The organism is Pseudomonas sp. KB_12 (genome assembly GCF_052114545.1).
Lineage (GTDB): Bacteria > Pseudomonadota > Gammaproteobacteria > Pseudomonadales > Pseudomonadaceae > Aquipseudomonas > Aquipseudomonas brassicacearum.
The window spans coordinates 1-55,647 of record NZ_JBFREY010000016.1 but is presented as its reverse complement, the minus strand read 5'-3'; the positions used below and the strand labels follow the sequence as shown (position 1 = coordinate 55,647).

Annotated in this window: 52 protein-coding genes and 2 pseudogenes; 33 read left to right on the top strand and 21 right to left on the bottom strand. The window is 62.0% G+C overall.

The genetic code is table 11. The annotated features are described in order from the left end of the window. Positions 1–144: 144 nt before the first annotated feature. On the bottom strand, positions 145–1,710 hold the full coding sequence (locus tag AB4Z20_RS15170) for a phospholipase D family protein (RefSeq protein WP_258689877.1): 1,566 nt from the start codon (positions 1,708–1,710) through the stop codon (positions 145–147). A gap of 61 nt (positions 1,711–1,771) precedes the next feature. Beyond that, positions 1,772–3,205, bottom strand: a complete 1,434-nt coding sequence (locus tag AB4Z20_RS15165) for an aminotransferase-like domain-containing protein (protein WP_214510110.1) — start codon at positions 3,203–3,205, stop codon at positions 1,772–1,774. 179 nt (positions 3,206–3,384) lie between these two features. On the opposite strand from AB4Z20_RS15165, the gene AB4Z20_RS15160 reads away from it, so the two are divergent. Next, positions 3,385–3,630 carry a DUF1127 domain-containing protein gene (locus AB4Z20_RS15160; RefSeq protein WP_018602562.1) on the top strand — a complete coding sequence of 82 codons (246 nt, stop codon included), beginning with the start codon at positions 3,385–3,387 and terminating at the stop codon, positions 3,628–3,630. A gap of 133 nt (positions 3,631–3,763) precedes the next feature. Here AB4Z20_RS15160 and AB4Z20_RS15155 read toward each other — a convergent pair whose 3' ends face one another. Beyond that, complete coding sequence (locus AB4Z20_RS15155; protein WP_258689874.1) at positions 3,764–5,077, bottom strand: NAD(P)/FAD-dependent oxidoreductase; 1,314 nt, start codon at positions 5,075–5,077, stop codon at positions 3,764–3,766. Positions 5,078–5,222: 145 nt separating this feature from the next. On the opposite strand from AB4Z20_RS15155, the gene AB4Z20_RS15150 reads away from it, so the two are divergent. Beyond that, on the top strand, positions 5,223–5,576 hold the full coding sequence (locus AB4Z20_RS15150; protein ID WP_092442997.1) for a YkgJ family cysteine cluster protein: 354 nt from the start codon (positions 5,223–5,225) through the stop codon (positions 5,574–5,576). Between the two features lie 138 nt (positions 5,577–5,714). Here AB4Z20_RS15150 and AB4Z20_RS15145 read toward each other — a convergent pair whose 3' ends face one another. Then, positions 5,715–6,203 carry an Lrp/AsnC ligand binding domain-containing protein gene (locus AB4Z20_RS15145; RefSeq protein ID WP_003206849.1) on the bottom strand — a complete coding sequence of 163 codons (489 nt, stop codon included), beginning with the start codon at positions 6,201–6,203 and terminating at the stop codon, positions 5,715–5,717. A 155-nt stretch (positions 6,204–6,358) separates the two neighbouring features. Between AB4Z20_RS15145 and dadA the strand changes: the two genes are divergently transcribed. The 6 genes from dadA to AB4Z20_RS15115 all read left to right on the top strand — a co-directional run bounded on the left by dadA (position 6,359) and on the right by AB4Z20_RS15115 (position 12,503). Then, positions 6,359–7,663 carry a D-amino acid dehydrogenase gene (gene dadA, locus AB4Z20_RS15140; RefSeq protein WP_024618128.1) on the top strand — a complete coding sequence of 435 codons (1,305 nt, stop codon included), beginning with the start codon at positions 6,359–6,361 and terminating at the stop codon, positions 7,661–7,663. Continuing rightward, a complete protein-coding gene (locus AB4Z20_RS15135; protein ID WP_003206844.1) occupies positions 7,635–7,988 on the top strand; it encodes a RidA family protein in 354 nt (117 codons plus the stop codon). The genes dadA and AB4Z20_RS15135 overlap by 29 nt, the downstream gene beginning before the upstream one ends. A 97-nt stretch (positions 7,989–8,085) precedes the next feature. Continuing rightward, positions 8,086–9,159: an alanine racemase gene (gene alr, locus AB4Z20_RS15130; protein WP_320389620.1), complete on the top strand. Its 1,074-nt coding sequence runs from the start codon at positions 8,086–8,088 to the stop codon at positions 9,157–9,159. A 128-nt stretch (positions 9,160–9,287) separates the two neighbouring features. Continuing rightward, entirely contained in the window at positions 9,288–9,836 is a 549-nt protein-coding gene (locus AB4Z20_RS15125) for a cupin domain-containing protein (RefSeq protein ID WP_003206841.1), read from the top strand. A gap of 182 nt (positions 9,837–10,018) precedes the next feature. Beyond that, a complete protein-coding gene (locus tag AB4Z20_RS15120) occupies positions 10,019–10,432 on the top strand; it encodes a c-type cytochrome (RefSeq protein WP_003206840.1) in 414 nt (137 codons plus the stop codon). Positions 10,433–10,568: 136 nt separating this feature from the next. Next, entirely contained in the window at positions 10,569–12,503 is a 1,935-nt protein-coding gene (locus AB4Z20_RS15115) for an acetyl-CoA hydrolase/transferase C-terminal domain-containing protein (RefSeq protein WP_442090169.1), read from the top strand. Positions 12,504–12,549: 46 nt separating this feature from the next. Here AB4Z20_RS15115 and AB4Z20_RS15110 read toward each other — a convergent pair whose 3' ends face one another. Further along, positions 12,550–13,122, bottom strand: coding sequence for a xanthine phosphoribosyltransferase (locus AB4Z20_RS15110; protein WP_253470372.1), 573 nt, complete (start codon positions 13,120–13,122; stop codon positions 12,550–12,552). Between the two features lie 67 nt (positions 13,123–13,189). Continuing rightward, complete coding sequence (rep, locus tag AB4Z20_RS15105; protein ID WP_014340843.1) at positions 13,190–15,199, bottom strand: DNA helicase Rep; 2,010 nt, start codon at positions 15,197–15,199, stop codon at positions 13,190–13,192. A 274-nt stretch (positions 15,200–15,473) separates the two neighbouring features. On the opposite strand from rep, the gene AB4Z20_RS15100 reads away from it, so the two are divergent. Next, on the top strand, positions 15,474–17,144 hold the full coding sequence (locus AB4Z20_RS15100) for a putative bifunctional diguanylate cyclase/phosphodiesterase (RefSeq protein ID WP_253470370.1): 1,671 nt from the start codon (positions 15,474–15,476) through the stop codon (positions 17,142–17,144). A 111-nt stretch (positions 17,145–17,255) separates the two neighbouring features. Here the strand turns inward: AB4Z20_RS15100 and AB4Z20_RS15095 are convergent, their stop codons facing one another. After that, positions 17,256–18,650 (bottom strand): NorM family multidrug efflux MATE transporter, encoded by a 1,395-nt coding sequence (locus AB4Z20_RS15095; RefSeq protein ID WP_057449584.1) that lies wholly within the window; start codon positions 18,648–18,650, stop codon positions 17,256–17,258. 158 nt (positions 18,651–18,808) lie between these two features. Here AB4Z20_RS15095 and AB4Z20_RS15090 point away from each other — a divergent pair, with 158 nt between their 5' ends. The 3 genes from AB4Z20_RS15090 (at position 18,809) to AB4Z20_RS15080 (ending at position 23,476) form a co-directional block, all read left to right on the top strand. After that, positions 18,809–19,729 (top strand): LysR substrate-binding domain-containing protein, encoded by a 921-nt coding sequence (locus tag AB4Z20_RS15090; RefSeq protein ID WP_214510101.1) that lies wholly within the window; start codon positions 18,809–18,811, stop codon positions 19,727–19,729. Between the two features lie 187 nt (positions 19,730–19,916). Beyond that, positions 19,917–21,893, top strand: a complete 1,977-nt coding sequence (locus tag AB4Z20_RS15085) for a methyl-accepting chemotaxis protein (protein WP_253470368.1) — start codon at positions 19,917–19,919, stop codon at positions 21,891–21,893. A gap of 368 nt (positions 21,894–22,261) precedes the next feature. Further along, the gene (locus AB4Z20_RS15080; RefSeq protein ID WP_003206824.1) at positions 22,262–23,476 is read left to right on the top strand and encodes an aldose 1-epimerase family protein; all 1,215 of its coding nucleotides are present in this window, start codon (positions 22,262–22,264) and stop codon (positions 23,474–23,476) included. A gap of 6 nt (positions 23,477–23,482) precedes the next feature. Here AB4Z20_RS15080 and AB4Z20_RS15075 read toward each other — a convergent pair whose 3' ends face one another. Further along, entirely contained in the window at positions 23,483–24,976 is a 1,494-nt protein-coding gene (locus AB4Z20_RS15075) for a YifB family Mg chelatase-like AAA ATPase (protein WP_442090168.1), read from the bottom strand. Between the two features lie 265 nt (positions 24,977–25,241). Here AB4Z20_RS15075 and AB4Z20_RS15070 point away from each other — a divergent pair, with 265 nt between their 5' ends. Continuing rightward, the gene (locus tag AB4Z20_RS15070; protein WP_442090167.1) at positions 25,242–26,519 is read left to right on the top strand and encodes a sensor histidine kinase; all 1,278 of its coding nucleotides are present in this window, start codon (positions 25,242–25,244) and stop codon (positions 26,517–26,519) included. A gap of 18 nt (positions 26,520–26,537) precedes the next feature. Here the strand turns inward: AB4Z20_RS15070 and AB4Z20_RS15065 are convergent, their stop codons facing one another. Continuing rightward, positions 26,538–26,798 (bottom strand): accessory factor UbiK family protein, encoded by a 261-nt coding sequence (locus tag AB4Z20_RS15065; RefSeq protein WP_442090166.1) that lies wholly within the window; start codon positions 26,796–26,798, stop codon positions 26,538–26,540. Positions 26,799–27,211: 413 nt separating this feature from the next. On the opposite strand from AB4Z20_RS15065, the gene glnK reads away from it, so the two are divergent. From glnK to sutA, 4 genes are all read left to right on the top strand, one after another. Next, entirely contained in the window at positions 27,212–27,550 is a 339-nt protein-coding gene (glnK, locus tag AB4Z20_RS15060; protein ID WP_002555808.1) for a P-II family nitrogen regulator, read from the top strand. Positions 27,551–27,583: 33 nt separating this feature from the next. Then, positions 27,584–28,918: an ammonium transporter gene (locus AB4Z20_RS15055; protein ID WP_063323830.1), complete on the top strand. Its 1,335-nt coding sequence runs from the start codon at positions 27,584–27,586 to the stop codon at positions 28,916–28,918. 212 nt (positions 28,919–29,130) lie between these two features. Then, positions 29,131–29,556, top strand: a complete 426-nt coding sequence (locus AB4Z20_RS15050; RefSeq protein WP_214510093.1) for a secondary thiamine-phosphate synthase enzyme YjbQ — start codon at positions 29,131–29,133, stop codon at positions 29,554–29,556. A 102-nt stretch (positions 29,557–29,658) separates the two neighbouring features. Continuing rightward, positions 29,659–29,982 carry a transcriptional regulator SutA gene (gene sutA / locus AB4Z20_RS15045; RefSeq protein WP_007941277.1) on the top strand — a complete coding sequence of 108 codons (324 nt, stop codon included), beginning with the start codon at positions 29,659–29,661 and terminating at the stop codon, positions 29,980–29,982. A 488-nt stretch (positions 29,983–30,470) separates the two neighbouring features. Here sutA and AB4Z20_RS15040 read toward each other — a convergent pair whose 3' ends face one another. From AB4Z20_RS15040 to lptM, 6 genes are read right to left on the bottom strand one after another with little or no spacing between them, the layout of a single operon-like run. Next, positions 30,471–31,175: an HAD family hydrolase gene (locus tag AB4Z20_RS15040; protein ID WP_214510092.1), complete on the bottom strand. Its 705-nt coding sequence runs from the start codon at positions 31,173–31,175 to the stop codon at positions 30,471–30,473. After that, entirely contained in the window at positions 31,172–32,071 is a 900-nt protein-coding gene (gene xerC, locus AB4Z20_RS15035; RefSeq protein WP_003206809.1) for a tyrosine recombinase XerC, read from the bottom strand. Before xerC ends, AB4Z20_RS15040 begins: the two co-directional genes overlap by 4 nt. 2 nt (positions 32,072–32,073) lie before the next feature. Continuing rightward, positions 32,074–32,796: a DUF484 family protein gene (locus AB4Z20_RS15030; protein ID WP_003206807.1), complete on the bottom strand. Its 723-nt coding sequence runs from the start codon at positions 32,794–32,796 to the stop codon at positions 32,074–32,076. A gap of 13 nt (positions 32,797–32,809) precedes the next feature. Next, positions 32,810–33,640: a diaminopimelate epimerase gene (gene dapF, locus AB4Z20_RS15025; RefSeq protein ID WP_003206804.1), complete on the bottom strand. Its 831-nt coding sequence runs from the start codon at positions 33,638–33,640 to the stop codon at positions 32,810–32,812. 4 nt (positions 33,641–33,644) lie between these two features. Then, on the bottom strand, positions 33,645–34,892 hold the full coding sequence (gene lysA, locus AB4Z20_RS15020; RefSeq protein ID WP_442090165.1) for a diaminopimelate decarboxylase: 1,248 nt from the start codon (positions 34,890–34,892) through the stop codon (positions 33,645–33,647). A 9-nt stretch (positions 34,893–34,901) separates the two neighbouring features. Next, positions 34,902–35,075 carry an LPS translocon maturation chaperone LptM gene (gene lptM, locus AB4Z20_RS15015; RefSeq protein WP_013694543.1) on the bottom strand — a complete coding sequence of 58 codons (174 nt, stop codon included), beginning with the start codon at positions 35,073–35,075 and terminating at the stop codon, positions 34,902–34,904. 185 nt (positions 35,076–35,260) lie between these two features. On the opposite strand from lptM, the gene cyaY reads away from it, so the two are divergent. The 3 genes from cyaY (at position 35,261) to rnk (ending at position 36,436) form a co-directional block, all read left to right on the top strand. Beyond that, entirely contained in the window at positions 35,261–35,593 is a 333-nt protein-coding gene (gene cyaY / locus AB4Z20_RS15010; protein WP_072343055.1) for an iron donor protein CyaY, read from the top strand. A gap of 4 nt (positions 35,594–35,597) precedes the next feature. Continuing rightward, entirely contained in the window at positions 35,598–35,813 is a 216-nt protein-coding gene (locus tag AB4Z20_RS15005; protein WP_253470343.1) for a DUF1289 domain-containing protein, read from the top strand. Positions 35,814–36,025: 212 nt separating this feature from the next. Next, positions 36,026–36,436, top strand: a complete 411-nt coding sequence (gene rnk, locus AB4Z20_RS15000; protein WP_014340819.1) for a nucleoside diphosphate kinase regulator — start codon at positions 36,026–36,028, stop codon at positions 36,434–36,436. A gap of 7 nt (positions 36,437–36,443) precedes the next feature. Here the strand turns inward: rnk and AB4Z20_RS14995 are convergent, their stop codons facing one another. The 3 genes from AB4Z20_RS14995 to AB4Z20_RS14985 all read right to left on the bottom strand — a co-directional run bounded on the left by AB4Z20_RS14995 (position 36,444) and on the right by AB4Z20_RS14985 (position 40,263). Beyond that, entirely contained in the window at positions 36,444–39,287 is a 2,844-nt protein-coding gene (locus tag AB4Z20_RS14995; protein ID WP_320389615.1) for a class I adenylate cyclase, read from the bottom strand. A 170-nt stretch (positions 39,288–39,457) separates the two neighbouring features. Further along, the gene (locus tag AB4Z20_RS14990) at positions 39,458–39,703 is read right to left on the bottom strand and encodes a TIGR02647 family protein (protein WP_003206789.1); all 246 of its coding nucleotides are present in this window, start codon (positions 39,701–39,703) and stop codon (positions 39,458–39,460) included. Between the two features lie 275 nt (positions 39,704–39,978). After that, positions 39,979–40,263 (bottom strand): hypothetical protein, encoded by a 285-nt coding sequence (locus tag AB4Z20_RS14985; protein ID WP_060740097.1) that lies wholly within the window; start codon positions 40,261–40,263, stop codon positions 39,979–39,981. Positions 40,264–40,387: 124 nt separating this feature from the next. Between AB4Z20_RS14985 and AB4Z20_RS14980 the strand changes: the two genes are divergently transcribed. After that, positions 40,388–41,047, top strand: a complete 660-nt coding sequence (locus tag AB4Z20_RS14980; RefSeq protein WP_253470338.1) for a glutathione S-transferase family protein — start codon at positions 40,388–40,390, stop codon at positions 41,045–41,047. Between the two features lie 128 nt (positions 41,048–41,175). Here AB4Z20_RS14980 and argH read toward each other — a convergent pair whose 3' ends face one another. Then, on the bottom strand, positions 41,176–42,570 hold the full coding sequence (gene argH, locus AB4Z20_RS14975) for an argininosuccinate lyase (RefSeq protein ID WP_214510085.1): 1,395 nt from the start codon (positions 42,568–42,570) through the stop codon (positions 41,176–41,178). A gap of 275 nt (positions 42,571–42,845) precedes the next feature. On the opposite strand from argH, the pseudogene AB4Z20_RS14970 reads away from it, so the two are divergent. The 8 genes and pseudogenes from AB4Z20_RS14970 to AB4Z20_RS14935 form a co-directional block, all read left to right on the top strand. Next, positions 42,846–43,046: pseudogene (locus tag AB4Z20_RS14970) on the top strand (sensor histidine kinase); the annotation flags it as partial. Beyond that, the gene (locus AB4Z20_RS14965; RefSeq protein ID WP_214510084.1) at positions 43,043–43,789 is read left to right on the top strand and encodes a LytR/AlgR family response regulator transcription factor; all 747 of its coding nucleotides are present in this window, start codon (positions 43,043–43,045) and stop codon (positions 43,787–43,789) included. The pseudogene AB4Z20_RS14970 and the gene AB4Z20_RS14965, both read left to right, overlap by 4 nt. A 137-nt stretch (positions 43,790–43,926) precedes the next feature. Continuing rightward, on the top strand, positions 43,927–44,868 hold the full coding sequence (gene hemC, locus AB4Z20_RS14960) for a hydroxymethylbilane synthase (RefSeq protein WP_442090164.1): 942 nt from the start codon (positions 43,927–43,929) through the stop codon (positions 44,866–44,868). After that, a pseudogene (locus AB4Z20_RS14955) lies at positions 44,865–45,611 on the top strand (uroporphyrinogen-III synthase); the annotation flags it as partial. The gene hemC and the pseudogene AB4Z20_RS14955, both read left to right, overlap by 4 nt. A 36-nt stretch (positions 45,612–45,647) precedes the next feature. Beyond that, positions 45,648–46,781, top strand: a complete 1,134-nt coding sequence (locus AB4Z20_RS14950; protein ID WP_253478339.1) for a uroporphyrinogen-III C-methyltransferase — start codon at positions 45,648–45,650, stop codon at positions 46,779–46,781. After that, entirely contained in the window at positions 46,778–48,025 is a 1,248-nt protein-coding gene (locus tag AB4Z20_RS14945; protein WP_214510082.1) for a heme biosynthesis protein HemY, read from the top strand. The genes AB4Z20_RS14950 and AB4Z20_RS14945 overlap by 4 nt, the downstream gene beginning before the upstream one ends. A gap of 392 nt (positions 48,026–48,417) precedes the next feature. Beyond that, positions 48,418–48,960, top strand: a complete 543-nt coding sequence (locus AB4Z20_RS14940) for a disulfide bond formation protein B (protein ID WP_253470330.1) — start codon at positions 48,418–48,420, stop codon at positions 48,958–48,960. A 174-nt stretch (positions 48,961–49,134) separates the two neighbouring features. Then, positions 49,135–49,593, top strand: a complete 459-nt coding sequence (locus AB4Z20_RS14935) for an Rsd/AlgQ family anti-sigma factor (RefSeq protein WP_003206770.1) — start codon at positions 49,135–49,137, stop codon at positions 49,591–49,593. 59 nt (positions 49,594–49,652) lie between these two features. On the opposite strand, the gene AB4Z20_RS14930 is transcribed toward AB4Z20_RS14935, so the two are convergent. Further along, positions 49,653–50,318: an FKBP-type peptidyl-prolyl cis-trans isomerase gene (locus AB4Z20_RS14930; protein WP_253470329.1), complete on the bottom strand. Its 666-nt coding sequence runs from the start codon at positions 50,316–50,318 to the stop codon at positions 49,653–49,655. Between the two features lie 191 nt (positions 50,319–50,509). Between AB4Z20_RS14930 and AB4Z20_RS14925 the strand changes: the two genes are divergently transcribed. Continuing rightward, the gene (locus tag AB4Z20_RS14925; RefSeq protein ID WP_442090163.1) at positions 50,510–51,682 is read left to right on the top strand and encodes an AlgP family protein; all 1,173 of its coding nucleotides are present in this window, start codon (positions 50,510–50,512) and stop codon (positions 51,680–51,682) included. Here AB4Z20_RS14925 and AB4Z20_RS14920 read toward each other — a convergent pair. After that, on the bottom strand, positions 51,679–52,143 hold the full coding sequence (locus AB4Z20_RS14920) for a TIGR02444 family protein (protein WP_253470327.1): 465 nt from the start codon (positions 52,141–52,143) through the stop codon (positions 51,679–51,681). The two genes, AB4Z20_RS14925 and AB4Z20_RS14920, sit on opposite strands and share 4 nt — an antisense overlap. A gap of 50 nt (positions 52,144–52,193) precedes the next feature. Here AB4Z20_RS14920 and AB4Z20_RS14915 point away from each other — a divergent pair, with 50 nt between their 5' ends. From AB4Z20_RS14915 to rhtB, 3 genes are all read left to right on the top strand, one after another. After that, complete coding sequence (locus AB4Z20_RS14915; RefSeq protein ID WP_442090162.1) at positions 52,194–54,104, top strand: ATP-binding cassette domain-containing protein; 1,911 nt, start codon at positions 52,194–52,196, stop codon at positions 54,102–54,104. Then, positions 54,104–54,685, top strand: a complete 582-nt coding sequence (locus tag AB4Z20_RS14910) for a mechanosensitive ion channel family protein (protein WP_212798107.1) — start codon at positions 54,104–54,106, stop codon at positions 54,683–54,685. The genes AB4Z20_RS14915 and AB4Z20_RS14910 overlap by 1 nt, the downstream gene beginning before the upstream one ends. 146 nt (positions 54,686–54,831) lie before the next feature. Beyond that, the gene (rhtB, locus tag AB4Z20_RS14905; RefSeq protein ID WP_214510076.1) at positions 54,832–55,464 is read left to right on the top strand and encodes a homoserine/homoserine lactone efflux protein; all 633 of its coding nucleotides are present in this window, start codon (positions 54,832–54,834) and stop codon (positions 55,462–55,464) included. Positions 55,465–55,647: the final 183 nt, after the last annotated feature.

The window sequence follows — 55,647 nt, the reverse complement described above, 5'->3', positions numbered from 1 at the left end:
CCCCTGTGGCGAGGGAGCTTGCTCCCGCTCGGTTGCGCAGCAACCGCAAAAGCCGGGACCGCTTCGCAGTCCAGCGGGAGCAAGCTCCCTCGCCACAAAAGCGGGCTGCCTCCAAAAGCGGGTTGCCATGAAAGCGGTCGCCCCCTAAAGCATCCGCTCCAGTCCGACGGTCGTGGCGAACCAGGCATTGAATCGGCGCCACCAGCTGCCCGGTTCGCGGTCCAGGTCGTGCGTCTGGCCGTTGTCTTCGGTGGTCCATACTAGCGTTCCATCCTCCAGCCTGGCCTGATAGCTCAGGGCTGGCGCCATGCCCTGCAAGGCCAGGTCGCGCACTTGGCCGGCGAGTTCAGGGCTGTCCACCAGCACGCCGACTTCGGTGTTCCACAGCACCGAGCGCGGGTCGAAATTGAACGAGCCGATGAACGATTTCTGCTGGTCGAAGATGATCGCCTTGCTGTGCAGGCTGGAGTCCGATTGGCCGTAGGACTTGCTGTAGAACAGGTGAGGGCTGCTGCCTTTGTCGCCCGGTTGTCGGCGAAGTTCGAACAGCCGTACGCCGTGTTGCAGCAGGGCTTTGCGGTACGGCGCATAGCCGCCGTGCACGGCGGGCACGTCGGTGGCTTCCAGGGAGTTGGTCAGCAGGCTCACCGACACGCCGGCATCGGCGCGACTGGTCAGATAGACCAAGCCTGGCTGACCGGGGACGAAGTAGGCGGAAATCATGATCAGTTCCTTGCTGACCCCGGTCAGTTCCGGCGCCAGTTGCGTGGTCAGCAATAGCTGCGGGTCCGGCTCGTCCTTGGCCAGCACCTTGCTGGGCGCGTCCCACAGCGCCTTGTTCCAGGCCCAGATCAACTGGTCGCGCCAGGTGTCCAGGCGCGGTTGGGTCTTGTAGGCGGTCAACTGCTGGTAGAGCGCGTGATTTTCCTTTTGGGTCTGCTCCATGGATTCTTGCAGGCGCAGGCGGCTGTTGGCCAGGTCCTTGGGCGTGGGACGATGGGACAGGAACTGTTCGATGGGTTTGCTCAGGGCGCTGTTCCAGTACTGGTCGAAGCTGTGCCCCAATTGTTCGGCCACCGGGCCGACACTGAGCAGGTCGATGTCGGTGAAGTTCAGGTTGGGTTCGGCGTCGAAATACTCATCGCCCAGGTTGCGACCGCCGACGATGGCCATGCTGTTATCCGCCAGCCACAGCTTGTTGTGCATCCGGCGGTGTTGCTGCGACAGGTTGAGCAGGCGTCCGAGGCTGCGGGTCACGCCGGTGGCACGGCCCAGGTGCAGCGGGTTGAACAGGCGGATCTGTATCTGCGGATGAGCGGCGAGGGTCGCGATGATCTGATCCTGGCCATCGCTGGTGGTGTCGTCCAGCAGGATCCGTACGCGCACGCCCCGGTCGGCGGCCTTGAGCAATTCATCCACCAGCATCCGCGTGCTGATGCCGTCATGGACGATGTAGTACTGCAAATCCAGGCTGCCTTGGGCGTGGCGAATCAACTCGGCCCGGGCGATGAACGCGTCGGTGCTGTCCGACAGCAGCCGAAAGCCCGAGCGCCCTTCATGGGCGGCAGCCTGGGCCTGGACCGAGCGGCCGAACGAAGATTCGGCGGCCGGCAAGGCCTGGGAGGGCTCGCGGGTGACATCAAGACTGGCGCAGCCGCTCAGCAGTGAGGCGACTAACAGCAGCGCAGGCAGGATCGGTCTGGATCTCACGTAGGATCGTTCCGCTTGTTCACGTTGATCGGCTGTTGGGTGCTGCTTCTCTGGGTAAAGTTCAGACGATGTCGCGCTGGGTTTCGTTCAACAACGCCATAGCGGCGGTTCCGACCTTGCGTACGGCCTCTTCGATCTGGGCCGTTGGCTTGGCAGCGTAGTTCATCCGCAGGCAGTTGCGGTACTTGCCCGATGCCGAAAAGATGCTGCCGACAGCGACCTGCACGCCTTGGTCCAGCAGGACCCGATTGAGCTTCAGCGTGTCGAAGCCTTCCGGCAATTCGACCCACAGCATGAAGCTGCCTCGCGGGCGACTGGCCCGGGTGCCTGGTGGGAAATAGCGGCTGATCCAATCGATCATCACGTCGCGATTGCGCTGGTATTGCGTACGCATCCGGCGCAAATGGGGTTCGAAATGGCCACCCTTGAGAAATTCGGCAATGGCGATCTGCGGTTGTGGCGCGGTGGAGCCGGTGCTGATGTATTTCATGTGCAGCGCCCGCTCCAGATACCGGCCCGGCGCGACCCAGCCAATGCGCAGCCCTGGCGCCAGGGTCTTGGAAAAAGAACTGCAGAGCAGGACGCGGCCGTCTTCATCAAAGGACTTGATGGTGCGCGGGCGAGGGTAGGTGTAGGCCAACTCGCCATACACATCATCTTCGATGATCGCCACGTCGAAGCGCTGTGCCAGGGTCAGCAGGGCGCGTTTATTAGCGTCGGGCATGATGTAGCCCAGGGGGTTATTGCAGCTGGGGGTCAACTGTATGGCCTTGATCGGCCATTGCTCCAGCGCCAGTTCCAGGGCATCCAGGCTGATGCCGGTGAGCGGGTCGGTGGGGATCTCCAAAGCCTTCATGCCCAGGCCCTTGAGGGTTTGCATGGCCCCGTGAAAACTGGGTGAGTCCACCGCGACGATATCGCCTTGTTCGCAGGTGGCGCGGATGCTGACCGACAGGGCCTCATGGCAACCGGTGGTGACGATCAAATCGTTGGGCCCCAGCTGGCAGCCGGAGTCCAGCGACAGCCGGGCGATCTGTTCACGTAGCGCGAGGTTGCCGTAGATGTTGTCGTAATACAGGCCGGGCATGTCTTGTCGGCGGCTGATCTGCGCCAGGCTGCGCAGCAACGGTTTCATGGTCGGCGAATTGATATCCGGCATGCCGCGTCCCAGTTGCACCACGTCCGGGCGCGGTACGGCGCGGATCAGCTCCAGCACCTGGTCCCACTGGGAAATATCCACTGGGCGCTGGGCCGGACGGCCTACCACCGGCAGGTCCGGCAGTTCGCGGCCCACGGGGACGAAATAGCCGGACTTGGGTCTCGGCATCGCCAGCCCACTGTCTTCCAGCACGCGATAGGCCTGCTGCACCGTACTCAAGCTGACCCCATGTTCCGTGCTCAATGCCCGCACTGACGGCAGCCGGTCGCCGGGACGGTAGAAACCCTGTTCGATGCGGGTACCGAGCAATTCGGCGAGGTTCACGTAGAGGGTCATGGTGTGCTCCCGATGAGATGGACCACGGCAACCGATACAGTTGGGGTGGAAAATGACAATTCAGTGCTGGAAATACCGAATCTGTATGCTTATAAAAAAAATGAGTTGAATCTGTATTGCTTTTGGCCGTCCGCGCATCATGAAACCTCTGGCTACCCAAGTAAACAGGAGCGATCAAAATGAACGGCTTGAGCGATGTGCGGCTGACGTTACACAGTCAGGAACTGGCGGCAGGGCAGGAGAGGGGGCTGCGTAGTGCGATGTTGCGCAAGCCGCCATCCGGCCTGAGCCGTTGGGCCCTGTTCTGGCATCGTCTGCATACACGCCAAGCCTTGCTGGAACTTACACCCGAACAGTTGCGTGACATCGGGCTGAGTCGGGAGCAGGCGCGAGAGGAGGGCTTGAAGCCGTTCTGGCGGCTTTGAAGCGGTGTGGGTTCTGAGATTGCTATCGCGGGCAAGCCTTGCTCCCACAGATTTGTTTGCTCCCACAGATTTGAAATTGACCTGTGGGAGCAAGGCTTGCCCGCGATAGCGTCATCCGTAGTGCTGAAGTTCTTTAGACCAGCTCTTTCAACCGATGCCACAACATCCCCAGCGCCAACAGCGGCGAGCGCAGGTGCTTGCCGCCAGGGAACGTCATGTGCGGGACCTGGGCGAACAGATCGAAACCGCTGCTGTGCTGCCCGCTGATGGCTTCGGCCAACAATTTGCCAGCCAGGTGCGTGGCATTCACCCCATGGCCGGAATAGGCCTGGGCGTAATACACATTGGGCTGGTCCTTGAGCCGACCGATCTGTGGCAAGCGGTTGGCGCCGATACCAATCATCCCACCCCATTGATAATCGATTTTCACCTCCGCCAATTGCGGGAAGACCTTGAGCATCTTCGGCCGCATGTACGCGCCGATGTCCTGTGGGTCGCGGCCGGAATAGTGACAGGCCCCGCCAAACAGCAAGCGTCGATCCGCCGAAAGCCGGTAGTAATCCAGGGCCACGCGTTGATCGCAGACCGCCATGTTCTGTGGCAACAACGCCTGTGCCTCGGCCTGGCTCAAAGGTTCGGTGGCGATGATGTAGCTGCCGGCCGGCAGCACTTTGCCGCCCAGTTGCGGATTGAGTCCATTGAGGTAAGCGTTGCAGCCCAGCACCAGCGTCTTGGCGCGGACCGAGCCCTGCTGGGTGTGTACCTTCACTTCAGGACCGTAGTCGATCCGTGTGACCGCCGATTGCTCGAACAGCCTGACCCCCAGTTGCTGCGCGGCGGCGGCTTCACCCAGGGCCAGGTTCAGCGGATGCAGATGCCCCGAGCCCATGTCGATCAACCCACCGACGTAGCGATCCGAACCCACGACGCTGTGCATTTCGTTGGCTTGCAGCAGTCGGGTCGGATGGCGATAACCCAGGCTGCGCAGTTCTTCGGCGTCTTCGGCGAAGCCCTCCAGGTCGCTGGGCTTGTTGGCGAGGTCGCAGTAACCCCAGGTGAGGTCGCACGGGATCTGGAAACGCTCGACGCGCTGTCGGACGATTTCCACGGCCTCAAGGCCCATGAGCTTCATCTGGCGCACGCCGTCGGCGCCGATGATCGGCGCAAACTGATCGAGGCCATGGCCGACGCCACGAATCAATTGGCCGCCGTTGCGCCCGCTGGCCCCCCAGCCGATCCGGTGCGCTTCCAGCAGCACCACGCTCATGCCGCGCTCGGCCAGTTCGATCGCCGTGTTCAACCCGGAGAACCCGCCGCCGACCACGCAGACATCCGCCAGCAATTCACCCTGCAGCAGCGGATGGTCCGGTTGCGGCAGGCTGCTGGCGGCGTAATAAGAGGCGGCGTGCGCGTGGCTCGGGACAGGTTGCTGAACACGGGCGTTCATGTGCGTAATCCTGATTTTTGTGTTTGAGAAATTTTACGGAGCATAAGCTGGCGATTCCTTACTGGGCAACACCGGTCGGCTGGCGCTGTCTGGTGCGCGGCTTTTAAGGCAGAATCCTGGACCGTCTCCTTCGGTAACCGCCTCGATGAGCTGCAACAGTCAAAAAATTCGCACGCTACGCCAGCAGATTCCCTCGTTCGAGTGCGTACCGGGCTGCCATGACTGCTGTGGTCCGGTGACCACCTCGCCGGAGGAAATGGCCCGCTTGCCCCGCAAGACCCGGGCCGAACAGGACGCGGCCATGGACGCACTCGACTGCGTGCACCTGGGGCCCGACGGTTGCACCGTCTACGACGAGCGCCCGCTGATCTGCCGGTTGTTCGGCACCACCGCGACCTTGCCGTGTCCCAATGGCCGGCGACCGGTGGAACTGATCCATCCGCGGGTCGAGAAGCAGATTCATGAGTACATGGCCAGCACTCGCCAGGTCTTAGTCTAATGAGATCGTTCCCACGCTCCGCGTGGGAATGCCTCTACGGACGCTCCGCGTTCGGCTCTTGGTGGACGCAGAGCGTCCCAGGCTGCATTCCCACGCGGAGCGTGGGAACGATCAACAGTTCTTACCTGGAGGCAGTCTTCAATCCGGAATTGGCAGGTTCAAGCTCTCCTTCACCTCTTCCATCACGATGTAGCTCTTGGATTCGCGCACATGGGGCAGCTTGAGCAGGATGTCGCCCAGCAGCTTGCGGTACGAAGCCATCTCGGAAATCCGTGCTTTCACCAGATAGTCGAAGTCCCCTGACACCAGGTGACATTCCAGCACGTGAGGCAGTTTCAGCACGGCGCGTCGGAACTCTTCGAACGTGTCGCCGGATTTGTAGTCGAGACTGATCTCGACAAACACCAGCAGGCTACCCTTCAAGTGCTGCGGATTGAGCCGGGCGTTGTAGCCCATGATGATGCCTTCGCGCTCCAGGCGCCGTACCCGCTCGGTGCAGGGCGTGGTGGAGAGGCCGACCTTTTCCCCCAGCTCGGTGAAGGAGATGCGTCCGTCCGCCTGGAGAATGCGCAGGATATTGCGGTCGATCTTGTCCAGCTCACGTTTGGTCTGGGTGTTGGTACGCACAGGTGATGCGCCTCCGTGAAAAGGGTTTTTGCCGAGAATTCTCGCCAAATATAGGCGTTTATATAGTGAAAAGCACTGGCTGATCTTTTTTACACTGCGACCATCAAAGCTATGTACAACAAACGTCAGCGGTTATCCGCGATGAGGGCATCAACATGCGCGTTCTGGTCTTGGGTAGCGGCGTCATCGGCACCGTCAGTGCTTATTATCTGGCCCGTGCCGGGTTTGAAGTGGTGGTGGTCGACCGTCAGCCAGCGCCTGCCATGGAAACCAGTTTCGCCAACGCCGGCCAGGTGTCGCCGGGTTATGCCTCGCCGTGGGCCGCACCGGGTGTACCGCTCAAGGCCATCAAGTGGCTGCTGCAGCGCCACGCGCCGCTGGCGATCAAGGCCACTGCCGACATTGACCAATACCTGTGGATGGCACAGATGCTGCGCAACTGCACCGCCAGCCGCTATGCGATCAACAAGGAACGCATGGTGCGCCTGTCCGAGTACAGCCGTGACTGCCTCGACGAGCTGCGCGCCGAAACCGGCATTGCCTACGAAGGCCGTAGCCTGGGGACCACCCAGCTGTTCCGCACCCAGGCCCAGCTCGATGGCGCGGCAAAAGACATCGCCGTGCTGAAAGAGTCGGGTGTGCCGTTCGAAGTACTCGACCGCGAGGGCATTGCCCGGGTTGAGCCGGCCCTGGCAAATGTCACCGACATCCTGGCCGGCGCCCTGCGCCTGCCCAACGACCAGACCGGCGACTGTCAGATGTTTACCACGCGCCTGGCGGAAATGGCCGAGAAGCTTGGTGTGCAATTCCGCTTCGGCCAGGATATCCAGCGCCTGGACTTCGCCGGTGACCGCATCAACGGTGTCTGGATCGACGGCAAGCTGGAAACCGCCGACCGCTACGTCCTGGCCCTGGGCAGCTACTCGCCGCAACTGCTCAAGCCTCTCGGGATCCGTGCACCGGTGTATCCGCTCAAGGGCTACTCCCTGACCGTGCCGATCACCAACCCGGCGATGGCGCCGACTTCGACCATTCTCGACGAAACCTACAAGGTCGCGATCACCCGCTTCGACAACCGTATTCGGGTGGGCGGCATGGCGGAAATCGCCGGTTTTGACCTGTCCCTCAACCCACGTCGGCGTGAAACCCTGGAGATGATCGTCAACGACCTTTATCCTCAGGGCGGTGACCTGGCCCAGGCCAGTTTCTGGACCGGCTTGCGCCCGACCACCCCGGACGGAACGCCAATCGTGGGCGCCACGCCCTTCAAGAATCTGTTCCTGAACACCGGCCATGGCACCCTCGGATGGACCATGGCCTGCGGTTCCGGTCGCCTGTTGGCCGACCTGATGGCGAAGAAAAAGCCGCAGATCAGCGCCGAAGGCCTCGATATTTCCCGTTATGGCAGCAAACACCAGGAGTCTGCAAAACATGTCAATCCAGCGCCAGCTCACCAATGACCGCATGAGCCAGGTTGTCGTACACAACGGCACCGTTTACCTGGCCGGACAGGTCGGCGACGACATGAACGCCGGTATTGAACAGCAGACCCGCGAAAGCCTGGCCAATATCGAACGCTTGCTGGACCTGGCCGGAACCGACAAGAATCGTTTGCTATCGGTGACGATCTACTTGAAGGACATCGAGGCCCACTTCGAAGGCATGAACGCCGTCTGGGACAAATGGTTGCCCAAGGGCGTCGCCCCGGCCCGCGCCACGGTGGAAGCCAAGCTGTGCGAACCGGAGATCCTGGTGGAGCTGTCTGTCGTGGCCGCGTTGCCTTAAATACCGGCCCAAACGATCCCTCTCCCGGTGCTGTTGGTGGTTCATGCTGTCAGCCAGCACCGGTTTTTTATTCATGACCGCCTAGAAGCCTGCCGCCATGCGTCCTGCCCGTGCCCTGATCGATCTCCAAGCCCTGCGTCACAACTACCAATTGGCCCGCGAAGTCACGGGGGCCAAGGCCCTTGCGGTGATCAAGGCCGACGCCTACGGGCACGGCGCGGTGCGTTGCGCCGAGGCGCTGCAGGACACGGCGGACGGGTTCGCCGTCGCCTGTATCGAAGAAGCCCTGGAGCTGCGGGCCGCGGGGATCCGTGGGCCGATCCTGCTGCTGGAGGGTTTTTTCGAGGCCAGTGAGCTGCCGTTGATCGTCGAGCACGATTTCTGGTGCGTAGTGCATTCGTTGTGGCAGCTCGAAGCGATTGAAAAAGCCGCGCTGAGCCAGCCGATCACGGTCTGGCTCAAGCTCGATTCCGGCATGCACCGGGTCGGCCTGCATCCGGCGGATTACCAGGCGGCCTACCGTCGCCTGCTCGCCAGCGGCAAGGTGGCGAAGATTGTCTTGATGAGCCACTTCGCCCGTGCCGATGAACTGCACGATCCCAGCAGCACCGAGCAACTGGCGATATTCGACAAGGCCCGCCAGGGCCTGGTAGCGCAGATCAGCCTGCGCAACTCGCCGGCCGTATTGGGCTGGCCGCAGATACCCAGTGACTGGGTGCGCCCGGGCATCATGCTCTACGGGGCTACGCCCTTTGACGAGCCCAACGCCGTCGCCTCGCGCCTGCAACCGGTGATGACCCTGGAGTCGAAGATCATCAGCGTACGCGAATTGCCCGCTGGAGAACCGGTGGGCTACGGTGCCCGTTTTGTGACCTCGCAACCGACCCGGGTCGGTGTGGTCGCCATGGGGTATGCCGACGGCTACCCACGCCAGGCGCCCACCGGTACGCCGGTGCTGGTGGATGGGCAGCGCAGCCAACTGGTCGGACGGGTGTCGATGGACATGCTGTGTGTCGACTTGACCGATGTCCCCCAGGCCGGGCTCGGCTCGACCGTGGAGTTGTGGGGCAAGAACATCCTGGCCAGCGACGTTGCCAAGGCCGCCGACACGATCCCCTATCAGATTTTCTGCAACCTGCGGCGGGTGCCACGCCTCTATTCCGGGCATTGACGTACGGCGTCGGCTACCGAAAGTCGCTTCACCGCACAGGATTCGGGTCAAAGTGTTGTAAATACTGAACGCTGTCGCCATGATAACGCTCACTTTCCTCACAACCTGATTCCCTGGAGGCTCCTGCATTGGACGTCGGTGAACGACTGCAATCCATTCGTAAACTCAAAGGCCTTTCCCAGCGTGAGCTCGCCAAGCGTGCGGGCGTCACCAACAGCACTATTTCAATGATCGAGAAGAACAGCGTCAGCCCCTCGATCAGCTCGCTGCGTAAGGTCCTTGGCGGGATTCCCATGTCCATGGTCGAGTTTTTCTCCGAAGAAATCCTTCAGGAGAAACCGACTCAGATCGTCTATAAAGCCAACGAACTGATCGACATCTCCGACGGCGCCGTGACCATGAAGCTGGTGGGCAGGGCACACCCGAGCCGGGCGATTGCCTTTCTCAACGAAATCTATCCGCCTGGCGCCGACACCGGTGAAGAGATGCTCACCCATGAGGGCGAGGAAACCGGGATCCTGGTGGAAGGGCGGCTGGAACTGGTGGTCGGTGTCGAAACCTTCGTGCTCGAAGCGGGCGACAGCTACTATTTCGAAAGCACCAAGCCCCACCGTTTCCGTAATCCGTTCGACGTGCCGGCGCGACTGATCAGCGCAGCCACACCGGCCAATTTCTAGAAAAAGCGGCGCCGGCCCGTACGGCAAAGGCGCCCAGGGAAGGAACCGTCATTGCAAACAAGACCCTTGCGACTTTGGGGTTGTTTCAGAGTGACGGGCTTACCGCTATACTTGCGCCCGCCTGCAAACCGTGGCCGCAGGCGTGACTAGCCACCATTGAGGGTGTACGCGTGAACCTAATTATGAAAATGCTGGCTGCACCAGCAACCGTATTGGCCCTATGGGCAGTCAGTGCCCAAGCGGCGACCACCGACGAAATCGCCAAGCGCCTCGAACCCGTTGGCCAGGTCTGCGTCCAGGGGAAAGAATGCAAAGGCATGGAAGTTGCCACTGCCGCTGGCGGCGCGGGTGGTGCCAAGAAGCCGGCTGACGTGATTGCAAAGCATTGCAACGCTTGCCACGGTACAGGCCTGCTGGGTGCGCCGAAAATCGGTGACAAGGCAGCCTGGAAAGAGCGCGCCGATCACCAGGGCGGCCTCGACGGCATCCTGGCCAAGGCCATTACCGGCATCAACTCCATGCCGCCTAAAGGCACCTGCGCCGATTGCTCGGATGACGACCTCAAGGGCGCCATCAAAGAGATGTCCGGCCTGTAATACGCCGATATCTTGCGTAAAAAAGCCGCTTACGAGCGGCTTTTTTGTGCCTGGGGTTTCTCCAGGGCTGTTCATCGCAACCAAGACGCGGCAAGCTCGGTCCAACCCACATTCATGGAGTGTCCAGGAGGGTCCGATGGTGCAGTTGTGTTCAATCGAACAGGCGGTGGATGACGTGCTCGAGCGCCTGCCCGCGCATATTCATCTCGGCATGCCACTGGGGCTAGGCAAACCCAACCTGTTCGCCAACGCGCTGTACCGGCGCATTGCACAACTGCCCGAGCGACAGTTGACCATCTACACGGCCCTGAGCCTGGGCCGACCGAAACTGGGTGATGGTCTGCAGAAGCGCTTCCTCGAGCCCTTTGTCGAACAGGTCTTCGGTGACTATCCCGAACTGGATTACCTGGCCGACCTGCATCAGGACAGCCTGCCACCCAACATACGGGTCGAGCAGTTCTTCATGCAGCCCGGCAGCCTGCTGCACAGCGCCTCGGCCCAGCAGAACTATGTCAGCAGCAACTACAGCCATGCTGCCCGGGACATCAATGCTGCCGGCTTGAACCTGGTGGCGCAGTTGGTGGCGAGCGATCCTGAGCATCCGGATCGCCTGAGCCTGAGCTGCAATCCGGACATCACCCTCGACCTGCTGCCGATGATCGCCAAGCGGCGGGCGGCCGGGGAGACCATCCTCCTGGTCGGCCAGGTGCACAGCGATTTGCCCTACATGCCCGGCGACGCGGAAGTCGGTATCGACGCTTTCGACCTGTTGATCGACGAGAAGGACAGCCACACGTTGTTTTCCACGCCGAACATGCCGGTGGGCTTCCAGGACCATCTGATCGGCCTGCACGCCAGTACCCTGGTGCGCGACGGCGGGACGCTGCAGATCGGCATCGGCGCCATGGGCGATGCGCTGGCGGCGGCGCTGCTCGCACGCCAGGCCGATAATGCCGGTTACCAGGCGCTGCTGGCGGACCTGAACCTTAGCCAGTGGGCGCAACTGATCGAGCGTGAAGGCGGGGTCGAACCGTTTGCCAAAGGGCTGTACGGTTGCAGTGAAATGTTCGTCAACGGTTTGCTGGTGCTGGCCGAGGCCGGAATCGTCCGGCGCAAGGTCTACCCCGACGTTCCGACCCAGGAACGGGCCAACGCCGGCACCCTCGACGAGGCGGCGCAACCCGACGGCATCTGCATACACGGCGGATTCTTCCTCGGGCCGCGCAGTTTTTATGAACGCCTGCGCGAGTTGCCGCAAAGCCGTCTTCTCGAATTCAACATGACGCGCATCAGCTACATCAACGAGCTGTACGGCCAGGAACAGCTCAAGCGCCTGCAACGCCTCGACGCCCGTTTCATCAATACGGTCTTCACCATGACCCTGATGGGGGCCGGGGTGGCCGATCAGCTGGAAGACGGGCGGGTGCTCAGCGGCGTGGGCGGGCAGTACAACTTCGTTGCCCAGGGCCATGCGCTGGAAGGCGGGCGTTCGATCCTGCTGCTGCGCAGTTGGCGTGAAGCCGGGGGCGAGATCAGCTCGAACATTGTCTGGGAATACGGCCATTGCACGATTCCCCGGCACTTGCGCGACATCGTGGTGACCGAGTACGGCATCGCCGACCTGCGAGGCAAGACCGACGCGGCGGTGATCGAGGCGTTGCTGAACATCAGCGATTCACGCTTCCAGCCCGGGTTGATCGAGCAGGCGCAAACCGCCGGCAAGTTGCCGAAGGATTTCCGCCTCGACCCGCGCTTCGCCGACAACACATCGGAACGCTTGCAGGCGATCCAGGCACGCCATCCGAACCTGTTTCCCGAGTACCCGCTGGGGTGTGATTTCGATGAGGTCGAGCGCGACCTGTTGCGGGCGCTGAACTGGCTCAAGAGCAAGTTCAAGCTCACCGAGATCCTGGAGTTGGGCAAAGCCGCGCTCGATGCGCCGCAGCCCTGGGAGTTTGCCGGGCATCTGGAGCGGATGCAGCTGGCCAGCCCTGAAGGGCTGAAGGAGGAGTTGTTTCAGCGGTTGCTGCTGGCGGGGCTCAAGGCCACCGCGCCTTGGCGACCCACCTGAAACCCTTGTGGGAGCGAGCAAGCTCGCTCCCACAGGAGGCACAGGGTTATTCGATGAAGGTCACGACCCCGCCAGCCAGGGATTGCACCCGCGCCAACGACTCGACGCGGTAACCCTGGGCATCCAGTTCCGCGCGGCCGCCCTGGAATGACTTCTCGATCACGATCCCCAGCCCGGCGACAGTCGCGCCGGCCTGCTTGATGATGGAGATCAGCGCCTGGGAGGCTTTGCCGTTGGCCAGGAAGTCATCGATGATCAGCACCCGGTCGCTGCTGGTCAGGTGACGCGGGCTGATGGCGACGGTGCTTTCGGTTTTCTTGGTGAACGAATACACGGTGGCCGACAGCAGGTTTTCCGTCAGGGTCAGGGACTGTTGCTTGCGGGCGAAGATCACCGGTACGCCCAGGTTCAGCCCGGTCATGATCGCCGGGGCAATCCCTGAGGCTTCGATGGTGACGATCTTGGTGATGCCCGAGTCCTTGAACAACGCGGCAAATTCGTCGCCGATCAGCTTCATCAACTGCGGGTCGATCTGATGGTTCAGGAACGCGTCGACTTTCAGGACCTGATCGGAAAGCACGATGCCTTGCTCGCGAATTTTCTGGTGCAGGGCTTCCATGAAGCCTCCTCTGGTGACGCCTTCAGCGTCTGGATTTAAAAAGCCTGGTGGAAAAAAGTAGTCGATTCTAACGCTTCAACATCGCGCGTATATCCGCCAGGGCACTGTTGCCGCGAACGACTTTGACTTCCGTCGGCGTGTCGTCGTTGCCTTCCCAGGCCAAGTCATCCGGCGGCAGTTCATCGAGAAAGCGGCTGGGGGCGCAGTCGATCACTTCGCCGTATTGCTTGCGCTTGGCGGCGAAGGTGAAGGCCAGCGTCTGGCGGGCGCGGGTAATCCCGACATAGGCCAGGCGCCGTTCTTCCTCGATGGTGTCGGCCTCGATGCTGGAGCGGTGCGGCAGGATTTCTTCTTCCATGCCCATGATGAACACGTAGGGGAATTCCAGGCCCTTGGAGGCGTGCAGCGTCATCATCTGCACACCTTCGGCGCCGTCTTCCTCTTCCTGCTGGCGCTCGAGCATGTCGCGCAGCACGAGTTTGCCGATGGCGTCCTCGACCGTCATGTCGCCGTCTTCGTCTTTTTCCAGGGTGTTCTTCAGCGCCTCGATCAGGAACCAGACGTTGCTCATGCGGTAGTCGGCAGCCTTGTCGCTGGAGCTGTTGGTGCGCAGCCAGTTCTCGTAGTCGATGTCCATCACCATGCTGCGCAGTGCTGAAATCGGATCTTCCCCGGCGCACTGTTCGCGAACCTTGTCCATGAAGCGCTTGAAGCGCGCCAGGCGGTCGGTGAAGCGGCTGTCCAGATGTTCGCCCAGACCGATTTCATCGGTGGCGGCGTACATCGAGATCTTGCGCTCGGTGGCGTAGTTGCCGAGTTTTTCCAGGGTGGTCGAACCGATTTCCCGGCGCGGCACGTTGATCACCCGCAGGAAGGCGTTGTCGTCGTCCGGGTTCACGATCAGGCGGAAGTAGGCCATCAGGTCCTTCACTTCCTGGCGTCCGAAAAAGCTGTTGCCCCCCGACAGGCGATAAGGGATCTGGTGATGCTGCAGTTTCAGCTCGATCAGCTTGGCCTGGTAGTTGCCGCGGTACAGGATCGCAAAATCGCTGTACGGCCGGTCGGTGCGCAGGTGCAGGCTGAGGATTTCCATGGCCACGCGCTCGGCTTCGGCGTCTTCGTTGCGGCAACGGATCACGCGGATCTCGTCGCCGTGGCCCATCTCGCTCCACAGTTGTTTTTCGAACTCGTGGGGGTTGTTGGAAATCAGCACGTTGGCACAGCGCAGGATGCGGCTGGTGGAGCGGTAGTTCTGCTCCAGCATCACCACTTTGAGCGACGGATAGTCTTCCTTGAGCAACATCAGGTTTTCCGGCCGCGCGCCGCGCCAGGCATAGATCGACTGGTCGTCGTCGCCTACCACGGTGAACTGGTTGCGCGTACCGATCAGCAGCTTCACCAGCAAGTACTGGCTGGCGTTGGTGTCCTGGTATTCGTCCACGAGCAGGTAGCGGACCTTGTTCTGCCATTTTTCGAGAATGTCGGCGTGGTCCTGGAACAGCTTGACCGGCAAGAGGATCAGGTCGTCGAAGTCCACCGCGTTGAACGCCTTGAGCGTGCGCTGGTAGTGGGTGTAGACGATGGCGGCGGTCTGCTCCTTGGGGTTGCGGGCGTTTTCCAGGGCCTCGGGCGGCAGGATCAGGTCGTTTTTCCAGGCGCCGATCATGTTCTTGATCTCATCCACGCCGTCGTCGCCCGAGTATTCCTTTTGCATGATGTCGGTCATCAGGGCCTTGACGTCGGTCTCGTCGAAAATCGAGAAGCCCGGTTTGTAGCCCAGCCGCGCGTGTTCCTTGCGGATGATGTTCAGGCCCAGGTTGTGGAAGGTGCAGACCGTCAGGCCGCGGCCTTCGCCGGCGCGCAGCAGGCCGCCGACCCGTTCCTTCATTTCCCGGGCGGCCTTGTTGGTGAAGGTCATGGCGACGATGTACTGGGCGCGGATGCCACAATTCTGGACCAGGTGCGCAATCTTGCGGGTGATTACGCTGGTCTTGCCGGAGCCTGCACCGGCGAGCACCAAAAGAGGGCCGCCGACATAGTTCACGGCTTCTTGCTGCCGGGGATTGAGTCGGGACATGACAGAGTCAGGGAGTCGTTTGCGAAATGGGCCGGCATTTTAACAGGCTCAGAGAATTGTGCTGCTCTGTCCGACTTGTGACGCACAGCGCATTGTCATTTGCCGCTTCCGCTACTTTCACGCAGGATGTGGGGCCAATTGCGTTCAGCGCAGGATTTGGGAGTGGAAAAAAACCACCAAAACCGCGTGTTTGAGAACCATTGGCATTGGTCATTGCCCATCGGCGCGTCATAATGCCCGGCGCCTACCACCTTGCAGAGTCTAGGGAGTCAGCTTGTCAACGCCTGTCGAACCCTTGCGTTTGCTGTTATTGGCCCAAGAGCCTGCGTGGTCAGCAATATTGCGCGAGTGCCTGGCGCCCTTGGGGCCCTCGGTCGTGTTGATCAGTGCCCCGAGCTGGGAGTCAGTCAGCAGCCTGTTCGAAGATAATCGCAACGCGGTGTTGCTGACCGTTGCGGCGTTGCAGCCGGCGCCGGGCCGTTGCAGCCTGCCGACGATCCTGTTGCTTGAGCACGAGCCGGCGGTTGCCCCCGACGGTGTCAGCGACTGGTTGGTGCGTGATGTACTCGACAGCGCGACCCTGCGTCGTTGCCTGCGCCATGTGCGCGAACGCGGCGTGCTGGAAAACACCTTGCAGCGCCTCGCCGAACAGGACCCATTGACGGGCATCGCCAATCGCCAGGGTTTCCAGACGCTGCTGGCGGCGCGCCTGGCGGAAAACGACGGCCGTGGCCTGGCGCTCGGTCACCTGGACCTGGACAACTTTCGTCACGCCAACGACGCCCTCGGCCACCAGGCTGGTGACCGCTTGATCCTGCAAGTGGTGTCGCGGCTCAAGAGCTCGCTCGAGGCCGGCGATCAATTGGCACGGTTGGGCAGTGATGAATTCGCCCTGCTGATCGACACTCGCCGCGCACCACAGCGGGCCGAGTGGATGGCCGAGCGTATTACCGAAGCCTTGGCCGAACCCTATTGGGTGGACGGTGAAAGCCTGCTGATCGGCTGCAGCCTGGGTGTTGCCCACGCTCGCGCCCAGGCTGGCGCCGATCCCCTGATGTGGCACGCCCACATCGCCATGCAGCAGGCCAAGAGCACCCAGGGCTGCACCTTTCATATTTTCAACGAGCGCATCAATCGCAACGCCCGCAGCCTCGCCGACCTGGAAAGCGAACTGCGCCGGGCACTGCGCCGTGACGAGCTGGAACTGCATTACCAGCCACGGCTGAACCTCGATGGCGGCCACATTGTCGGCCTCGAAGCGTTGGTACGCTGGCGTCACGGCGAACGTGGCTTGCTGCCACCGAGTGAGTTCGTGCCGCTGGCCGAACAGAGCGGCCTGATCGTGCCGCTGGGCTACTGGGTGATTTCCCGGGCGCTGCGGGACATGCAGGCCCTGCGCGAGCGTGGGCTGGCACCGTTGCACATGGCGGTCAACCTGTCGTTCCGACAGTTCCAGGACAGCCAGTTGCTGCCGACCTTGAGCCGGCTGATTGCCGAGCGGGGTGTCGAGGCGCAATGGCTGGAGTTCGAGCTCACCGAAACCGCCGTCATGCGCCGCAGCGAGCTGGTCAAGCAGACCATGGATGCCCTGGGCCGCCTGGGGGTACGCTTCTCCCTGGACGACTTCGGCACCGGCTTCTCCTCGTTCGTGCACCTCAACAGCCTGCCGATCGCCTTGCTCAAGATCGACAAGAGCTTCGTCGGTGGCATGGAGCAGCGCGAAGAGAACCGCAAACTGGTGCACGCGATGATCAACCTGGCGCACAACCTCAACCTGGAGGTGGTGGCCGAAGGTGTGGAAACCCAGGAACAACTGGACCTGCTACGCGGCTTCGGTTGCGATCAGGTGCAGGGTTTCCTGATCAGCAAACCGTTGCCGTTGCCGGAGTTGGTTGAGTACTTGACGTTCGAGGGTGATCAGCAATCGATGCTGGAAATCAGCTGACACAAACCCCTGTGGGAGCGAGCTTGCTCGCGATGGCGATAGGTCTGTCCCATTTAGTTTGACTGACACACCGCTATCGCGAGCAAGCTCGCTCCCCCAGGGGGATACGTCTCAATCGGCCTGGATGGCCTCGAAACGCTGCCGTCCGGGTTCACTGCGAATCATCCGCTTCATCTTCCATTCAAACGCCGCTGTCAGGCTCACGGCTGCGCAGGCCAGCCCCAGGGCCAGGCCCCACCAGACGCCGGTCGGGCCCCAGTTCAGGTGGAACGCCATCCACCACGCCGCCGGCGCGCCGATCAGCCAATAGCAACCCAGGCCCACCAGGAAGGTGGTCTTGGCGTCCTTGAGCCCGCGAATGCAGCCCATGGCGATGGTTTGCGTGCCATCGAACAGCTCGAACCACGCCGCCACCGCCAGCAGGCTCACAGCCAGGTTGATCACCTCGCGAAACGCCGGGTCGTCGTGGTCCAGGAACAAGCCGATCAATTGATGGGGCAGCAGCCAGAACACCATGGCGAACGCCAGCATGGCGGCCGCGCCAAAGCCGATCCCGACCCGACCGGCCAGGCGTGCCATCAGCAGTTGCCCGGCACCGTAGTGTTGGCCGATGCGCATGGTGATGGCGTAGGACATTCCGGCCGGCACCATGAACGCCACCGAGACGATTTGCAGTGCGATCTGGTGGGCTGCCAACGGCGTGCTGCCCATGGTGCCCATGCACAGCGCGGCGAACGCAAATAGCCCGACCTCCACCGCGTAGGTGCCGCCAATCGGCAGGCCCAGGCGCCACAGTTCCTTGAGGTACTGGCGATTGGGCCGCGACAGGCCGTCGAGCAATGGATAGGCGCGGTAGGCCGGGTGCCGATGGATATGCCAGGCCAGCGCCAGGGCCATGCAGTTGGCAACGATGGCCGTGACCAGGCCGATCCCCATCAAGCCGAGTTTCGGCAGGCCGAACATACCGGTGATGAGCGCGTAGTTGAGCAGGAAGTTGGCCACCGTCCCGCCGAGGCTGATCACCATGACCGGTGTGGCCCGGCCGATGGCGCTGGTGAAGCCGCGCAGGGCCATGAAGCTCAAGTAGCCGGGCAGGGCGAACGGCAGCGCCAGCAGGAACTGTCCGGCGGACAGCACGTTGGTTTCGGTCTGGCCGAACATCAGCAGCACCGGCTTGAGGTTCCACAATAGCAACCCGGCCATCAGCGCCATCAGCCAGGCCAGCCACAGTCCGGCCTGGGTCAACCGGGTGGCGCCTTCGACATCGCCTGCGCCCTGGCGGATCGCGACCAGGGTACCCACCGCGGCGATCACGCCGATGCAGAAGATCGATACGAACGAATAGGTGGCCGCCCCAAGCCCGCCGCCGGCCAAGGCTTCAGGACTCAGGCGCGCCATCATCACGGTGTCGGTGAGCACCATCAGCATGTGCGCCAACTGCGAGGCAATCAACGGCCCCGCCAGCCGCAGGATGGCCCAGAGTTCGGTACGCACAGGATGCCGCATGATCATCACGCTCCATGTTCAAACAAGGCAGTAAAGCAACGATTCTCGGCGCTCTCGGCGGATTGCACAAAGGGATAAAAAAGATCGCTGGCATGATTAAAACTCATGCTGAATACGTTTCTGGTAGGGTTTGCAAACAACGCCATGGAGCTTTTGCGATGTCTCGTCGTCTTCCTCCTCTTTATGCGCTGCGGGCATTCGAAGCCGCGGCGCGCTACAGCTCGTTCACCCGCGCCGCTGAAGAGCTGTCGATCACGCAGAGCGCCGTCAGCCGGCACATTCGCACGCTGGAAGATCACTTTGCCTGTCGGCTGTTCCTGCGCAGCGGCCGCAACCTGCAATTGACCGAGGCGGCGCGGTTGCTGTTGCCGGGCGTACGTGAGGGCTTCATGGCGCTGGAGCGGGCCTGCCACACCTTGCATGGCGAGGATGGCATCCTGCGCATGAAGGCGCCTTCCACGCTGACCATGCGCTGGTTGTTGGCGCGCTTGAGTCGCTTCCGGCATTTGCAGCCTGGCAACGAGGTACAACTGACCAGTGCCTGGATGGACATCGACGCGGTGGACTTCAACGTCGAGCCCTTCGATTGCGCCGTATTGCTGGGCAACGGGCACTTTCCGGCGGACTGGGAGGCCAGTTTGCTGTTTTCCGAAGAATTGATCCCGGTGGGCGCGCCGAACCTGCTGAACGACCAGCCCTGGGATGTGGCGCGGTTGGCCAGCGCTGAACTGCTGCACCCCACGCCGGATCGCCGGGACTGGCGCAATTGGCTACAACGCATGGGCCTGTCCGACAAGGTCTCGCTCAAGGGGGGGCAGGTATTCGATACCCTGGAGCTGGGCATGATCGCGGCGGCACGTGGCTATGGAGTCTCCATGGGCGATCTGCTGATGGTGGCCGAGGATGTCGCCCAGGGACGCCTGAGCCTGCCATGGCCGACGGCTGTCGCCAGCGGTGAACACTATTACCTGGTCTGGCCGAAAACCCGGCCGGGAGGTGAACGTTTGCGCCGGCTCAGCGACTTCCTCCAAGGTGAGGTGAAGGCCATGCAACTGCCCGACGTGCAGCGTCTGGGCTGAAACGTTGCAATTGGCGTGCTAGCCACTTGACATTAATCCGTCCAAGCCGCTCAAGTATTTGGCTTTGCCGCCGAATCCGTGAAGATGGAACCTTCGTTCAGAAAGGCCAACTTACACCTCACCCCGAATAAAATGCCGAGCGTGCGAGCGTGATCAGGATGATCCGGTCTCTCGGCCAGGAGCCGTCATGTCTCAACCCCGTGCCCGGATCGCCTCACAGCTAGGCCTTGCCCTCGCTGTGATATTGGCGGTCGTGATCTCCGGCAGTACCGTCTTCGCCCTGCGTTCGCTGGACGCTGCCAACCTCGCCACCCGTGAAGAACATTTGGCCAGCGAAGCGCGCCTGATGGCCGATCAGCTCAATACGTTCCACAGCACCTTGCGCGAGAGCACTCAGCGGTTGGCCGGTCTGTTCGAGAAGCGCTTCGGCGCGGGCCTGAGCGTGCATCCGGACCAGCCGGTGACGGTGGCGGGCGTACAAACCCCAGGCTTGAGCCTGGGCAGCGAAGTGTTGAACAACAACTTCAAGGAAGTGGATGAGTTCAAGCAAATGACCGCCGGGGTGGCGACGGTCTTCGTGCGCAACGGCGATGACTTCATCCGCGTCAGCACGTCATTGACCAAGCAGGACGGTACGCGGGCCATTGGTACCGTGCTCGACCGCGCCGGCCCTGCCTACGGTCCGGTGATCAGCGGGCAGAGCTACATTGGTCGAGCCTTGCTGTTCGGACGTTACTACATGTCGCAGTACACGCCTGTACGTGACAGCAGCGGCAAGATCATTGCCGTGCTGTACGTAGGCTTCGACTACACCGATGCGCAGAACGCGCAGTTCGAAAACCTCAAGCGCTTCCGCATTGGCCAAACCGGTTCGTTGGCCCTGCTGGACGAACAAAACAAGTGGCTGGTGCCGCCGGCCGGCGTGCAGGCGCTGGACCAGGCGAGCGCGACCATCGTTGGCCTGGTCAAGAAGCCGGGCAAGGGCGCGTTCTGGACCGATACCGCCGAAGATTTCTACAGCGTTGCCGTACCGTTCGAAGGTGGGCCGTGGGCGGTGGTGGCGAGCATGCCCAAAACCGAGATTCGCGCCGTGACCTGGAGCGTCGGTACGCAACTGGCCATTGGTAGCCTGTTGGCGATGTTGTTGGCGGTCGGCTCGGCGATGTGGTTGCTGCGCAGCAAACTGGCACCGCTGGGGGACCTGGTGCGCCAGGCCGAAGCCTTGGGCGCCGGTGACCTGAGCGTGCGCCTGAATGTGTCGAGCCATGATGAGATCGGTCAGTTGGCCCGTGCCTTCAACCAGATGAGCCAGGCCTTGTCGACTATGGTCGAGCACATCCGCAAGGCCTCCCAGGAGGTCAACAGCCGTGCCCAGGCCCTGTCGGGGTTGTCCAGCGGGGCGTATGAAGGCATGGAACAGCAATCCGGCGAAATCACCAGCATGGCCGGCGCAGTGGAAGAGTTCAGCGCAACGTCGTTGGACATTGCCGACAACATGGGTAACACCGAGCGCCTGGCCCAGGAGAACGCCCAGCAGACCCGCATTGGCCGGACCTCGATGGACGAAGCGTCGTCGTCCCTGGAGCAAATTGCCGGCGCGCTGAACAGCACCGCCACGGTTATCAATACCTTGGGTCAGCGTTCCCAGGAAATCGGTGGCATCGTGGGTGTGATCACCTCGATCGCCGAGCAGACCAACCTGCTGGCCTTGAACGCCGCCATCGAAGCCGCCCGTGCAGGCGAGCAGGGCCGTGGTTTCGCCGTGGTGGCCGATGAGGTCCGCAGCCTGGCTTCCCGCACTCGCCAGGCCACTGACGAAATTTCCAGCATGATCAACAGCATCCAGCAGGAAACCGGCAACGCCATCAGCACGATGGAGCAGGGCAACCTGTTGATGCAGGAAGGCCTGTCGCGCAACGCCAACGTGGCCACGGCCCTGGCGCGCATCGACGAGCAAAGCCGCTCGGCCGGCCAGCAATTTGCGGCGATCACCACCGCCACCCAGGAACAAAGCAGCACCGCGACCCTGCTCAGCAGCAACCTGCAAAGCATTGCCATGGCCAACAGCGAACAGCGCCAGGTGGTCTCGAACCTGGCGCTCACCGCCAAGGAACTGGAAAAACTGGCCCAGGACCTGCGCCAAGAGGTTGATCGGTTCCGCTGAGGCATCCCGTCATGAGCAAGTTCACCCATACTCCAGTGGGAGCTTGCTCGCGATGACGGCCGCCCAGCCAACATCATCTCAATCTGACCCACCGCTATCGCGAGCAAGCTCGCTCCCACAAGGGAATTTGCGGTGATCCCACTCCTGGCGTCCGCCGGGAATCAGGGTGGGAGCGAGCTTGCTCGCGATGACGGCCGCCCGGCCAACGTCATCTCAATCTGACCCACCGCTATCGCGAGCAAGCTCGCTCCCACAAAAGCTGCCACCCTAGTGTCGTTTCTTTTTTAAGAATATTGCTGTTTTTAAGCTTGCTGAAACGTTTCTTCAAGTCTATAAAAACCGCACAACTCCAATAAAAGGTCGTGACCATGACTCCGCTCAAACTTCTCATCACCCTTGGCGCCTTGGGCGCTGCCTCCCATGCGATGGCTTGGGACTACGTCTTGCTGGATACGGATAAAGCCGCTCAACCCTGGCAAATCACCAGCCAGCAACTCGGCGTGAAGACCGGCAAACCCTTTTCCGTGACGATGCGCACCCTGCACGGCGGCCGCCAGGAAGGCGTCAGCATCGTCGACATCGACAATGGCACCCTGAAGCTTTCAGTCGTCCCGACCCGTGGCATGAACGTGCTGCAGGCTTCGGTCGGGAATGTGCGCATGGGTTGGGATTCGCCCGTCAAGGAAGTGGTCAATCCGGCGTTCATCGAACTCAATGGCCGAGGCGGCCTGGGCTGGCTCGAAGGGTTCAACGAGCTGGTCACCCGTTGCGGCTACGAGTGGGTCGGCCATCCCGGCATGGACAACGGTGAGCTGCTGACCCTGCATGGTCGCGCTGCCAACATTCCAGCCAACAAAGTCACCTTGCATATCGATGAAAAGCCGCCCTACGCCATCACCCTGCGGGGCGAGTTGAAGGAGCAGGCGTTCAAGAAGGTCGACTTCTCGGTGCAGACCGAACTGGTCACCGAACCCGGCAGCGTGACGTTCGCGCTCAGCGACACGCTGACCAACAACGGCGATTATCCGAAGGAATACCAAGCGCTCTACCACAGCAACTTCAGTACGCCGTTCCTGGAGCAGGGCGCCCGTTTCGTGGCACCGGTCAAGCAGGTCTCGCCGTTCAACGACAAAGCCAAGGGCGATTTGTCCGATTGGCAAACCTACCGGGGCCCGACCAAGGATTACGACGAAACCGTCTACAACGTCGTGCCATACGCTGACGCCAAGGGCGACACACTCACCGTGCTGCACAACAAGGCCGGTAGCCTCGGTGTGTCTGTGGGCTTCAACACCAGCACGCTTCCGGTGTTCTCCCTGTGGAAAAACACCGACACCCAGGGCCAGGGCTACGTGACCGGGCTGGAGCCCGGCACCAGTTTTTCCTATAACCGCCGCTATCAGCGCCCCCTGGGTCTGGTTCCTACCATCGCGCCGAAAGAGCACAAGCAGTTCCAGATCCACTACAGCCTGTTGGCGGACAAGGGCGCTGTGGATAAGGCTCTCAAGCGCATCGATACCATCCAGAACGGTCAAAAAACCGAGGTTCGGGAAACACCGTTGGTGGACCTGAGCAAACCATAAGGCGGTTCAGGGGGTAGTTGGCCGATACTGCAATGCTTCGGCCAGATGCTCGCGGCGGATACATCCCGCTTGCTCCAGGTCCGCCAGCGTCCGGGCGACCTTGAGCAAGCGGTGGGCGGCGCGCAACGACAGGGTCAGCCGTTCGCAGGCGGTTTCCAGCCAGGTTTCATCGGTTGTGGATAACTTGCAATGCTGACGCAACCCCGGCAGATCGAGGAAGGCGTTGGCGCAGCCTTGGCGCTTGTGCTGACGTTCCCGGGCTTCGGCCACCTGCTCGGCGACCGTGGCGGTATCGTCTCCGGATTCGCGCTTGGGGTTCAACGCCGTGGCTTCCCGGGCAACGGTCAGGTGCAGGTCGATGCGGTCCAGCAGCGGCCCGGAGAGTTTGTTGCGGTAACGCTGCACCATGTCCGGTGTACAGCAGCAACGGCCGCTGGGTTCGCCAAGATATCCACAGGGGCAGGGGTTCATCGCCGCTACCAACTGGAAACGCGCCGGGAAGCGTACTCGGTCGCGGGCGCGAGAAACCACGATGTGCCCAGATTCCAGCGGCTCTCTCAGGACCTCCAGCACCCGGCGGTCGAACTCCGGCAATTCATCCAGAAACAGCACGCCATGATGGGCGAGGGTGATTTCCCCTGGCTGCGGTTTTGACCCGCCACCCACCAGCGCCGGGCCGGAAGCCGAGTGGTGTGGCTGGCGAAACGGGCGCTGCGGCCAATGGCTCAACGGCACGCAACTGGCCACCGACTGGATGGCCGCGACTTCCAGCGCCTCACTCTCGGCCAAGGGGGGCAACAACCCCGGCAGACGGCTCGCGAGCAATGTCTTGCCGGTGCCCGGTGGCCCGCTGAACAACAGGTTATGAGCCCCCGCTGCAGCAATCAGCAAGGCCCGCTTGGCCCCGGCCTGGCCTTGAACTTCGTTCAGGTCGGGGTAGGGCTTGCTGGCCGAGAGCAGCCCATTGGAAACGAAAGGCTCGACCGGTGTGTGCCCATTGAAGTGGGCCACCGCTTCGAGCAGATGGTCCACGGCGATCACCTTCAGCCCCGAGGCCAGGCAGGCCTCCTCGGCATTGGCCCGCGGCACCACCAGCATGCGCCCGGCCTTGCGCGCCGCCAGCGCCGCGGGCAATACCCCGCGCACCGGTCGTACCGCGCCGGACAAGGCCAGTTCACCGAGGCATTCCACGTCGTCCAGCGTCAGGGTTGGCACCTGCACGCTGGCCGACAGGATCCCCAAGGCAATGGCCAGGTCGAAGCGTCCGCCGTCCTTTGGCAGGTCTGCCGGCGCCAGGTTCAAGGTGATGCGTCGTGCCGGGAAGTTCAGCCCCGAATTGATGATCGCGCTGCGTACCCGATCCTTGCTTTCCTTCACCGCCGCCTCCGGCAGGCCAACCATCGTCAGCGACGGCAAGCCATTGGCCAGGTGGACTTCAACGGTAACGGCAGGAGCCTCGACCCCTACTTGGGCGCGGCTGTGGACGATGGCAAGCGACATGAATCATTCCTTGAGTGAATAGGGCGCCGCGTCCTGCGGCTCTGCAAGGTTAGTCGTGGGGATGAACTTGGGCGCGGCAATTGAAGGGAGAAAATTTGGCAGGATGTTTCGAGGGCAAGTGACAGCCGAGGGGCGGCAAGCGTGATGCGGTAGCGGATATCACCGCCTCGCCTGGCCACGCAAAATGCCGGGAAGGTCCCTCTGCTAGACTCCGATTTGCCCAGTCGGCACTTGGCGGTATCAACGGCACAACGAGGAAGTGGCCATGAACGATCTGCTGGCGCTGTTAACCGACAAGCGCTTCATGCCCCACGGGCATTGCTACATGTGGCGTCCGGACCTGCTGTGGACCAATGTGATCGCCGATGGCTTGATCGCCCTGTCCTACGTCACCATCCCCTTCACGCTCCTGTACTTTATCCACAAGCGCAAGGACGTGCCGTTTGACTGGATGCTCGCGGCATTTGGCGTGTTTATCCTGGCCTGCGGGACCAGCCATGTGATGGAGATCCTGACTATCTGGCAGCCTTATTACTGGCTGACGGCGCTGGTCAAGGTGATCACCGCGATTGCCTCGGTGATTACCGCCATCCTGCTGGTCCGGCTGGTGCCGGCGGCCCTGAAGATCCCCAGTCCGAAGCAATTGGCCAAGGTCAACGACGAGTTGCGCGAGGCCCAGGCCGAACTGGTCACCACCGCGCGCCGGGCCGGCATGGCGGAGATCGCCACCAATGTGCTGCACAACGTGGGCAATGTGCTCAATAGCGTCAATGTGTCAGCCCAGGTCCTCTACGAGAAGGTGCACACCTCCAAGGGGCCAGGGGTGGCCAAGGTCGCCCAGTTGATGAAGGAGCATCCCGATGACCTTGGTGACTTCATCAACAGCGATCCGAAAGGGCGCGCGCTACCGGACTATCTCGACAAGCTGGCCGATGCGCTGGCCGTCGAGCAGCAGGGCATGATCGCCGAGTTGGCGCAATTGACTCGCCGAATCGACCACATCAAGGAAATCGTCGCCACCCAGCAATCCTATGCCGGCAACGCCAGCGTGCTGGAGCCGGGCTCGTTGCGAGAGCTGGTCGAGGATGTCGTGCGCATTTGTGATGTGTCCCTGGCCCGCCACCACATCACGCTGATCAAGGAGTTCAGTGATATCCCGCAAATGCCGCTGGACAAGCACCGAGTGCTGCAGATCCTGGTCAATCTGATCAACAACGCCAAGCAGGCGCTGGACGCGGGTACGAACCGGCCGCCGCAGATCATCCTGCGCCTGAAGACCATTGACGATGAGCGCATGCGGGTCGAGATCGAGGACAATGGCGAGGGGATTTCGCAGGACAATCTTGCGCGGGTGTTCGAGCACGGCTTCACCACGCGTGTCGACGGTCACGGCTTTGGCCTGCACAGCTGCATTCTGGCTGCGCACGAGATGGGCGGCGATCTGACCGTGCAGAGCGCCGGGCCGGGCAGGGGCGCGGTGTTTATCCTGGAGTTGCCGCTGGCACAGGCCCCGGTCCTATCTCAACACGCTGCGAGTGGTTGAGTGGCCCGCAGGGGCTGCTTATTCCTGTGCCGGAGCCAGTCGCGCTTCCAGCTCCGCGACCTTGGCCTCCAGGCTTTCGAGCCGCGCCCGGGTCCGGGCCAGCACGACCATCTGACTGTCGAATTCTTCCCGGCTCACCAGGTCCAGTTTGCTGAAGCCGCTTTGCAGCAGGGCCTTGAGCTGGCTTTCGATTTCGCTTTTGGGCAGCGGCGTGTCGCCACTCAAGATGCGGGAAGCGTGGCCGCTCAGGGCGTCGAGGAGGTCTTTGGGCGCAAGCATGGCAGGTGTCCTGAAAACAATGGCGGGCAGTGTATCACGCAGTGTCTATAGTCAATTCGCAAGCCAGGGATGCACGCTTTTCGCGCATGGGCCCGGGCATCGCTGCACTGTTTTTGTGCGTATCGCTGCGGTTCATGGCGCAACGCACGTCGAGCAGATGGCCAAGAGACTGAAATCAGAGGGTTTGGTGCAGATGGCAAGGTTTCTGCTTAGAGGCTGATGACCCATGCACTGATGCAGTCGCTGTGACGAATGCAGTGCAGCAGGCGGAACGGGGAGTTTCGTCAGGATCAGTTAACTGGCACCTGTCGGGCAACTTGGGCCGACGACGCGTTACAAAGCCAGGCACTGCGCTTAGACTTGAGTCGGGTTTGTTTTCCTGGGGCAAGTCCACCAATTCGGGAGAAAGTTTCATGAAGCTAGTCACTGCCATCATCAAACCGTTCAAGTTGGACGACGTGCGCGAGTCGTTGTCCGAGATCGGCGTGCAGGGCATTACCGTTACTGAAGTCAAAGGCTTCGGTCGGCAGAAAGGTCACACCGAGCTGTATCGCGGCGCGGAGTACGTGGTCGATTTCCTGCCCAAGGTGAAGATCGATGTCGCCATTGACGACAAGGATCTTGATCGGGTGATCGAGGCAATCACCAAGGCCGCCAACACCGGCAAGATCGGTGACGGGAAGATCTTTGTGGTCAATCTGGAACAGGCTATCCGCATCCGTACCGGCGAAACCGATACCGACGCCATCTAAGCCGCCAAACCCAACGCCCCAGGAGAAAACAATATGACTCTGCGTAAATTCGCAGGGCTAGGAGCCCTGTTGTCCTTCGCAATGCCTGGCTTGGCCATGGCAGAAGAAGCGGCAGCCCCAGTCCTGAACTCCGGCGATACCGCCTGGATGCTCACGGCCACGATTCTTGTACTGTTCATGACCATTCCTGGCCTGGCGCTGTTCTACGGCGGCATGGTTCGGTCGAAAAACCTTCTTTCCGTGATGATGCAGTGCTTTGCCATTACCGGTCTGATCAGCATCCTGTGGGTCATCTATGGCTACAGCATTGCGTTCGACACCACCGGCATGGAGCAGGGCGTCGTCAATTTCAATTCCTTCATCGGCGGTTTCGGCAAAGCCTTCTTGGCGGGCGTCACGCCAGCCAGCCTGACCGGCCCGGCGGCGCTGTTCCCCGAAGCGGTGTTCATCACCTTCCAGATGACTTTCGCCATCATCACCCCGGCCCTGATCGTCGGCGCATTTGCCGAGCGGATGAAGTTCTCCGCCATGCTGATCTTCATGGGCGTGTGGTTCACCCTGGTGTATGCACCGATTGCCCACATGGTCTGGTCCGGTAACGGCGGCCTGCTGTGGGACTGGGGCGTGCTGGACTTCGCTGGCGGCACCGTGGTGCATATCAACGCCGGTATCGCAGGCTTGGTGGCGTGCCTGGTATTGGGCAAGCGCAAAGGCTTCCCGACCACGCCAATGGCGCCGCACAACCTGGGTTACACCCTGATGGGCGCGGCCATGCTGTGGGTCGGCTGGTTCGGCTTCAACGCCGGTTCCGCTGTCGCCGCCAACGGCACTGCCGGCATGGCGATGCTGGTGACCCAGATCGCGACCGCTGCGGCGGCGCTAGGCTGGATGTTTGCCGAGTGGATCACCCACGGCAAGCCAAGCGCACTGGGCATCGCCTCGGGCGTCGTGGCGGGCCTGGTTGCCATCACCCCGGCTGCCGGCACCGTGGGCCCGATGGGCGCCCTGGTCATCGGCCTGGCAGCGGGCGTGGTGTGCTTCTTCTGCGCCACTACCCTCAAGCGCAAACTCGGCTATGACGACTCCCTGGACGCCTTCGGCGTGCATGGCATCGGCGGTATCCTCGGCGCGATCCTGACCGGTGTGTTCGCAGCACCGGCCCTGGGTGGCTTCGGCACCGTGACCGATATCGGCGCGCAAGTGTGGATTCAATTCAAGGGCGTGGGTTTCACGGTGGTCTACACCGCGATCGTCACCTTCATCATCCTCAAGGTCCTGGACGCCGTCATGGGTCTGCGTGTCACCGAGGAAGAAGAAGCGGTGGGCCTGGACCTGGCCCAGCACAACGAGCGTGGCTACAACCTGTAAGTACACGCAATAAAAAATGCCCGGTTCGCCGGGCATTTTTTTGTCTGGAATTTGTCATTGCTCACAAGGTGCGGCGGTTTTTCCGACGCCTTTTGTTGTGGATGCGACATGGGGTTTTATACCGCCAAAGGCTTACACCGAAGCAAGAATATTAGGCCCTTTGTTTTTTCCCTGAGCGCGCTAGAATGCGCGCCGAACGTGCGGAGATCTGTATGTGGCAACAGACGCTGATAACCCTGCGGGCCAGGCCTCGGGGCTTTCATCTGGTGACGGACGAGTTGCTTGCCGGCCTGCCTGAACTCCAGGCGTGTCGTGTCGGTCTGTTGCATCTGTGGCTGCAGCATACCTCGGCTTCGTTGACCATCAACGAGAACGCCGATCCGGCGGTACGTCGAGACTTCGAACGATTTTTCAATCGGCTGATCCCACAAGGAACCGCCGACTATGAGCACAACGACGAAGGCCTGGACGACCTGCCGGCACACTTCAAGGCCAGTGTGCTCGGTTGTCAGATCAGCCTGCCGGTCACGGCAGGACGGCTGGCATTGGGTACCTGGCAAGGTGTTTATCTGGGCGAGCACCGTGATCACGGCGGTGCTCGTAAAGTCCTCGCCACCTTGTACGGTGAAGGGGCATAACCGCTGATTGCCGGCGGATGTTGAATTTTTTCTGGCAGCCTTCGAACAGATGGCGAAGCTGGGCTATAACTAATCTGCTTTTCGCAAGTCATGAGGTAGAACATGAGCGACGATGATCTGGAAAACGACGACCTCGAAGTAGGCGACGAAGACGAGGCCGAAGAGGGCCTTGAAGCGGCGGCGGAAGACGTTGCCGACGACGATGGGGCCGATGTTCCGGTTCCTACCGCCAAAGGCAAGGCCAAGGCGGCCGTTTCGGTCGACGAGTTGCCAAGCGTAGAGGCCAAGAACAAGGAGCGTGATGCGCTCGCCAAGGCCATGGAGGAATTCCTGGCCAGGGGCGGTAAGGTGCAGGAAGTGGAGGCCAACGTGGTCGCTGATCCGCCCAAGAAGCCTGACAACAAGTACGGCAGCCGTCCTATCTGAGTTCCGGCTTCATTGCTTGCTGAAAAAGCCCGCCGTCGCTGCGGGCTTTTTCATGGGTGCGATTCCATCCCCAGGCCAGGCGCAGCCCCTGTGGGAGCGAGCTTGCTCGCGATAGCGGTTTATCTGTCACATCAATGTTGGATGTGCCGCCCCTTCGCGAGCAAGCTCGCTCCCACAGGGTTTTGTGTTGGGCGCAGAGCTTCGGTGCGCGGCAGAGCCGGGGTGGGAGCGAGCTTGCTCGCGATGACTTTCGCCCAGGCAACTCAGGAACCCGTGGCGAGGGAGCTTGCTCCCGTTGGCCTGCGAAGCGGGCCCCTGGCATCTCTCCAGGCGGACCGCGTTGACCGGTTTAGCGACTGCTGCGCAGCCGAGCGGGAGCAAGCTCCCTCGCCACGGATCGGGTTGAGGCTCAGGTAGCGGGCGGGTGGTGATCGCCTTCGCGAGCAGGCTCGCTCCCACCAAGGGCTTCGGCGGCTGCGAAGCAGGGTTCAGCGCTGGCGATGCCACCCTGCCAATAACCCTGGCAGTTCGGTCAGGCTGCGGATTTCTGCATCCGGCGCGTGGTCGGCATTCCAGGGTTTGCCTGCCGGGTTGAACCATACGGCGCGCAGGCCGGCCTGTTGGGCGCCAGCGATGTCGTCGCCGGGGTGATCACCAATGTGCACGGCGGTTTGCGCCGTGGCGCCGCCGCGTTGCAGGGCTTCGTGGAACAGTCGGGCGTCAGGCTTGGCGATGCCGATGTCTTCAGCGCACAGGGCGAATTTGAAATAGTCCGCCAGCCCCAGGCGCCGTACATCGGCGTTGCCATTGGTGACCACACCGAGGGCGAAATGATTGGCCAGGATCTCCAGGGTGGGCTGCACCTCGGGGAAAATCTCCAGCTGATGACGGGCGTGCAAGAACGTCTCGAAGGCCTGGTCCGCCAGTTCAGAGGCTTGCCACTGGTCGTAGCCGGCTTCCTGCAGGGCGCGAAACAGCACCCGTCGGCGCAGGGCACTGATGCGGTGCTTCAGCCCAGGCTCCTCGCGCAGCACTTGCTCGCGAATCGAAAAAAGATGCTCCACCGGCACGCCGCCCAGGTTCGGCGCGTTGTCGGTCAGCCATTGGCGGAGTATGGCTTCGGCGCTGGCGATCACCGGGGCGGTGTCCCACAGGGTGTCGTCCAGGTCGAAAGTGATCAGCTCGATGGTCATGATTCGTCGCCCTTGATGCGTTTGGCCCTGGGATGGGCACTGTCATAGACCGTCGCCAGGTGCTGGAAATCCAGGTGGGTGTAGATCTGGGTGGTCTTGATGTCCGAATGCCCCAGCAGCTCTTGAACGGCGCGCAGGTCCTGGGAGGACTCCAGCAAATGGCTGGCGAAGGAGTGCCGGAGCATGTGCGGGTGCAGGTTCTGTCCCAGCTCCCGTTCGCCGGCAGCCTTGACCCGCAACTGAATCGCCCGCGGGCCGAGGCGCCGCCCCTGTTGGCTGACGAAGACCGCGTCGTCGGCGGGGTTGGTCAGCGCCCGCAGCGGCAGCCATTGTTCCAGGGCTTCACGGGCCTTGCGGCCGACGGGCAGCAGGCGGGTCTTGCTGCCCTTGCCGAGCACCTGGACCATGCCATCGGCCAGGTCCAGTTGATCCAGGTTAAGCCCCGTCAGCTCTGAAAGTCGCAGGCCGGAAGAATAGAACAGCTCGAGAATCGCCTGGTCGCGCCGTGCCAGGAAGTCATCCTCGACGGCGCCTTCGAGCAGTTGCAGGGCGCGGTCGGTGTCGAGAGTCTTTGGCAGCCGGCGCTCGCCTTTGGGCGGTGCCAGGCCGGTGGCCGGGTCGTGATCGCACAGGCCTTCGCGATTGAGGTAGTGATACAGGCCGCGTACCGCTGACAACAGGCGTGCCAGGCTGCGAGAGGATTGCCCCTGTTGATGCAGGCGGGCGATGAGGCTGCGCAAGCGCTGGATGTCCAGGGCCGCCCAGCTGCCGATGTTCTGCTTCTGGCACCAGCCCAGTACTTTTTCCAGGTCGCGGCGATAGGCCGACAACGTGTGGGGTGACACCTGGCGCTCACTGCGCAGGTGTTCGCAGTAGGCGTCCAGTTGCCGTTCCATCCTCAGCGTACCGAGCGCAGCGAACCAGCGACCCGTGGCAGCACCCGGCCGGTGACTTCGGCGATGTAGCTCAAAAACAGCGTGCCCACCGAGCTCTTGTAGTGCTGCGGATCGCGACTGGCGATGGCCAGCACGCCGTGCACGCCCTGGTGGGCGATGGCGACGACGGCGGTGGAGCCGATCTGCTTGCGTTGTTCTTCGCCAAACAGGAAGTCCAGCTCATGCTCGCGCAGGCTGCCGCTGACGCTTTTGTCTTCCGTGAGCAGGCCGCCGATGGCCGTCTGTGCTTCGGCGTGGGTCACCCAGCGGCCCACCGGCATGGCGTTGTCGCCGAACAGGATCAGGCTGACAAAGGGCACCTGGAAATCCTGGCGCAGGCTGTCTTCGACGCTCATGACCAGGTCTTCGAGGGTGCTGGCGTCCATCAGGGCGAGGATCAGCCGACGGGTCTTGTCGAAGAGTCGGTCGTTGTCCCGGGCCACGTCCATCAGGTGCGAAAGACGATGGCGCATTTCGATGTTGCGCTCGCGCAGGATTTTCATCTGATGCTCCACCAGCGACACGGTGTCGCCGCGCCGGTGGGGGATGCGCATCGTCGCGAGCAGTTCTTCATGCTCGACGAAGAAGTCCGGATGAGCCTCCAGGTAAGCCGCCACTGCTGCGGTTTCTGGCAGGCTGGGGGATTCGTCGGGCTGTGGGGCTGGAACCTGTGGCTGGTCGGTCATGGGTTTGGCTCACTCAAAGACGAACTTGTCCTTCGTATACGCGCACTGCCGGGCCGGTCATCATCACCGGTTGGCCAGGGCCTGCCCATTCGATGGACAGGCGCCCGCCAGGCAGGTCGATCAACAACGGCGAATCCATCCACCCCTGGCTGATCGCAGCGACTGCGGCCGCGCAGGCGCCGGTACCGCAGGCCTGGGTTTCCCCGGCACCGCGTTCCCAGACGCGCAATTGTGCGCGGTGGCGGTCGATGACTTGCAGGAAACCGACGTTCACTCGCGCGGGGAAGCGCGGATGATGCTCGATTTTCGGCCCCAGCTCATGCACCGGAGCACTGTTGATATCGGCCACTCGCAGCACGGCATGGGGGTTGCCCATGGAAACCGCTGCCAGTTCCACCGTGGCGCCGTCGACGTCCACCTGATAGCTCAAGGCCTGGGCCGGTGCCTGGAAGGGGATGTCCGCCGGTACCAGGCGCGGAGCGCCCATGTTGACGCCGATCTGGCCGTCGCTGCGCACATCCAGTTCGATGATGCCGCTTTTGGTCTCGACGCGGATCTGCCGTTTGGCGGTCAGGCGCTTGTCCAGCACGAAACGGGCGAAGCAGCGCGCGCCATTGCCGCATTGCTCCACTTCCGAACCGTCGGCGTTGAAGATCCGATAACGGAAATCCACGTCCGGGTTATTGGGTGCCTCGACGATCAACAACTGGTCGAAACCGATACCGGTGTGCCGGTCCCCCCATTGCTTGGCGTGCTTGGGCAGGATGTGCGCGTGCTGGCTGACCAGGTCGAGGACCATGAAGTCATTGCCCAGGCCGTGCATCTTGGTAAAACGCAGCAGCATGGTTTTACTCCGGCAGCAGGCTTTCGCCGGCAAACAACTCGGCTACCGTCTCGCGGCGACGCACTTCGAATGCCTGATCACCGTCCACCAGCACCTCGGCGCAACGGCCGCGGGTGTTGTAGTTGGAACTCATGACAAACCCGTAGGCACCGGCCGAATGCACGGCCAGCAAGTCGCCTTCTTCCAGCGCCAGCTCCCGACCCTTGGCCAGGAAGTCACCGGTTTCGCAGATCGGCCCGACGATGTCGTAGCTGCGCGCAGCGGTGTCGCGAGGACGCACGGCGGTGACGTCCATCCACGCCTGGTACAGCGCCGGGCGGATCAGGTCGTTCATCGCCGCATCGACGATGGCGAAATCCTTGTGCTCGGTGTGCTTGAGGTACTCGACCTGGGTCAGCAGCACGCCGGCGTTGGCGACGATGTAGCGGCCCGGTTCGAACATCAGCGCCAGGTCACGCCCGTCGAGGCGCTCACGCACGGTCTTGATGTAGTCGGCCACCAGTGGCGGCTCTTCATCGCGATAGCGCACGCCGACACCGCCGCCCAAATCGATATGGCGCAGGTAGATGCCGCAGTCGCCGAGGCGGTCGACCAGCGCCAGCAGGCGGTCGAGGGCATCGATGAAAGGCTCCAGGGTGGTCAGTTGCGAGCCGATGTGGCAATCGACGCCCAGCACTTCCAGGTTCGGCAGTTGGGCGGCGCGCACGTACACGTCTTCGGCGTCGGCAATGGCGATGCCGAACTTGTTTTCCTTGAGACCGGTGGAAATGTACGGGTGGGTGCCAGCGTCGACGTCCGGGTTCACGCGCAGGGAGACCGGCGCGCGGACGCCCAGCTCGGCGGCGACGATTTGCAGGCGCTCCAGCTCGTCGGTGGACTCGATGTTGAAGCAGTGCACGCCAACTTCCAGGGCGCGGCGCATGTCTTCACGGGTCTTGCCGACGCCGGAGAACACGATTTTGTCGGCGCTGCCGCCAGCGGCCAGCACACGTTCGAGCTCGCCACCGGAGACGATGTCGAAACCGGCGCCCAGGCGCGCCAGGACATTGAGCACACCCAGGTTGGAGTTGGCTTTTACCGCGAAACACACCAGGTGCGGCATGCCCTCGAGGGCATCGGCGAACGTCCGATACTGGGCTTCGATGTGGGCGCGGGAATAGACATAGGTCGGCGTGCCGAAACGTTCGGCGATCGCGGACAGGGCAACCCCCTCCGCGAACAGCTCCCCGCCACGGTAGTTAAAAGCGTCCATGGCGTTCCCTTAGTAAGTGGTGGTGTGGGTGTCGTGCGAGTGGGATTTGGCCTGCGACGACTTGGCCTGTTCTTCAGGAGACTTGCTGTCATCAGGCAGGTACAGCGGACCTTTTTGACCACAGGCTGTCACGAGGCAGGCAACCGCGACGAGCGCAGCAAGGGAAGAGATCAGGCGCTTCATGGCGAAATCCTTGAAAATGCTTTAATTGCGCCGGAGTATACCGGCCACCCGTCAGCTTGCCTATGCAACGGGGCGCCCGTCCGGCGGCGCTGGTGGTCGCCAGTGGGTATATCCTTTGCAATCACCGGGAAGCGTCCGTATCTTGCGGCGCTTGAGCATGAGCAGACATTTTCGAGGTTGCCGCAATGAGTTTGACTGAAGCCCGTTTCCACGATCTGGTCGATGCGACCCAGCAAACGCTGGAGGATGTGTTCGATGACAGTGGCCTGGACATTGACCTGGAAATCTCCGCCGGTGTACTCACCGTCAAGTTCGAAAACGGCAGCCAGTTGATTTTCAGTCGCCAGGAGCCGTTGCGGCAATTGTGGCTGGCGGCGGTCTCCGGTGGCTTTCACTTCGACTATGACGAAGAAAGCGAGCGCTGGATGTGCGACAAGAGCGAAGAGCAGTTGGGCGAAATGCTTGAGCGCATCGTCAAGCAGCAGGCTGGCGTGGAACTCGATTTCGAAGGCCTGTGACGGCGTGAGCCAGACCGCCCCGCTACGGCCACCCAAGCCGCTCTACAGCAACGTCAGCCCGGCCGTACCGTCGCCGTGTACCGGCGTGTGCAAGCTGGATGAACAGAAGGTCTGCCTCGGTTGTCTGCGTCACGTGGAAGATATCCGCGAATGGCGCTCGGCCGACGACGAGCGTCGGCGGGTCATCTGCGCCGAGGCGCTAAAGCGCAGGCTCCTGTAGGAGCTGCCGAAGGCTGCGATCTTTTGATCTTGATCTTTGCGGTTTTCGCTTGAAGCTCAATTGCCCGGGTCAAGATCGCAGCCTCGTTGCACTCGTCAGCTCCTACTGATAGTGTCCGGTTACGCCTCAATCCATCGAGGTCCGTGAAAACCCCGCCTTTTTGTGGCGGGGTTTTGCTTTTTTTGTGCAGAAGAAAGGAGTCTGCCAGGATCATGACCGCACCTTCCATCACCCTTACCCGTCTGGACGTACAGCGTCTGGAACGCCTGATCGACAGCCTTGATGAAACGCTGCCGGGCGTGATTGCGCTGCAAACCGAACTGGATCGCGCCGAGAACGTGGTGGGCCACGAAGAAGTGCCTGCCGATGTCGTGACCATGAACTCGCGCGTGCACTGTCGCGAAGAAAGCAGCGGCAAGGACTATCACCTGACGCTGGTTTATCCACAGGACGCGAACGCCGACGAAGGCCGGATCTCGATCCTGGCGCCAGTGGGCAGTGCGTTGCTGGGCCTGAAGGTCGGCCAGCACATCGACTGGCCGGCCCCGGGTGGCAAGACGCTGAAGCTGACGTTGCTGGAGGTCGAGTCGCAGCCGGTCAATGGCGGCGACTGCGCGTTCTGAACCCGTCTCAGACCTGGTTCAGTGCCTCGTTCAGGGCGCGTTCCAGGTCGGCCTTGTAGCGCAGGTACAAATTGCTTGAACAGGCGCCGTCGCCCACCAGGCCCGAGAGGTCCAGGTCGGTGATGTAGCAGCGATAGCGCTGGGCCTCGCGGCGCTGTTCGACGATCTCCCTGGCGACCACGCGGAACAGTTGGTCGCCATGCTCCAGTTCGGAAAACTCCTGCTGATCGCAGTACAGGGTGACGTGCACCTGCCCGTGCGCCGCTTTGCCGATGATCGCCTGCACGTCATAGAACGGCTTGTTGAGCAGCATCTGCGGGGCTTGCCGCGCTTCGATCCGTCGCGCCCGGCCGCTGCCTGAGGGCAATAACTGGTAGTACAGGGTTTCCAGGGTCTGCGGCTGGGCGGCATCCAGCGGCAGCAGGGCATCGCGACGGTAAAGCACCGACTGCAAAAAGCGTTGCAGCGGCACCAGCAGGCTTGGTTCGTCGTGATAAGGCACGTGTTGTTGCCACAGTGCGTTGAACTCGTCGAGCACGTACAGATTGGCCTCGTCTTCGTCGACGCGGTAGAACACCTGGATGCACTCGGGCTGGCCCATGGGCAGGATCAGCGCCAGGTCATGGTCCTCCAGGGCCATCGGGTCCAGGTGCAAGGGGCTGTAGGCCGTCAGTTCCTCGCCCAGGTAATCCATCAGCGCCGACAGGCTGCCCAACGCCACGTGATTGACCTGGCCGGGCACCAGCTCCAACACGTGATAGTGCTGCTGGACCTGAAGCAGATAGCGGTGATTGAGCCTGCTCAGCAGCAGGGTCTGCGCCGTGTCGATGACTTCTTCCACGCGCCGCGCAATGAATTGGGCGCGGTTGTGGCAGAAACAGCGCACCTGCAAGCGTGGCTGGTGCTGGGTGACGGGCAGGTCGTTGAGGTAATCGCGCAGGCAGTCGAGCAGGGCGTGTTCGCCGTCAAAACGGTTGACCAGCACCTCGTTCCAACTGTTGAGCGTGACCTGGTCGAGGGTCAGCACCAGGTTCTCCCGGACCCCGGCATAGCTCAGGGAGTCGGTGCGCTCGGTGGTCATCAGGATATTCAGGTCGCGGTGGTGCTTGAGCGGGTCGACGCCGACGTTCACCAGGATCAACACTTCGCTGGGTACGCTGGCGCGCAGCAACTGTGCTTCATCCACGGTGGTCAAGGGCAGGGCGATGGACTGTTGCAGGCTGCCCAGCAGATTGAACAGTTCGAACTCGCTCAGGTCGCTGTCGCCTGGGTGCAGCGCCAGGCGCGTGCTGCTGTCGATTACGCCGTTGCGATGGCACCAGGTCAGCAGTTCCAGCAGCTCGCGGCAGCGCTTGATCGGCGCGAAGTTCTCCCACTCCAGGGCGTTGAGGCTGCCGTTGTACAGCGCCCACTGGTTCTGCCCCGGTTCTTTCTTGTTGGGTGACTGGACCAGCGTCAGGGTGTCTTCGGCCAGGTCCGGCGCGATGCCAGGGTTGATGAACTCGACCTTGTCGGCCTTGCGCTCGAAGGCTGCATACAACCGCCGGCCAAGCACGTTGAGATCGCGCTTGTTGATCAGGCTGACGGTTTTCTCGGTGCGGGCGAACTGGGTCAGGAAGCGGTAGCTGTGGGTGAGTTCGTTGACCAGGGCCCGTCGCTCGTGGCTGACCTGGCGGACTTTCCATTGGCTGCGGCTGTCCAGCAGCGCCAGTTGACGCTGGTCCCAGCCCCATTCCCGGGCCAGTCGTTCGAGCAGTACCCGTTGCCAGCCACTGTTACGCGTCTGGCCGGTGAGCTTGCGATTGACCTTCAGGTACAGCGCGCGGCGGATCAACTCCAGGCGTTCGGATTCGCCGCGGGCATTGAGGTATTCCTCGATGCGGCGGTAGACCAGCATGTACGGGTCCAGCTCTTCGAGGTCCAGGCGATTGGCAAACACGGCCTGTTTGAAGCGCAGGCTCAGGCAGCGGACATTCGGGTGTTCACTGGCATAGACCTCGGTCAGCAGCAGCTTGAGCACGGACTTGTAGGGCGACTCGATACCTTTGAACAGCTGCCAGAGCCCGGCACCGACGAATTCGCCCGGCGGAATGTAGGCCAGGTGCCCCAGGTCCAGGGTTTCATCGGCGCGAATGAAACGCTTGGACATCAGCGTATGGGTGTACTGCTCATAGTTCTCTTCTTCGTAGACCGGCACGAGCCACCAGATCGGCGTGCGCCCGGCCAGCCAGATCGCGGTGCGGTAGAACTCGTCCAGCAGCAGGTAATGCTGGGTCGTGCCGCAATCGTCGGAACTGAGCTGGTTGTCCCGGTCACCCCTTACGAAGCGCGCCGGGTCGATCAGGAAAAAGTGGGCTTCGGCGCCCTGGGTCGCGGCCCAGATCTCCAGCAACTGGCATTTCTTGCGCAGCTCGGCCAGTTCATCGTCGCTCAGGTCCGGCCCGTGGCACACCCAAACGTCCATGTCGCTCTGGTCGGCCTGGGCCAGGGTGCCGAGGCTACCCATCAGGAATAGGCCAAGGATCGGCCGTGGCGGGTTGCTGCCGTGTCGGGGCTTATAGGAAAACGAACGGGTCAGTCGCTGGGCTTCGGCAAGGATATTGGCGTCAGGCTCGTAGTTCGACAGCCCGGCAGGCGTGCTGCCGGAAACGTAGCCGGGCAGCAGAGGATGGTTGACGTGAAAGAACAGCGGCAACAACGTCAGCACGCCTTGCTGGCGCGGCGACAGGCCTTCGAGGGCGCGCTCCATCCGTACGGTGTTGAGCTTGAGAAAACGTGCGCGCAACTGGCTCAAGACCTTGCGGTCGATTCCCTCGTCCAGATCGGGGCGTATTTCGTGATTGCGGGTCATGTCAGCTCAAACCGGCTCGCGGCGTCGAACGTGGGGGGTAATGGCAGTTTAGCGCCCGATCTTGGGAATTCTTAAGCTGAAAACGGAATTCGGAAGCCGGTTTTTTACGCAGGGCACCCGTGCGCCTGCGGAAATCCCGTAAAGGAGATTTCCGTGGGCGACAGGGGGGATCAGGCGGCTTCTTGCACGCTGAGTATCGTCAGGACGGTTTGTACGTTCTGGGCGGCATCCCGTCCCAGGCTGGTCAGGTAACCACCGTCGGGCTGGGTGATCAGTTCTTTTTCGAACAGGCGTTGGGCAGCGGCAATCGCTTTAGGGGCAGCGGTCTGATGAATTTTCAGGCCTTCCTGGGAACTGTCCAGGTTGAAGAGTGCGAGGATTTCCAGTTCGGCAACCAGCTCAGGGGTAAGCGACATAAGGACTCCAGACTTTCTAGGAATTGGTCGACAGCGACACTAAGGTGAGCGCACTCGGCCGGCCTGTCCAGTCTCAGTGTCATGCTTTTTTGCCTAAAAGCATTTTTTGTGGCCCGTAGAAGCTGCGTAGGAGCTGCGTAGGAGCTGTCGAGTGTAACGAGGCTGCGATCTTTCCCCTGACGCTTGAGTCTCAAGTGAAAGATCAAGATCAAGATCAAAAGATCGCAGCCTTCGGCAGCTCCTACAGGGCGCAGCCGAGCGGGAGCAAGCACCGTTCAGTTCTTTTCCGGCGGCAACTCAGGCAACGCGCGCAAGGCGGCTTCGTACCACTGGGTATCGAACGGGCGATCTTCTTCCAGGATCGCATCGATCTCCACCGCCAGCACATGGGCCATCAGGTTGAGGATTTCTTCGCGCTCGTAACCGACCAGGGTCAACTTGTTGAAAGTGGCCTTGGCCGCAGGCGGATTGTCACTTTCGATCTGGTTTTCGATGGCCTGGATCAGCGTGTTCTCGACGAATTCTTCTTCGTCATTGTCGATGTCGGTTGGCTCGCTCATGGCAGGCTCCTGGGAGAAAGGTCGCCAGTTTACCTGCATTCAGCGGCGTGATGCGCCTGGCAAGAAATACCCCGACGGTCTATAACGCAATGCTGCCAACCCCGCACGGCCTGGAGGCTTTGTAATGCTCGAGCTTTATGGTTTCTCTGTCAGTAACTATTACAACATGGTCAAGCTGGCGCTGTTGGAGAAGGGCCTGCCCTTCGAAGAAGTGCCGTTCTACCCCAACCAGACCGCCGAAGCGTGGGCCATCAGCCCGCGCGGGAAGGTGCCGGTGTTGAAAACCGAGCAGGGGTTTATCAACGAAACCAGCGTGATCCTCGAGTACATCGAGCAAACCCAGCCAGGCAAGGCCCTGCTGCCCAGTGACCCGTTCGAGCGGGCCCAGGTATTGGCCTTGTGCAGGGAGATCGAGTTGTACATCGAGTTGCCGGCGCGGGCTTGCTTCGCCGAGGCATTTTTCGGCATGACGGTGCCCGATGCCATCAAGGAAAAGAGCAAAGACGAATTGCGGCAGGGGTTCGCCTCGCTCGGTCGGCACGGCAAATTCGCGCCCTATGTGGCGGGCGATAGTCTGACCATTGCCGATCTGTATTTCTTCTACAGCGTCTCGCCGGCCTGCCAGGTGGGCAGGAAGTTGTTCGATATCGACCTGCTGGCAGACATGCCGGCGGCCAAGGCGCTGATGGAGCGCTTGGAGCAGAATCCGCATGTGCAGCGGATTGCGGCGGATAGAGAAGCAGCGATGCCGGCGTTTTTGGCGATGATCGCTGCCAAGAGGTGAGTTTTGTGGTGTTTTGAAGTGAGTCATCGCGAGCAGGCTCGCTCCCACATTTGATCTCCATGGCCACAAAATATGTGTTCACTGAAGATCCACTGTGGGAGCGAGCCTGCTCGCGATGCTTTTGGCTTTTAGCGGCTGGCGAGCAACGCCTGGCCGCGCACTACGGCTGCCTTGACCTGCGCCGGCGCGGTGCCGCCGATGTGGTCGCGGGCATTGACCGAGCCTTCGAGGGTCAGCACGGCAAACACATCCTGTTCGATCTGGTCGCTGAACCGGCGCAGTTCGTCCAGGCTCATTTCCGCCAGGTCCTTGCCGCTGTCCACGCCGTACTTCACGGCATGGCCGACGATTTCATGGCAGTCGCGGAACGGCAGGCCACGGCGCACCAGGTAATCGGCCAGGTCCGTAGCGGTGGAGAAGCCGCGCAGGGCCGCTTCGCGCATCACCGCGTGCTTGGGCTTGATGGCGGGGATCATGTCGGCGAAGGCCCGCAGCGAGTCGCGCAAGGTGTCGGCGGCGTCGAACAGCGGTTCCTTGTCTTCCTGGTTGTCCTTGTTGTAGGCCAGCGGCTGGCCTTTCATCAGGGTCAGCAGGCCCATCAATGCGCCGAACACCCGGCCGCTCTTGCCCCGCACCAGTTCCGGCACGTCGGGGTTTTTCTTTTGCGGCATGATCGAACTGCCGGTGCAGAAGCGGTCCGGCAGGTCAATGAACTGGAATTGCGCACTGGTCCACAGCACCAGCTCTTCGGAGAAACGCGACAGGTGCATCATCGCGATGCTCGCGGCGGCGCAGAATTCGATGGCGAAATCGCGGTCCGAGACGTTATCCAGCGAGTTGCCGCCCACGGCGTCGAAGCCCAGCAACTGCGCGGTGTATTCACGGTCGATCGGGTACGTGGTGCCGGCCAGCGCGGCGCTGCCCAGGGGCATGCGGTTGGTGCGCTTGCGGCAGTCCACCAGGCGCTCGTAGTCGCGGCTGAGCATTTCGAACCAGGCCAGCATGTGATGCCCAAACGTTACAGGTTGGGCGGTTTGCAGGTGCGTGAAGCCCGGCATGATGCTCTCGGCTTCGCGCTCGGCTTGCTCCAGCAGGCCTTTTTGCAGACGAGTGATTTCGGCCAGGATCAGGTCGATTTCATCGCGCAGCCACAGGCGGATGTCGGTGGCGACCTGGTCGTTGCGGCTGCGGCCGGTGTGCAGTTTCTTGCCCGTCACGCCGATGCGGTCGGTCAGGCGCGCTTCGATGTTCATGTGCACGTCTTCAAGGTCGACGCGCCAGTCGAACTGGCCGGCCTCGATTTCAGTCTCGATGGTCTTCAGGCCGTCGATGATGCTGTCGCGCTCGGCATCGGTCAGCACGCCGACCTTGGCCAGCATGGTGGCGTGGGCGATCGAGCCCATGATGTCGTGGCGATACAGGCGCTGGTCAAAGTTGACGGAGGCGGTGAAGCGGGCGACGAAGGCGTCGACGGGTTCACTGAAGCGGCCGCCCCAGGACTGATTGGTCTTGTCAGTGCTCATGAATTCGCTCGTGATCGGCTGTGGAAAAAGTAGCGGTTAAAGGCTGCGGCGGATGATAGCAGGGTTGCCGGGACTGGCGCTGGCACTGGTCGGCAGGTTTTTTCGACGCAAGCCTGGGATCCAACCGGGTTTTCCCGCAACGATATTTTTCGATTGAGCAATATTGAGCAATATCGTCGTGGCAACCGTCTACAGTGGACTGTAGGACTTTTGCTTTTTCCACCCATGGCGCAGCGGATATAGATAAGAAGGGGGTGCTCATATTGGTCAGATCGACAGTTAACAATCCCTACGGCGACGCCGTGCGACAACGGGCCTCGGGCATCGGTCGGCAAGCGCTGGTAAAGATAGGCAACCGCCTCGCGGCACTTTTTGGCCCTCGAACGAGTCTTAGCGTGGATCGCCGTGACGGATGTCACTTCCCCTGTCTACGCTATCCTTGTGCGAGACTCACGCAGGAATCCAGCGCAATATGAATGTCCTGATCGTTGATGACGAACCACTGGCCCGCGAGCGCCTGAGCCGAATGGTTGGCGAGCTCGAGGGTTACAGTGTCCTGGAGCCGAGCGCCACCAATGGCGACGAGGCATTGGCCCTTATTGACAGCCACAAGCCGGATATCGTGCTGCTCGACATTCGCATGCCTGGCCTGGACGGTCTGCAGGTTGCGGCGAAGTTGTGCGAACGAGAGTCGCCGCCTGCGGTGGTGTTCTGTACCACCCGGGACGATTTCCCTCCCGAGGTGTTGCAGGCCGGCGCCGTGGGCTACCTGGTCAAGCCCGTGGCGGCCGAGGCGTTGCTCGAAGCCTTGCGCAAGGCCGAGCGGCCCAACCGCGTGCAGTTGGCAGCGCTGACCCGTCCGGCCGCCGAAAGCGGCAGCGGCCCGCGCAGCCATATCAGTGCGCGCACCCGCAAAGGCATCGAGCTGATCCCGTTGAACCAGGTGGTCTATTTCATTGCCGACCACAAATACGTGACCTTGCGCCATGAGAGTGGCGAGGTGTTGTTGGATGAGCCACTCAAGGCCCTCGAAGACGAGTTCGGCGAACGTTTCGTACGCATCCATCGCAACGCCCTTGTGGCCCGCGAGCGGATCGAGCGTTTGCAGCGCACCCCCCTTGGGCATTTCCAACTGTTCCTCAAGGGCCTCAATGGCGATGCGCTGATTGTCAGCCGACGGCACGTGGCCGGCGTGCGCAAGATGATGCAGCAGCTTTAATGCAGCGGTCCAAGGCGTTCGATGCGTTTCATTTCGAGGATTTGGCGGCCAGGGAGGCCTTGGGGTCGTGATTCAAATCAAAGCGGTTTTGGCTGAGCTGTTATTATCTGCCGTATCTTTTAAGTACGGATTGATCCATGTCCCCTCGCGAGATCCGCATCGCCACCCGTAAAAGTGCCTTGGCCCTCTGGCAGGCCGAATACGTCAAAGCCCGCCTGGAAGCGGCCCATCCCGGCCTGATCGTGACCCTGGTGCCCATGGTCAGTCGCGGTGACAAGCTGCTGGATTCGCCGCTGTCGAAGATCGGCGGCAAGGGCCTGTTCGTCAAGGAACTGGAAACCGCGTTGCTGGACAACGAAGCCGACATCGCCGTGCATTCGATGAAAGACGTGCCCATGGACTTCCCCGAAGGCCTGGGCCTGTTCTGCATCTGCGAGCGGGAAGACCCACGCGATGCGTTCGTCTCCAACACGTTCTCCAGTCTTGACGCACTGCCTGCCGGGAGCGTGGTCGGCACTTCCAGCCTGCGTCGCCAGGCACAGTTGCTGACTCGCCGTCCGGACCTGCAAATCCGTTTCCTGCGCGGTAACGTCAATACGCGCCTGGCCAAGCTCGATGCCGGTGAGTACGACGCGATCATTCTCGCCGCCGCCGGCCTGATCCGCCTGGGCTTTGAAGATCGCATCACCTCGGCCATCAGCGTCGACGACAGCCTGCCGGCCGGTGGACAAGGGGCGGTGGGCATCGAGTGCCGCAGCGCCGACCGCGACATCCACGCCTTGCTGGCGCCGCTGCACCATGAAGACACCGCTACGCGGGTATTCGCCGAGCGCGCCCTCAACAAACACCTCAATGGCGGTTGCCAAGTGCCGATCGCCTGTTACGCCGTGCTGGAAGGCGAACAGGTCTGGTTGCGCGGCCTGGTGGGGGATCCCAACGGTGGCCGGCTGCTCAGCGCCGAAGCCCGGGCGCCGCGCCACGATGCCGAGGCGTTGGGCGTGCGGGTGGCCGAAGACCTGTTGAGCCAGGGCGCCGCCGACATTCTCAAGGCGGTCTACGGCGAGGCCGGCCACACGTGACGGGTTGGCGGCTGCTGCTCACCCGGCCGGCGGACGAGTCGTCGGCGCTGGCGGCTGTCCTGGCCGAAGCGGGGGTCTACAGCAGCAGCCTGCCCTTGCTGGATATCGAGCCGGTCCCGCTATCCGATGCCGGACGGGCGATATTCCAGGCGCTGGACCAATACTCTGCCGTGATCGTCGTCAGCAAACCGGCCGCACGCCTGTGCGTCGAGTTGCTGCGCCAGTACTGGCCCCAGCCTCCAGACCAACCATGGTTCAGCGTGGGCGCGGCCACCGGACAGATTCTCGTCGATGCCGGCCTCATGGTGTTTTATCCCGATAACGGCGATGACAGCGAAGCCTTGCTGGAACACTTGGTCTTGCGCCAGGCTGTTGCGCGGCCCGACCCCAAGGTGTTGATCGTGCGGGGCGAGGGCGGGCGTGGCTTGCTGGCAGAGCGTTTGCGCGAGCAAGGTGCTAGTGTCGATTATCTGGAATTGTACCGCCGCCACTTGCCCGATTACGGCGAAGGGGCGTTGCCGGCGAAAGTCGAAGCGGAACGCTTGAACGCACTGGTGGTCAGCAGTGGGCAGGGCTTCGAGCATCTGCAGCGGCTGGCCGGCGATGCGTGGCCGGCCCTGGCGCGGTTACCGTTGTTTGTTCCAAGCCCAAGGGTTGCCGAGATGGCGCGTGCCGCCGGGGCCCGAACAGTTGTGGATTGTCGTGGCGCCAATGCCGCGGCTTTGCTGGCGGCGTTACGGGAACACTCCGTGCCGTTTTCTAATGCAAAGGATGGATACGTGAGCGAAACAGCCTTGCCAAAAGAAGATCTAGACCAGCCAGCGATCGATGCGCCGGTTGAAACTCCGCCTCCAGTGGCGCCGCGTCGCGGTAACGGGTTGGCCATTGTTGCATTGCTGCTCGGGGCTGCTGGCGTGGCCGTGGGCGGTTGGGGCGTGTGGCAGGTGCGTCATCTGCAAACCAATAACCAGCAGCAGTCCGCCCAGGTCCAGGCACTGAATGACCAGGCCCAGAGCCTCAAGCTCAACGAGCAACGCCTGAGCGAGCGCCTGGCGCAATTGCCCCCGGCCGAAGAGCTGGAGGAGCGGCGGCGCCTGGTGGCCCAGTTGCAAAGTGACCAGCAGCACCTGAACCAGCGCCTGGAAACCGTGCTCGGTGCCAGCCGCAAGGATTGGCGCCTGGCGGAGGCCGAGCACTTGTTGCGCCTGGCCAGCCTGCGTCTTTCTGCCCTGCAGGACATCAATAGTGCCCAGGCGCTGGTCCAGGGGGCGGACGAAATCCTGCGCGAGCAGAACGACCCCGGTTCGTTCGCCGCCCGCGAGCAACTGGCCAAGACCCTCGCCGCGTTGCGCAGCACCGAGCAACCGGATCGCACCGGGCTGTTCCTGCAACTGGGCGCCTTGCGTGACCAGGTCCTGGAGCTGACCGAGCTGGCGCCCGAGTACAAGGACCGCGGTGAATCCCTGCTGGGCCTGACCGCCGACGGCGATGGCGCCAGTCGTTGGGCGCAGTGGTGGGACCAGATCTCGCGCTATATCCGTATCGACTTCAACGCCGATGAGAATGTTCGTCCGCTGCTGGCCGGGCAAAGCCTCGTGCAAGTGCGCCTGGCCTTGAGCCTGGCGCTGGAGCAGGCGCAATGGGCCGCCCTCAATGGTCAGGCGCCGGTCTACACCCAGGCGCTGACCGAGGCTCGGGACGTGTTGAAGAACAACTTCAACCAGGACAACCCGCAAAGCAAGATCATGCTCGAACGCGTGGGTGAGCTGTCCAAGCAGCCGGTGACGGTGGTCACCCCGGACCTGACGGGCACGCTGAGCAGCGTCCAGGCTTACCTTGAGCGCCGCGACCTCAATGCCCAGGAATCGGTCAAGCCGCTGCCCGCGCCTGGCGCGCAGGAGGCCACGCCATGAAGCGTCTCTACGTGATTCTGTTCGTGGTCATCGCTGCCGCTGCCTTGCTGGGCGTGGCGATTGCCGAGCATTCGGGTTACGTGCTGGTGGCGTACAAGAACTTCCGTTATGAAGCCGGCCTGTGGGTCACCCTGGCGCTGGTGGCGGTGCTCTGGCTGGTGTGGCGAGGCCTGAGGGCGCTGATCGGGCTGGTGACTACGTCCAGCGGCGTGGTCAACCCGTGGTCGCGGCGCAACCGCAGCCGGCGGGTGCAAGTGGCGATCGAGCACGGCCAGTTGGACCTGGCCGAAGGTCGCTGGGCCAGTGCCCAACGACACCTGCATCGTGCCGCCGAAGCCGAGCGCCAGCCGCTGCTGTATTACCTCGGTGCCGCCCGTGCGGCCAACGAACAAGGTCTCTACGAACAGAGCGACAGTTTGCTCGAGCGCGCCCTGGAGCGTCAGCCCCAGGCGGAACTGGCCATTGCCCTGACGCACGCGCAACTGCAGACGGACCGAGGCGACACCGACGGCGCGTTGACCACGCTGCAGGCCATGCATGAGCGTCATCCCCATAACGTCCAGGTCCTGCGCCAACTGCAACGACTGCATCAGCAGCGCGGCGACTGGTCGGCATTGATCCGGCTGTTGCCGGAGCTGCGCAAGGACAAGGTCCTGCCGCCAGCTGAACTGGCGGAACTGGAACGTCGTGCCTGGGGTGAAAACCTCACCCTGGCAGCCCACCGTGAGGAGGACGGCAGCGTCGGTTTGCAGTCGCTCAATCGCGCCTGGCAACAACTGACCTCCGCGCAGCGCCAGGAGTCGGCGCTGGTGCTGGCCTATGCCGAGCAGTTGCGCCAGTTGGGGGCCCAGGTCGAGGCCGAAGAGGTGCTGCGAAGTGCGCTCAAGCGTCACTACGACAGCCATCTGGCGCGCTTGTATGGGTTGGTTCGGGGCAATGATCCTGTCCGTCAGTTGCAAACGGCCGAAGGCTGGCTCAAGGATCATCCGGCTGATCCAAGCCTGCTGCTGACCCTGGGGCGCCTATGCCTGCAGAACAGTTTGTGGGGCAAGGCGCGGGACTATCTGGAGAGCAGCTTGCGCGTCCAACGCAACCCCGAAGCCTGTGCTGAACTGGCGCGATTGCTGGCGCAACTGGGCGATGCCGAGCGTAGCAACCAGTTGTTCCAGGAGGGATTGGGGCTGCTGGACGAGCGCCTGCTGGCCGCGCCGTTGCCGGTTCCGGCTCAGGTGTTGTCCACTTGAGAGGGGCATGATTCATTCTTGAAAATGGTATGAACCATTGTGGCGAGGGAGCTTGCTCCCGCTCGGCTGAGAGGCCTGTGGTGAATTGAAGATCGCCATCGCGAGCAAGCTCGCTCCCACATTTGATCCCTGGCCACCGTCAACCCCCTGTGGGAGCGAGCTTGCTCGCGATGACATCCCCCCAGGCAACCCAGAACCGGGTGCGAATACCGCCCTGGTTTTGGGGCTTTGGTCATGCCATCAGTAAAGTCCTACAGCCCATCGCGCTGAATCCTCTTTGGCCTGTCGGGAATTCCCTACATCCCTGGTGAAGTGTCTGCGCGGGCCTGCCTTGAAAGGCCCGAGGGCTTTCCTCTACCGTAACTGCTTGTCTCTTCTGTTACGGAACCGCCATGTCTTTGGCCAGCTCACGCTTCTTGTTTTTCATGGCTTCCATCGCCGCAGCCCTGGCTTTGGGCATCGCCACTTATCTGGAGTATTCGGTCGGCCTGACGCCTTGCAGCCTGTGTGTCTTGCAGCGGTTGTGCCTGATGCTGTTCCTGGCGAACAGCCTTGTGGCATGCGTACACGGTCCAGGCCAAAGAGGCAGTCTCTTCTATGGGGCGGCAGGGTTGGTTTTTGCGACGGGGGGAATGACCCTGGCAGGGCGCCAGGTCTTGATGCAAAGCCATTCGTTCGAGCCGTTTCCTGATTGTGTTGCCCAGCCCAAGCTGATGGATTCGTGGTGGTGCGCGTTGCATCGCGTCCTCGACGGCGCGGTCGATTGCGCGAATATCACCTGGACGCTGTTTGACCTGAGTATCCCCGAATGGAGCCTGTTGTTTTTTCTCGCGGTGTCCAGCGCGATGGCCTATCTACTGCTGCGCCTTGCCTGGAGTGCTCTGGTACGACCGCTCAGCGGCGATACGTCGCAGATGCTCCGGGCCGTGGATTAAACACTTGTATGAACATTATCTCCTGCGTACCTTGAAGCCATTGTCGTGCGGGCATAATCTGGCCCGCACGTGTTATTGGAATTGTGTCGCTCGATCATGTTGTGTCTGGCTTGTCCCTGATCATCAGGCGTGCACAGGCTGCGAGTGGCATGACTCACAAGGGAAGAAATCACCATGCTCGAAAGTTGTCAGAATGCTCAGGAACGCTGGGGTGGGGTGCATCTGCTGATCGATCGCTGGCTGCAGGAGCGTCACGAACTGGTTCGGGCCTACGATGCCCTCGGCGATAAGCCTGAAGCGCTGAGCGAAAGCCGCAAACCCTTGCAGGAGTTCTGCGGTGTGCTGGTCGACTATGTGTCTGCCGGTCATTTCGAGATCTACGAACAACTGACGGGCGAGGCCAAGGCCTTCAACGACAAGCGCGGCCTGGAACTCGCCGAGCAGATCTACCCGCGCATCGACGTCATCACCGAAAAGCTGCTGGCGTTCAACGATCTGTGCGATGAAGGCAAGTGCGTAGCGGAAAAATTCAAGGAGCTGGGCGGCTTGCTGCACGAGCGTTTCGAACTGGAAGACTGCCTGATCGAAGTGCTGCACAACGCTCACAAGGAAGAAGCCGCGGTCCAGGCCTGACGGTTTCGCGGTCATGAAAAAACGGTGCGCATTGCGCACCGTTTTTTATTGGGTCAGCGTCAGGTCGTCGCGCCCAGCAATTCGATTTCAAACACCAGTGGCGTGAATGGCGGGATCACATCTCCCGCCCCTTCGGCGCCATAGGCCAGGGTCGACGGAATCACCAGCCGCCATTTTGCGCCTACCGGCATTTGCGGCAATGCACTGCGCCAGCCGTCAATCACGCTGTCGAGGTTGAACCACTGCGCCTGGTGGTTGGAATCGAATACGGTGCCGTCCGGCAAACGACCGGTATACAGCACCTGGACCTTGCCGTGAGGGCCGGCCTTCGCGCCGTGGCCTGGCTTGATCTCGGTCAGCAGGATGCCGTCTGCGAGTTGCTGGACGCCGGGACGGTTCTTTTCTTCATTGAGAAATTTCTGCTCCGTTTTCAACGCGGCGTCGATCTGTGGTGTTGTCGATTGAGAATTCAGTTGTGCCTGGTGCTCGGCCAGGATCTGTTCGATGCGTTCATCCTTGAGGGCCAGCGGCTTGCCCAGGTAGGCCTGTTGCAAGCCTTCGACCAAGGCTTTGATCTGCAGGTCCGGCACGTCCTGGCGCAGGCGTTCGCCGAGGCTCGCGCCCAGGCTGTAAGCCAAATCGTGGGCATCGTTTGCGCTGGGTTTTTCAACGGCCTGGACCGTGGAGCAAACCATGCACAGGAATAAAAACAGGTGACGCGACATGTCTGCTCTCCGGCCTCGAATCGAGGAATTATGCCAGTGCCGATATCTATAGCGGTGGATTGCCAAGGCACTGGCGCAGAAGATTTTTCGTCCCTTGCAACGCAACGTCTTGTGTACTGTCAACATGCCCTAGCGGCGGTTGAAGCAGAGGTCTAGTATGAGCCGCACTCACGTCAGTCAGGAGGTAAACCATGTCGGCCACCAAGAAGCCTGTAAACACTCCGTTGCACTTGCTCCAACAACTCTCGGGCAGCTTGCTCGAACATCTGGAAAATGCCTGCTCCCAAGCCCTGGCTGATGCTGAAAAACTGCTCGCCAAACTTGAAAAACAACGCGGCAAAGCGCAAGAAAAACTGCATAAGTCGCGCACCAAATTGCAAGACGCAGCCACCGCTGGCAAGGCCAAGGCACAAGCCAAGGCCAAAGAGGTCGTGAAAGAACTCGAAGACCTGCTCGATGCCTTGAAGGATCGTCAGTCCGAGACCCGCACCTACATTCTGCAACTCAAGCGTGATGCCCAGGAAAGCCTGAAACTGGCCCAGGGTGTCGGTCGTGTTCAAGAAGCCGCAGGCAAGGCGCTGACGCTTCGTGCTGCCAAGCCTGCCGCTGTATCGGCCAAGAAGCCGGCGGCTAAACCCGTAGCGACAAAAGCTGCGGCCAAAGTCACTGCCAAGCCTGCTGCCAAACCGGTCGCTGCCAGTGCTGCAAAACCTGCGGCAAAAAAACCAGTCGTCAAAGCGGCGGCCAAGCCTGCCGTAAAAACGGCGGCCGCTAAACCTGCTGCCGTCAAGCCCGCTGTAAAAGCTGCTGCAAAACCAGCCGCCAAACCTGCGGCAAAAGCTGCTGCAAAACCAGCGGCAAAAGCTGCAGTCAAACCTGCCGCTAAAACCGCCGCCGCCAAACCTGCCGCGACGAAAACCGCTGCCGCTAAACCTGCTGCCAAAGCGGCGGTAAAAGCCACTGCAAAACCTGCTACCGCCAAGCCTGCTGCCAAACCAGCAGTGAAGCCTGCGGCAACCAAAACGGCTGCGGCCAAGCCCGCTGCGAAAACGGCTGCCAAGCCAGTCGCTGCCAAAGCACCCGCCAAAGTAGCGGCTAAACCCGCTGCCAAACCCGCTGCGGCAAAACCGGCTGCCAAGCCAGCTGTTGCGAAGCCGGCCGCTGCAAAACCTGCCGCCAAGCCAGCGGCCAAGCCTGCCGTGAAAAAGCCAGCTGCCGCAAAACCTGCGACTGCGCCAGCCGTCAAGCCAGCGACACCGGCTCCGACCGCGGCACCGGCTCCAACCGCCAGCACTCCGGCCGCGGCGACCAGCCCATCCGCCGCCGTTGCGCCGAGCAGCAGCACCCCAACCAGCGCTTCCTAAGTGCCGGACACCGCGACGCGCAGCTGATGCAGCGCGTCGCGGCTCGCTGGCCCGGCATTCGCCGCCAGCCCTTGCAGCCATTGCGCTGAATCGTTCTGTTGTGTCCCGGGCCAATCCTTGGCCAGTGCTTCCAATCGCTCCAGCAATTGCCGTTCGGCTGCCAACTCCAGTTGTTTGACTTGCTCGCGCAGGCCATTGAGTGCCGTGTCCTGGAGGGCACTGGTTTTCCATTGGCGACGAAGCGTGCGCAGTGGCCGCACCACCTCGGCATCCCAAGGCTCGGCCAATCGTCGAAGCTGCTGCAGCCTGTGTTCATTGCAGGCCACGCCGCGCTGCGCCAGCCACAGGCCGCACAGCAGCAGGCAGACGTTGGCGCCGGCGTCTTGTGACGCCAGGCAGGCGGGCTCTACGCCAGGCTTGGCATAGAGGTCGAGGGAAAAGCTCCACAGGTCTGGGGACATCGTGCTACTCGCGCCAGTTGCGAGCGAAGCTGGTAGACTCCGCCGCCATTATGATCCGACTTCAGAACCTGACTTTACAGCGTGGCCCGCAACGTCTGCTAGAAGACGCCGAGCTGACCCTGCACGCCGGCCACAAAGCCGGCCTCATCGGTGCCAACGGCGCCGGCAAATCGAGCCTGTTCGCCTTGCTGCGAGGTGAGCTGCACCCGGACTCGGGTGATTGTCTGTTGCCGGCTGATTGGCGCATCGCCCACATGCGCCAGGAGGTCGACACCCTCGAGCGCCTGGCGGTGGACTACGTGCTCGATGGCGACCTGCGCCTGCGCCAGGTACAACGCAACCTGGCTGCGGCCGAAGCGACCCACGACGGTGCCGCACAGGCCCGCCTGCACGCGGAACTCGACAGCGCCGACGGCTACACCGCCGATGCCCGTGCGCGCAAATTGCTCGCCGGCCTGGGCTTTACCAATGAGCAGATGGATCGCCAGGTCGGAGACTTCTCCGGTGGCTGGCGGATGCGCCTGAACCTGGCCCAGGCCTTGATGTGTCCTTCGGATCTGCTGTTGCTCGATGAGCCGACCAACCACTTGGACCTCGACGCCATCATCTGGCTCGAAGACTGGCTCAAGAGTTACCCGGGCACGCTGCTGCTGATTTCCCACGACCGTGATTTCCTCGACGCGGTGGTGGATCACGTGGCCCATGTCGATCAGCGCAAGCTCACCTTGTACCGCGGCGGCTACAGCGCCTTCGAGCGCGCGCGTGCCGAACGCCTGGCCCAGCAACAGCAGGCCTACGAGAAGCAACAGGCGCAACGTGCGCACATGGAAAGCTACATCGCCCGCTTCAAGGCCCAGGCCACCAAGGCCCGCCAGGCCCAAAGCCGGATCAAGGCGCTGGAGCGGATGGAAGAGTTGTCGGCGGCCCACGTCGATTCGCCGTTCGATTTTGTCTTCCGCGAATCGACCAAGATTTCCAGCCCGTTGATCGACCTGTCCGACGCGCGCCTGGGCTATGGCGACAAGACCGTGCTGGAGAAGGTCAAGCTGCAACTGACCCCGGGTGCGCGGATCGGTCTGCTGGGGCCCAACGGTGCCGGTAAATCGACCCTGATCAAGAACCTTTCCGGCGAACTCGAGCCTCTGGCCGGGCGCCTGACCCGGGGCGAGAACACGGTGGTCGGCTACTTCGCCCAGCATCAGCTCGACTCCCTGGATTCCAAGGCCAGCCCGCTGTTGCACCTGCAACGCCTGGCACCGACCGAGCGCGAGCAGGTCTTGCGCGATTTTCTCGGCGGTTTCGATTTCCGCGGGGCGCGCATCGACGAACCGGTGCTGAATTTCTCCGGTGGCGAAAAGGCGCGCCTGGCGCTGGCATTGATCGCCTGGGGCCGGCCAAACCTGTTGCTGCTCGACGAACCGACCAACCACCTGGACCTGGAGATGCGCCTGGCCCTGACCATGGCCTTACAGGAATTCAGTGGCGCGGTACTGGTGGTGTCCCACGATCGGCATTTGCTCAAGAGCACCACGGATAATTTCTTCCTGGTGGCCGACGGCAAGGTCGAGGAGTTCGACGGCGACCTGGAAGACTACGCCCGTTGGCTGGTGGAATACCGTCAGCGCAACGCGCCGGTCAGCAGCACGCCGGTCAACCCGGACAAGACCGACAAGAAAGCCCAGCGCCAGGCCGCGGCCGCATTGCGCCAGCAACTGGCGCCGCACAAGCGTGAGGCCGACAAACTCGAAGCCGAGTTGGGCAAGCTGCATGAAAAACTGCAAAAGATCGAAACCAGCCTTGGCGACAGTGGTCTCTACGAGGCGGCGCGCAAGGATGAGTTGCGCGACCTGCTGGCCGAGCAGGCCAAGCTGAAGGTTCGGGAAGCGGAGCTCGAGGAGGCGTGGATGCAAGCGCTGGAACTGCTGGAAAACCTGCAAGCGGAGCTGGAGGCGTTGTCCTGATGGAAGCGTTGGCGCTGCCTGTACCCGTCATGTGGATCGAACCGATCTGGCTGGGCGTGCAAATCCTGCTGATCCTGCTGGCCGGTTATGTTGCGCAGCGTGTCGTGGCGCGGACCCTTACAGGCCTGGGTGAGCGTTACCCGTTCCCACCCCAACTGGTCATTATCCTGCGGGGTGTGCTGCGCTGGCTGATCATGGGCACTGCGGTGCTGGTGGTGCTCGAACGCTTGGGCGTCTCGGCCACGGTGCTGTGGACTGCACTGTCGGGCTTCGTTGCGGTGGCAGCGGTGGCGTTCTTTGCCATCTGGAGCGTGCTGTCGAACCTGTTCTGCGCCGTTTTGATCTACACCGTCGGCCCGTTTCGCCTGGGCGATGTGGTCGAACTGGTGGACACCACCGACAAGCCCGGCATCAAGGGGCGCGTGGTGGCGATCAATCTGCTGTACACCACGCTGATCGAGCCCGAGGAACTCGGCACCGGCAGCGCCATGGTGCAAGTGCCCAACAGCCTGTTCTTCCAGCGTTCGGTGCGGCGCTGGCGCGGCAGCGAGGCGTTTCCGGTGGGTGGTTTCGTCGAATAACGCATAGGGCCGCTTCGCGGCCCAGCGGGAGCAAGCTCCCTCGCCACGGTTCATACCGGCTCAATTGCTTGTGCAAAAAAACGGTGGTCAACGGCCTGGTGGCGCATTAGCTTAGTCGTTTCGACGAATTCGAGCCGGGGAGTGCAATGGTGCTGGAAACATGGCTGGCGTTTTTCGCTGCGTGCTGGGTGATCAGTCTTTCGCCGGGTGCCGGCGCTATTGCATCGATGTCCAGCGGGCTGCGCTATGGCTTCTGGCGTGGTTACTGGAACGCCTTGGGCCTGCAATTGGGGCTGGCCTCGCAAATCGTGGTCGTCGCCGCCGGTGTTGGCGCGATTCTTACGGCGTCGGCCACTGCGTTCTATGCAATCAAATGGTTCGGCGTGGCCTACCTGGTCTACCTGGGTGTCAAACAGTGGCGCGCCATTCCCGGTGAAATGACTGACGATACGGGCCCGCGGCCTATCGGCAAGCCCTTGGCCCTGGTGTTTCGCGGCTTCCTGGTCAACATCAGCAACCCCAAGGCGCTGGTGTTCATGCTGGCGGTGTTGCCGCAGTTCATCAATCCCCATGCCCCGTTGATCCAGCAATACCTGATCCTGGGTGTCACCATGGTCGTCGTCGACCTCATCGTCATGGCCGGGTACACCGGGCTGGCGTCCAAAGTCTTGCGGCTGTTGCGCACCCCGAAACAGCAGCGGCGAATGAACCGTGCCTTTGCGGGTATGTTCATTGGCGCGGCGGGTTTGCTGGCGACGATCAGAAAGGCCGCTGCATAAAGCACGGCCTGCGGCGAGGTAGCTTTTGTAGGTGGCTTTTGTGGCGAGGGAGTCCCCGCCGCGTCGCCGACGCTGCGCTGTCGCGCAGCAAACAAGTGCTCGGCTTAAGATTGGGTGCGCGCGGGGAAAGAGGCCGTAGCTATCACTGGTGTGTCAGCACCCGCGAGGGAGAGTGGCCGGCAC

Coding starts and splice junctions, on each gene's coding strand:
- AB4Z20_RS15080 (WP_003206824.1), top strand. CDS start 22,262: ATGACTCCGCTCAAACTTCTCATCACCCTTGGCGCCTTGGGCGCTGCC.
- xerC (WP_003206809.1), bottom strand. CDS start 32,071: ATGGAACGGCAACTGGACGCCTACTGCGAACACCTGCGCAGTGAGCGC.
- lptM (WP_013694543.1), bottom strand. CDS start 35,075: ATGAAGCGCCTGATCTCTTCCCTTGCTGCGCTCGTCGCGGTTGCCTGC.
- AB4Z20_RS15070 (WP_442090167.1), top strand. CDS start 25,242: ATGAACGATCTGCTGGCGCTGTTAACCGACAAGCGCTTCATGCCCCAC.
- AB4Z20_RS15050 (WP_214510093.1), top strand. CDS start 29,131: ATGTGGCAACAGACGCTGATAACCCTGCGGGCCAGGCCTCGGGGCTTT.
- rnk (WP_014340819.1), top strand. CDS start 36,026: ATGACCGCACCTTCCATCACCCTTACCCGTCTGGACGTACAGCGTCTG.
- rep (WP_014340843.1), bottom strand. CDS start 15,199: ATGTCCCGACTCAATCCCCGGCAGCAAGAAGCCGTGAACTATGTCGGC.
- AB4Z20_RS15055 (WP_063323830.1), top strand. CDS start 27,584: ATGACTCTGCGTAAATTCGCAGGGCTAGGAGCCCTGTTGTCCTTCGCA.
- hemC (WP_442090164.1), top strand. CDS start 43,927: ATGTCCCCTCGCGAGATCCGCATCGCCACCCGTAAAAGTGCCTTGGCC.
- AB4Z20_RS14945 (WP_214510082.1), top strand. CDS start 46,778: ATGAAGCGTCTCTACGTGATTCTGTTCGTGGTCATCGCTGCCGCTGCC.
- AB4Z20_RS15120 (WP_003206840.1), top strand. CDS start 10,019: ATGAAAATGCTGGCTGCACCAGCAACCGTATTGGCCCTATGGGCAGTC.
- AB4Z20_RS14990 (WP_003206789.1), bottom strand. CDS start 39,703: ATGTCGCTTACCCCTGAGCTGGTTGCCGAACTGGAAATCCTCGCACTC.
- AB4Z20_RS15040 (WP_214510092.1), bottom strand. CDS start 31,175: ATGACCATCGAGCTGATCACTTTCGACCTGGACGACACCCTGTGGGAC.
- AB4Z20_RS14915 (WP_442090162.1), top strand. CDS start 52,194: ATGATCCGACTTCAGAACCTGACTTTACAGCGTGGCCCGCAACGTCTG.
- AB4Z20_RS14935 (WP_003206770.1), top strand. CDS start 49,135: ATGCTCGAAAGTTGTCAGAATGCTCAGGAACGCTGGGGTGGGGTGCAT.
- AB4Z20_RS15155 (WP_258689874.1), bottom strand. CDS start 5,077: ATGAACGCCCGTGTTCAGCAACCTGTCCCGAGCCACGCGCACGCCGCC.
- AB4Z20_RS15110 (WP_253470372.1), bottom strand. CDS start 13,122: ATGGAAGCCCTGCACCAGAAAATTCGCGAGCAAGGCATCGTGCTTTCC.
- AB4Z20_RS15135 (WP_003206844.1), top strand. CDS start 7,635: ATGTCAATCCAGCGCCAGCTCACCAATGACCGCATGAGCCAGGTTGTC.
- dapF (WP_003206804.1), bottom strand. CDS start 33,640: ATGCTGCTGCGTTTTACCAAGATGCACGGCCTGGGCAATGACTTCATG.
- lysA (WP_442090165.1), bottom strand. CDS start 34,892: ATGGACGCTTTTAACTACCGTGGCGGGGAGCTGTTCGCGGAGGGGGTT.
- AB4Z20_RS15090 (WP_214510101.1), top strand. CDS start 18,809: ATGTCTCGTCGTCTTCCTCCTCTTTATGCGCTGCGGGCATTCGAAGCC.
- glnK (WP_002555808.1), top strand. CDS start 27,212: ATGAAGCTAGTCACTGCCATCATCAAACCGTTCAAGTTGGACGACGTG.
- AB4Z20_RS15030 (WP_003206807.1), bottom strand. CDS start 32,796: ATGACCGACCAGCCACAGGTTCCAGCCCCACAGCCCGACGAATCCCCC.
- AB4Z20_RS14910 (WP_212798107.1), top strand. CDS start 54,104: ATGGAAGCGTTGGCGCTGCCTGTACCCGTCATGTGGATCGAACCGATC.
- AB4Z20_RS15095 (WP_057449584.1), bottom strand. CDS start 18,650: ATGCGGCATCCTGTGCGTACCGAACTCTGGGCCATCCTGCGGCTGGCG.
- AB4Z20_RS14925 (WP_442090163.1), top strand. CDS start 50,510: ATGTCGGCCACCAAGAAGCCTGTAAACACTCCGTTGCACTTGCTCCAA.
- AB4Z20_RS15065 (WP_442090166.1), bottom strand. CDS start 26,798: ATGCTTGCGCCCAAAGACCTCCTCGACGCCCTGAGCGGCCACGCTTCC.
- cyaY (WP_072343055.1), top strand. CDS start 35,261: ATGAGTTTGACTGAAGCCCGTTTCCACGATCTGGTCGATGCGACCCAG.
- AB4Z20_RS14995 (WP_320389615.1), bottom strand. CDS start 39,287: ATGACCCGCAATCACGAAATACGCCCCGATCTGGACGAGGGAATCGAC.
- AB4Z20_RS14920 (WP_253470327.1), bottom strand. CDS start 52,143: ATGTCCCCAGACCTGTGGAGCTTTTCCCTCGACCTCTATGCCAAGCCT.
- AB4Z20_RS15160 (WP_018602562.1), top strand. CDS start 3,385: ATGAACGGCTTGAGCGATGTGCGGCTGACGTTACACAGTCAGGAACTG.
- AB4Z20_RS14980 (WP_253470338.1), top strand. CDS start 40,388: ATGCTCGAGCTTTATGGTTTCTCTGTCAGTAACTATTACAACATGGTC.
- AB4Z20_RS15085 (WP_253470368.1), top strand. CDS start 19,917: ATGTCTCAACCCCGTGCCCGGATCGCCTCACAGCTAGGCCTTGCCCTC.
- alr (WP_320389620.1), top strand. CDS start 8,086: ATGCGTCCTGCCCGTGCCCTGATCGATCTCCAAGCCCTGCGTCACAAC.
- AB4Z20_RS15075 (WP_442090168.1), bottom strand. CDS start 24,976: ATGTCGCTTGCCATCGTCCACAGCCGCGCCCAAGTAGGGGTCGAGGCT.
- dadA (WP_024618128.1), top strand. CDS start 6,359: ATGCGCGTTCTGGTCTTGGGTAGCGGCGTCATCGGCACCGTCAGTGCT.
- AB4Z20_RS14965 (WP_214510084.1), top strand. CDS start 43,043: ATGAATGTCCTGATCGTTGATGACGAACCACTGGCCCGCGAGCGCCTG.
- AB4Z20_RS14985 (WP_060740097.1), bottom strand. CDS start 40,263: ATGAGCGAGCCAACCGACATCGACAATGACGAAGAAGAATTCGTCGAG.
- AB4Z20_RS15165 (WP_214510110.1), bottom strand. CDS start 3,205: ATGACCCTCTACGTGAACCTCGCCGAATTGCTCGGTACCCGCATCGAA.
- argH (WP_214510085.1), bottom strand. CDS start 42,570: ATGAGCACTGACAAGACCAATCAGTCCTGGGGCGGCCGCTTCAGTGAA.
- rhtB (WP_214510076.1), top strand. CDS start 54,832: ATGGTGCTGGAAACATGGCTGGCGTTTTTCGCTGCGTGCTGGGTGATC.
- AB4Z20_RS15115 (WP_442090169.1), top strand. CDS start 10,569: ATGGTGCAGTTGTGTTCAATCGAACAGGCGGTGGATGACGTGCTCGAG.
- AB4Z20_RS14930 (WP_253470329.1), bottom strand. CDS start 50,318: ATGTCGCGTCACCTGTTTTTATTCCTGTGCATGGTTTGCTCCACGGTC.
- sutA (WP_007941277.1), top strand. CDS start 29,659: ATGAGCGACGATGATCTGGAAAACGACGACCTCGAAGTAGGCGACGAA.
- AB4Z20_RS14940 (WP_253470330.1), top strand. CDS start 48,418: ATGTCTTTGGCCAGCTCACGCTTCTTGTTTTTCATGGCTTCCATCGCC.
- AB4Z20_RS15150 (WP_092442997.1), top strand. CDS start 5,223: ATGAGCTGCAACAGTCAAAAAATTCGCACGCTACGCCAGCAGATTCCC.